50 protein-coding genes and 1 pseudogene (1 of these 51 running past the window's edge) are annotated in these 57,671 nt (G+C 39.7%); 27 read left to right on the forward strand and 24 right to left on the reverse strand.

All coding sequences use genetic code 11. The features are described 5' to 3' along the window. Positions 1 to 61: 61 nt before the first annotated feature. A complete protein-coding gene (locus OD757_RS12300) occupies positions 62 to 583 on the reverse strand; it encodes a disulfide bond formation protein B (RefSeq protein ID WP_009391350.1) in 522 nt (173 codons plus the stop codon). 16 nt (positions 584 to 599) lie between these two features. After that, positions 600 to 2,177, reverse strand: coding sequence for a glutamate--cysteine ligase (gshA, locus tag OD757_RS12305; protein WP_263032054.1), 1,578 nt, complete (start codon positions 2,175 to 2,177; stop codon positions 600 to 602). A 168-nt stretch (positions 2,178 to 2,345) separates the two neighbouring features. Between gshA and OD757_RS12310 the strand changes: the two genes are divergently transcribed. The 5 genes from OD757_RS12310 (at position 2,346) to OD757_RS12330 (ending at position 7,488) form a co-directional block, all read left to right on the forward strand. After that, the gene (locus OD757_RS12310; protein WP_263032055.1) at positions 2,346 to 2,885 is read left to right on the forward strand and encodes a DUF924 family protein; all 540 of its coding nucleotides are present in this window, start codon (positions 2,346 to 2,348) and stop codon (positions 2,883 to 2,885) included. Positions 2,886 to 2,944: 59 nt separating this feature from the next. Further along, positions 2,945 to 3,508 (forward strand): CC0125/CC1285 family lipoprotein, encoded by a 564-nt coding sequence (locus OD757_RS12315; protein WP_262144500.1) that lies wholly within the window; start codon positions 2,945 to 2,947, stop codon positions 3,506 to 3,508. Positions 3,509 to 3,521: 13 nt separating this feature from the next. Continuing rightward, on the forward strand, positions 3,522 to 4,832 hold the full coding sequence (locus OD757_RS12320; protein WP_263032056.1) for a DUF445 domain-containing protein: 1,311 nt from the start codon (positions 3,522 to 3,524) through the stop codon (positions 4,830 to 4,832). A gap of 27 nt (positions 4,833 to 4,859) precedes the next feature. Beyond that, positions 4,860 to 6,014, forward strand: coding sequence for a pyridoxal phosphate-dependent aminotransferase (locus OD757_RS12325; protein ID WP_263032057.1), 1,155 nt, complete (start codon positions 4,860 to 4,862; stop codon positions 6,012 to 6,014). A gap of 106 nt (positions 6,015 to 6,120) precedes the next feature. Further along, positions 6,121 to 7,488 (forward strand): MATE family efflux transporter, encoded by a 1,368-nt coding sequence (locus OD757_RS12330; RefSeq protein WP_263032058.1) that lies wholly within the window; start codon positions 6,121 to 6,123, stop codon positions 7,486 to 7,488. Positions 7,489 to 7,544: 56 nt separating this feature from the next. On the opposite strand, the gene OD757_RS12335 is transcribed toward OD757_RS12330, so the two are convergent. Beyond that, positions 7,545 to 8,378 (reverse strand): SDR family NAD(P)-dependent oxidoreductase, encoded by an 834-nt coding sequence (locus OD757_RS12335; protein WP_009391374.1) that lies wholly within the window; start codon positions 8,376 to 8,378, stop codon positions 7,545 to 7,547. Between the two features lie 212 nt (positions 8,379 to 8,590). Here OD757_RS12335 and OD757_RS12340 point away from each other — a divergent pair, with 212 nt between their 5' ends. The 3 genes from OD757_RS12340 (at position 8,591) to phoR (ending at position 11,594) form a co-directional block, all read left to right on the forward strand. Beyond that, positions 8,591 to 9,262 (forward strand): TetR/AcrR family transcriptional regulator, encoded by a 672-nt coding sequence (locus OD757_RS12340; RefSeq protein ID WP_009391386.1) that lies wholly within the window; start codon positions 8,591 to 8,593, stop codon positions 9,260 to 9,262. A gap of 253 nt (positions 9,263 to 9,515) precedes the next feature. Next, positions 9,516 to 10,226, forward strand: a complete 711-nt coding sequence (gene phoB / locus OD757_RS12345) for a phosphate regulon transcriptional regulator PhoB (RefSeq protein ID WP_000650776.1) — start codon at positions 9,516 to 9,518, stop codon at positions 10,224 to 10,226. A 9-nt stretch (positions 10,227 to 10,235) separates the two neighbouring features. Beyond that, on the forward strand, positions 10,236 to 11,594 hold the full coding sequence (gene phoR, locus OD757_RS12350; protein WP_009391354.1) for a phosphate regulon sensor histidine kinase PhoR: 1,359 nt from the start codon (positions 10,236 to 10,238) through the stop codon (positions 11,592 to 11,594). 65 nt (positions 11,595 to 11,659) lie between these two features. Here phoR and OD757_RS12355 read toward each other — a convergent pair whose 3' ends face one another. After that, positions 11,660 to 12,856 (reverse strand): lysophospholipase, encoded by a 1,197-nt coding sequence (locus OD757_RS12355; RefSeq protein WP_263032059.1) that lies wholly within the window; start codon positions 12,854 to 12,856, stop codon positions 11,660 to 11,662. Between the two features lie 241 nt (positions 12,857 to 13,097). Here OD757_RS12355 and OD757_RS12360 point away from each other — a divergent pair, with 241 nt between their 5' ends. Then, positions 13,098 to 13,859, forward strand: a complete 762-nt coding sequence (locus OD757_RS12360) for an AcfC family putative adhesin (RefSeq protein WP_263032060.1) — start codon at positions 13,098 to 13,100, stop codon at positions 13,857 to 13,859. Between the two features lie 30 nt (positions 13,860 to 13,889). On the opposite strand, the gene OD757_RS12365 is transcribed toward OD757_RS12360, so the two are convergent. From OD757_RS12365 to pncB, 4 genes are all read right to left on the reverse strand, one after another. Further along, on the reverse strand, positions 13,890 to 15,110 hold the full coding sequence (locus tag OD757_RS12365) for an acetamidase/formamidase family protein (RefSeq protein ID WP_263032061.1): 1,221 nt from the start codon (positions 15,108 to 15,110) through the stop codon (positions 13,890 to 13,892). A gap of 426 nt (positions 15,111 to 15,536) precedes the next feature. Further along, a complete protein-coding gene (asd, locus tag OD757_RS12370) occupies positions 15,537 to 16,388 on the reverse strand; it encodes an archaetidylserine decarboxylase (RefSeq protein WP_009391371.1) in 852 nt (283 codons plus the stop codon). Next, entirely contained in the window at positions 16,385 to 17,233 is an 849-nt protein-coding gene (locus OD757_RS12375) for a sulfurtransferase (RefSeq protein WP_263032113.1), read from the reverse strand. Before OD757_RS12375 ends, asd begins: the two co-directional genes overlap by 4 nt. A 139-nt stretch (positions 17,234 to 17,372) precedes the next feature. Next, a complete protein-coding gene (gene pncB, locus OD757_RS12380) occupies positions 17,373 to 18,587 on the reverse strand; it encodes a nicotinate phosphoribosyltransferase (protein ID WP_034678459.1) in 1,215 nt (404 codons plus the stop codon). Between the two features lie 168 nt (positions 18,588 to 18,755). Here pncB and dtd point away from each other — a divergent pair, with 168 nt between their 5' ends. Continuing rightward, positions 18,756 to 19,199: a D-aminoacyl-tRNA deacylase gene (gene dtd / locus OD757_RS12385; protein ID WP_263032062.1), complete on the forward strand. Its 444-nt coding sequence runs from the start codon at positions 18,756 to 18,758 to the stop codon at positions 19,197 to 19,199. 43 nt (positions 19,200 to 19,242) lie between these two features. Here dtd and OD757_RS12390 read toward each other — a convergent pair whose 3' ends face one another. From OD757_RS12390 to serB, 3 genes are all read right to left on the reverse strand, one after another. Further along, positions 19,243 to 19,722 (reverse strand): hypothetical protein, encoded by a 480-nt coding sequence (locus OD757_RS12390; RefSeq protein WP_009391355.1) that lies wholly within the window; start codon positions 19,720 to 19,722, stop codon positions 19,243 to 19,245. Between the two features lie 251 nt (positions 19,723 to 19,973). Further along, positions 19,974 to 20,309 (reverse strand): ciprofloxacin tolerance protein AciT, encoded by a 336-nt coding sequence (aciT, locus tag OD757_RS12395; RefSeq protein WP_002119105.1) that lies wholly within the window; start codon positions 20,307 to 20,309, stop codon positions 19,974 to 19,976. 409 nt (positions 20,310 to 20,718) lie between these two features. Then, entirely contained in the window at positions 20,719 to 21,942 is a 1,224-nt protein-coding gene (serB, locus tag OD757_RS12400) for a phosphoserine phosphatase SerB (RefSeq protein WP_263032063.1), read from the reverse strand. Between the two features lie 59 nt (positions 21,943 to 22,001). Here serB and OD757_RS12405 point away from each other — a divergent pair, with 59 nt between their 5' ends. From OD757_RS12405 to OD757_RS12460, 12 genes are all read left to right on the forward strand, one after another. Further along, entirely contained in the window at positions 22,002 to 23,309 is a 1,308-nt protein-coding gene (locus OD757_RS12405; protein WP_263032064.1) for a hypothetical protein, read from the forward strand. A 240-nt stretch (positions 23,310 to 23,549) separates the two neighbouring features. Then, positions 23,550 to 24,671, forward strand: coding sequence for a bifunctional 3,4-dihydroxy-2-butanone-4-phosphate synthase/GTP cyclohydrolase II (gene ribBA / locus OD757_RS12410; protein ID WP_003654193.1), 1,122 nt, complete (start codon positions 23,550 to 23,552; stop codon positions 24,669 to 24,671). An 11-nt stretch (positions 24,672 to 24,682) separates the two neighbouring features. Continuing rightward, a complete protein-coding gene (ribE, locus tag OD757_RS12415) occupies positions 24,683 to 25,153 on the forward strand; it encodes a 6,7-dimethyl-8-ribityllumazine synthase (protein WP_002119264.1) in 471 nt (156 codons plus the stop codon). Between the two features lie 3 nt (positions 25,154 to 25,156). After that, positions 25,157 to 25,606: a transcription antitermination factor NusB gene (gene nusB / locus OD757_RS12420; RefSeq protein ID WP_009391323.1), complete on the forward strand. Its 450-nt coding sequence runs from the start codon at positions 25,157 to 25,159 to the stop codon at positions 25,604 to 25,606. A gap of 16 nt (positions 25,607 to 25,622) precedes the next feature. Continuing rightward, positions 25,623 to 26,540, forward strand: coding sequence for a thiamine-phosphate kinase (thiL, locus tag OD757_RS12425; RefSeq protein ID WP_263032065.1), 918 nt, complete (start codon positions 25,623 to 25,625; stop codon positions 26,538 to 26,540). Beyond that, positions 26,518 to 27,033, forward strand: coding sequence for a phosphatidylglycerophosphatase A (locus OD757_RS12430; RefSeq protein ID WP_263032066.1), 516 nt, complete (start codon positions 26,518 to 26,520; stop codon positions 27,031 to 27,033). Before thiL ends, OD757_RS12430 begins: the two co-directional genes overlap by 23 nt. A gap of 16 nt (positions 27,034 to 27,049) precedes the next feature. Next, the gene (glmU, locus tag OD757_RS12435) at positions 27,050 to 28,414 is read left to right on the forward strand and encodes a bifunctional UDP-N-acetylglucosamine diphosphorylase/glucosamine-1-phosphate N-acetyltransferase GlmU (protein WP_263032067.1); all 1,365 of its coding nucleotides are present in this window, start codon (positions 27,050 to 27,052) and stop codon (positions 28,412 to 28,414) included. Between the two features lie 12 nt (positions 28,415 to 28,426). Continuing rightward, positions 28,427 to 30,265 carry a glutamine--fructose-6-phosphate transaminase (isomerizing) gene (gene glmS, locus OD757_RS12440; protein WP_263032068.1) on the forward strand — a complete coding sequence of 613 codons (1,839 nt, stop codon included), beginning with the start codon at positions 28,427 to 28,429 and terminating at the stop codon, positions 30,263 to 30,265. 246 nt (positions 30,266 to 30,511) lie between these two features. Next, positions 30,512 to 32,047, forward strand: coding sequence for a type I restriction-modification system subunit M (locus OD757_RS12445; RefSeq protein ID WP_263032069.1), 1,536 nt, complete (start codon positions 30,512 to 30,514; stop codon positions 32,045 to 32,047). Then, the gene (locus OD757_RS12450) at positions 32,047 to 33,690 is read left to right on the forward strand and encodes a restriction endonuclease subunit S (RefSeq protein WP_263032070.1); all 1,644 of its coding nucleotides are present in this window, start codon (positions 32,047 to 32,049) and stop codon (positions 33,688 to 33,690) included. The genes OD757_RS12445 and OD757_RS12450 overlap by 1 nt, the downstream gene beginning before the upstream one ends. 29 nt (positions 33,691 to 33,719) lie before the next feature. After that, a complete protein-coding gene (locus OD757_RS12455) occupies positions 33,720 to 35,372 on the forward strand; it encodes an AAA family ATPase (RefSeq protein ID WP_263032071.1) in 1,653 nt (550 codons plus the stop codon). Beyond that, positions 35,369 to 36,217 (forward strand): hypothetical protein, encoded by an 849-nt coding sequence (locus OD757_RS12460; protein WP_263032072.1) that lies wholly within the window; start codon positions 35,369 to 35,371, stop codon positions 36,215 to 36,217. The genes OD757_RS12455 and OD757_RS12460 overlap by 4 nt, the downstream gene beginning before the upstream one ends. 372 nt (positions 36,218 to 36,589) lie before the next feature. On the opposite strand, the pseudogene OD757_RS12465 reads toward OD757_RS12460, so the two are convergent. From OD757_RS12465 to hutC, 9 genes and pseudogenes are all read right to left on the reverse strand, one after another. Continuing rightward, positions 36,590 to 36,884: pseudogene (locus OD757_RS12465) on the reverse strand (hypothetical protein). 769 nt (positions 36,885 to 37,653) lie between these two features. Further along, positions 37,654 to 39,480, reverse strand: a complete 1,827-nt coding sequence (locus OD757_RS12470) for a DUF885 domain-containing protein (protein WP_263032073.1) — start codon at positions 39,478 to 39,480, stop codon at positions 37,654 to 37,656. A 253-nt stretch (positions 39,481 to 39,733) separates the two neighbouring features. After that, the gene (gene hutG / locus OD757_RS12475; protein ID WP_263032074.1) at positions 39,734 to 40,654 is read right to left on the reverse strand and encodes a formimidoylglutamase; all 921 of its coding nucleotides are present in this window, start codon (positions 40,652 to 40,654) and stop codon (positions 39,734 to 39,736) included. A 10-nt stretch (positions 40,655 to 40,664) separates the two neighbouring features. Then, a complete protein-coding gene (gene hutI, locus OD757_RS12480; RefSeq protein ID WP_263032075.1) occupies positions 40,665 to 41,870 on the reverse strand; it encodes an imidazolonepropionase in 1,206 nt (401 codons plus the stop codon). 51 nt (positions 41,871 to 41,921) lie between these two features. Then, a complete protein-coding gene (locus OD757_RS12485; RefSeq protein WP_263032076.1) occupies positions 41,922 to 43,334 on the reverse strand; it encodes an amino acid permease in 1,413 nt (470 codons plus the stop codon). 64 nt (positions 43,335 to 43,398) lie between these two features. After that, a complete protein-coding gene (hutH, locus tag OD757_RS12490) occupies positions 43,399 to 44,937 on the reverse strand; it encodes a histidine ammonia-lyase (protein WP_263032077.1) in 1,539 nt (512 codons plus the stop codon). An 87-nt stretch (positions 44,938 to 45,024) separates the two neighbouring features. After that, positions 45,025 to 46,692 carry a urocanate hydratase gene (gene hutU, locus OD757_RS12495; RefSeq protein WP_081400125.1) on the reverse strand — a complete coding sequence of 556 codons (1,668 nt, stop codon included), beginning with the start codon at positions 46,690 to 46,692 and terminating at the stop codon, positions 45,025 to 45,027. Between the two features lie 259 nt (positions 46,693 to 46,951). Then, a complete protein-coding gene (locus OD757_RS12500; RefSeq protein ID WP_263032078.1) occupies positions 46,952 to 47,527 on the reverse strand; it encodes a HutD family protein in 576 nt (191 codons plus the stop codon). After that, positions 47,524 to 48,276 carry a histidine utilization repressor gene (gene hutC, locus OD757_RS12505; protein ID WP_263032079.1) on the reverse strand — a complete coding sequence of 251 codons (753 nt, stop codon included), beginning with the start codon at positions 48,274 to 48,276 and terminating at the stop codon, positions 47,524 to 47,526. Before hutC ends, OD757_RS12500 begins: the two co-directional genes overlap by 4 nt. A 353-nt stretch (positions 48,277 to 48,629) precedes the next feature. Between hutC and OD757_RS12510 the strand changes: the two genes are divergently transcribed. Further along, positions 48,630 to 49,742 carry an acyltransferase family protein gene (locus OD757_RS12510; protein ID WP_263032080.1) on the forward strand — a complete coding sequence of 371 codons (1,113 nt, stop codon included), beginning with the start codon at positions 48,630 to 48,632 and terminating at the stop codon, positions 49,740 to 49,742. A 33-nt stretch (positions 49,743 to 49,775) separates the two neighbouring features. Here the strand turns inward: OD757_RS12510 and zigA are convergent, their stop codons facing one another. From zigA to OD757_RS12525, 3 genes are all read right to left on the reverse strand, one after another. Continuing rightward, positions 49,776 to 51,041 carry a zinc metallochaperone GTPase ZigA gene (zigA, locus tag OD757_RS12515; protein ID WP_263032081.1) on the reverse strand — a complete coding sequence of 422 codons (1,266 nt, stop codon included), beginning with the start codon at positions 51,039 to 51,041 and terminating at the stop codon, positions 49,776 to 49,778. Between the two features lie 148 nt (positions 51,042 to 51,189). Next, on the reverse strand, positions 51,190 to 51,867 hold the full coding sequence (locus tag OD757_RS12520; RefSeq protein ID WP_263032082.1) for a YcbK family protein: 678 nt from the start codon (positions 51,865 to 51,867) through the stop codon (positions 51,190 to 51,192). Between the two features lie 165 nt (positions 51,868 to 52,032). Continuing rightward, complete coding sequence (locus OD757_RS12525) at positions 52,033 to 53,421, reverse strand: amino acid permease (RefSeq protein WP_009392403.1); 1,389 nt, start codon at positions 53,419 to 53,421, stop codon at positions 52,033 to 52,035. A gap of 357 nt (positions 53,422 to 53,778) precedes the next feature. Between OD757_RS12525 and fahA the strand changes: the two genes are divergently transcribed. The 4 genes from fahA (at position 53,779) to OD757_RS12545 (ending at position 57,343) form a co-directional block, all read left to right on the forward strand. Next, positions 53,779 to 55,086, forward strand: a complete 1,308-nt coding sequence (fahA, locus tag OD757_RS12530) for a fumarylacetoacetase (protein WP_263032083.1) — start codon at positions 53,779 to 53,781, stop codon at positions 55,084 to 55,086. Beyond that, positions 55,073 to 55,705, forward strand: a complete 633-nt coding sequence (gene maiA, locus OD757_RS12535; protein ID WP_009392442.1) for a maleylacetoacetate isomerase — start codon at positions 55,073 to 55,075, stop codon at positions 55,703 to 55,705. The genes fahA and maiA overlap by 14 nt, the downstream gene beginning before the upstream one ends. Positions 55,706 to 55,722: 17 nt before the next feature. Then, positions 55,723 to 56,271, forward strand: coding sequence for a VOC family protein (locus OD757_RS12540; RefSeq protein WP_263032084.1), 549 nt, complete (start codon positions 55,723 to 55,725; stop codon positions 56,269 to 56,271). A gap of 292 nt (positions 56,272 to 56,563) precedes the next feature. Next, positions 56,564 to 57,343: an IclR family transcriptional regulator gene (locus OD757_RS12545; RefSeq protein WP_005300427.1), complete on the forward strand. Its 780-nt coding sequence runs from the start codon at positions 56,564 to 56,566 to the stop codon at positions 57,341 to 57,343. A gap of 66 nt (positions 57,344 to 57,409) precedes the next feature. Here the strand turns inward: OD757_RS12545 and hppD are convergent, their stop codons facing one another. Further along, positions 57,410 to 57,671, reverse strand: partial view of a 4-hydroxyphenylpyruvate dioxygenase gene (gene hppD, locus OD757_RS12550; protein ID WP_263032085.1) — the final stretch only. It continues 794 nt past the right edge of the window; the window shows 262 of its 1,056 coding nt (coding positions 795-1,056); its start codon lies off the right edge, out of view; its stop codon occupies positions 57,410 to 57,412.

Below are 57,671 nucleotides of genomic sequence, written 5' to 3' on the forward strand. Positions count from 1 at the left end.
TTTCACTCATTCGAAAGTAATAAAAAAAGCCCAACATCAAGTTGGGCTTTTTTTATTCTGTTTAAACTCTTTTTTTAGCAGTTTTAAACACTGGATAAAAACGGAATAACTGCCATAAACAGACCAGTAATAGCAAAATGAAATAGACCAATGACCAAACTGGTAAAGATTGACCTAAAAAGGTCCAGTCAATTGCAGCGCACTCACCTGAGCCAGAAAGCACTTCTTGCAAAACTGCTTTCATAGGTAAAGCCTCAACTAAATAGTTTAAACCCGGTCCACAACTCGGTACTTGATCTGCTGGTAAATGCTGAATCCAAACATGACGACCTGCTACTCCGACTGACCATAAAATTGCGATGCCAGCCAAAAAAGCATAAAAGCGTTTAATCGCGTTGGAAACCGGGTTATGCAAAAATGCAATCAGTGCCACAAGGCCCATCGCCATTAAGCCAACACGTTGAAAAATACAGAGCGGACATGGCTCTAAACCTTTTACATGTTCCAGATACAACGCAAAAGACATGCCGACAATACTTGCCAAAACAAGTAGTCCACTCACCAAACGGTAACTTAATCGCATGTAAAACCTCGTTTTATTATCGATATTGTTCAAGATATTGGTCAAAACTGACCTGAGTATCTTGCTCAAGTTGTTCTTGCTGCTGTAAAGATTGTGCAGCCAATTGTTCAAAATGTTTCAAAGTTTCCACACTAAGCTCATGCTGCTCATAACTTTCAGCATGTAGCTGTGCCATGTGGCTACCAAAACTCCAAGTTCCACCATGCTTTAACGTATCGTCAATAACATGTGCAGACAAAGTCTCATCAACTTCATCAATTCGTGCTTGCATGATGGCTAATGCTGAACCATACAGCTCCGTTGCATAGGTCTGATCGAGTAGCTGTGCACAATCTTGCATTTTTGCAATATATAAACGTGCCCAATCTTCGATGTGATATGACCCTGTTAAATCAGTAATGGTTGCATTCGGCGCTCGACCTCGGTTTACCACCTCGGTCTGATTTTTCTCAACCAAGTCTTGTTCAGGACCTAACAACTCTGGACTGTCACTTAGCAAACAATAAAGTGCTAACACTTCAAGAAAGCCTGCCGTCGTTTCATCAACACCAATTGCCGAGTAGGGATTTACATCAACAGCACGTAGCTCAACATATCCCACTCCCCGATTTTTCAAGGCTTGAGACGGCGTTTCACCTGCTTGAGGCACCTGTTTTGGGCGTACAAGACTGTAATATTCATTCTCAATCTGCAAAACATGATCATTAATTTGCAACGGCTCACCAGCGGCATCATTTAACCCTAAACGGCTAAATGGTGGGTAAGGAGAATGAACGGCTTTTTGTAAACCATCCAGATAGCCAGTCAAATTGTTGTAATGAATACCTAAGCTTTTTTGAGCTGAGTTTTGATAACCCAATCGTCCCATGCGGAGTGCAGTAGCATACGGTAAATAGTATGAACCTTTGATTAAAGGCAACAACTGATGTTTATGTCCAGTTAAGAAACAACGACATACCGTGGGGCTTGCACCCACTAAAAACATAACCAGTGGTGTTAAACGAATAAAATTACGAATAAGACCAAAATAACGATGGCTACGATAATCCTGCAAACTTAATGATTTTAATTGTTCGTTAGTTTCATGAGCTTGTAGCTCGGCAAAAAGTGTATCTGGGAAAGATAAATTATAATGCACACCTGAAATCGTCTGCATACGACGACCATAACGAATTCCCAACCCACGGCGGTATAGTGTTTTAAAGCGACCAATATTAGAAGTGCCGTATTGTGCTAGGCGAATCCGTTCTTCATTGTCGTCTAACATACATGGCATCGAAAGCGGCCAGAGTTTTTCACCATTTTCTAAATGACGGTGCACAACCACATGAATATCGGTGAGCTCATGCAAAGCTTCCTCAATCGTTGGCTTAGGTGAGGTAATAAACTCCATCAACGCTTCTGAATAATCAGTCGTAATTTGCGGATGTGTTAAAGCTGAACCTAATGCTTTTGGATGTAACTCTTGCGATAAGAACCCATTACTTTGCATACGTAGGCTTTCACGCTCTATTCCACGTAACATGCCTTGTAGTAGCGACGAATCCACCCAAGCAGGAATAACTGATTGAGAGGGTGTAGTGGGTTGACTCATGCATTTGCTCGCTTATTAAAGATCACTATATACAAAATCGTGAGATGATACGGCTATTTATATAAACACATCATTCCAGTTTGGCAATTTTTATCACAATCTTGTTATTTAAGACACGAAAGAATTGTGATTTTATTGAAGAATAATTGCTAAAGAGTTGTCAATATCATGAACGATCAAGACATTTTAAACTTCTGGTTTTCACCTGAACACCGTTCACTTTGGTTTGCAAAAAGTGATGATTTTGACAAAAAAATTCGTGAAAATTTTTCTGACGTTCATCGACAGGCAACTCAAGCAGAACTCTGGTCTTGGCGAAAAACGGCTGAAGGCCGTCTGGCAGAGATTATTGTACTAGACCAGTTTTCTCGCAACATTTATCGTGATAAACCCGAATCTTTTGCCTATGACAGCTTGGCATTAGCTTTGGCACAAGAAACCATTAGCTTGCAACTTGATGCACAGCTTAATCCAGAGCAACGCTCTTTTTTATATATGCCATTTATGCATAGTGAATCAAAATTGATCCATGAATTTGCCTTAAAATTATTTCAACGCCTCGGCAATGAAATTAATTTAAGCTTTGAGAAAAAACATAAAGTGATTATTGATCGATTCGGGCGCTATCCGCATCGCAATGCCATTCTCGGACGTGTTTCCACGCCAGAGGAAACCGAATTTTTATTAGAACCGAACAGTAGTTTTTAAAACTTCTTCATTTTTAATGCTGAGTCATCTATTTTTCAATGCTCAGCTGGGAGTTCATCATGAAATATCTCTCTCTTTGTTTAGCCTTAGGCACTGCCTTAACTTTAACTGCGTGTGCAACGACTCCAAGTAAACCAAGAACCTTTGATCAGCTTGGCCAGTTTTCCGCATATCCTTTAAATGCCCAAACGTTCCGTATTAGTTTTCAAGCCGACCCTAATATGAGTTATGGCAGAGCTGAAGAAATTACCTTGGTGAAATCAGCACAAACGACCATACAAAAAGGTTTCCGCTTTTTTAAAGTACAAAATGACCCAAGTAATCAGAGCCAGAAACCACCACGTCAAGCCGTGGTTTATCCATCTGCGCCAAGTTTTTACCCCTATGGTTACGGTCGTCGTTACCCTGGTTTCTGGCATGATCCGTTCTATGATTACCCACAAGTGGTCAATATCGACCCTGTTCAAGTATCGTATACTATTGAATGTTATCGGGATCAAAAGCAGGCTCCTCAGGACGCTTTTGATGCAACCTTGATCTTGAAATCAATCGGACAAAAATATGGATTGAGTCCGACAGGAGAGCTGTTGCCACCGCCCGAGCCCTCAGTAAAACAAAAATGAATAGGATAAATTTATGAACATGGCAGAAGAAGTCCACCACGTGCCCAGTCTTAAACGTAGCAAATATTTTGCTACTCTAGCGCTTATTATTGTCGTTGTGCTGTGGATTGCACTGATGGTGGCTGATCGTTTTCTGCCAGAGTACACAGGTTTTATTCATATTTTAATGTTAGGGGCAGAAGCTGGTGTAGTCGGTGGTTTAGCCGACTGGTACGCGATTACCGTTCTGTTTCGGAACCCATTTGGTAAATTACCCATTCCTAAGTTTTTACGCGATCATACCGAGATTATTCCGCGCAACAAAGCTCGCATTGCAGAATCAATGGGCCGTTTTGTACAAGAAAATTTTCTTTCGCCTCAAGTGGTTGAACGAAGCTTAGAAAAAACTGACTTAAGCCTTGCAATTGGTCAATGGTTGGCAAGCCCACAAAACAATACGCAAGTGGTACAGCTCATTCAGCAAACCGTACCGAAAATTTTTGAATTTGTGAGCCAAGATCAGATTGCCAACTTTGTGCAAAACAATAGTGTGCAATGGGTGCGTAATACTGAAGTCAATAAACTCGCAAGTGAAATACTGCGTGCGGTACTGGAAAATGATTTCCACCAAGACGTTTTACAACGTGGACTTGATATCGCCCACGAGTGGGTGGTACAAAACCCAGATAAAACCCGTGAATTAACCCGAAAAATGTTTAAAGCACTTGGTGTCTGGTCACTTGCAAAAGGCGCAAGCTGGATTGGTATTGATGTTCAACAACGCACCATCGACTCATTGGTTGAAAAAGTAGAATCGATGCTGGCAGACCCTGAACACCCATGGCGACAAGAAATTGAAACCATTGCCCACTCTCTCATGCTTGAGCTGGCAAAACCAGACAGCGTTGCTAGCCAACGTCTCAACAGCGGTAAAGATGCTCTTCTAGATAGTCCGCAAGTCTTAAATTTCATCAGTGGTGCTGTCACCATTTTGTGTGATGCCATTAAAGAAGATTTAATGAAAAAAGACTCTGGTATTGCGATGAACCTTCGAGCTGCTATTCAGCAATTGGGTGAAAACCTTGTTCAAAATGCCAAAGTACGCGAAGTATTGAACAAAGAAATGACAGGTCTTGCGCTGACTTTTACAGATCAATATAGCCATAAAATCATTAGATATGTCAGCGAGCGCATTCATGAATGGGATTCGCGCGAAATGATCGGGAAAATTGAAAACGAAGTCGGTGGCGACCTACATATGATCCGTGTGAACGGCGTTGTGGTCGGGGCATTTATTGGTTTAACACTCGGTGTCATTCGGGCTGTGATTGAATCAATTTTATAACTTTAATATTTTTAATAAGAGAACAATATGCTACAGCTACAGTCAAAATTGGCCACTCAAGGCGTGACTATTTTCAGTACCATGACGGCAATGGCACATCGATTAGGTGCTCTCAACCTGTCACAAGGCTTTCCAGATTTTCCGGCACCACAAGCCTTACTGGAAGCTTTATCACAGGCGACTTTAGCTGGACATAATCAGTACCCACCCGGCGATGGTATTCTCGGTTTACGTGAACAACTCGCTTTACAATTTCAGCAGCGTGACCAACTTCAACTTGACCCTGTAACGCAAATCACGATTACTCCCGGTGCAACCATAGCAATTTTCTGTGCCATACAAGCCTGCATCAATGCAGGTGATGAAGTCATTATTTTTGACCCAAGTTACGACAGCTATGGCCCTTCTGTCGAGTTAGCAGGCGGCAAGGCAGTTCATATTGCCCTGCAAGCACCTGACTTTAAGGTGCACTGGCAACAAGTTAAAGATTTAATTAATGACAAAACCCGTATGATTGTGGTGAATACGCCTCACAATCCAACTGGCACCATCTGGGAAAAACAAGATTGGTTAGAACTGATTGCACTGATTCAAGATAAAAACATTGTGGTTTTATCCGATGAAGTCTATGAACACCTAGTCTTTGATGGTCAACAACACTTTAGTGCTTTGCATTTTCCAGAGCTCAGAGAGCGTAGTTTTGTAATTGGGTCTTTTGGAAAAACCTTCCATGTCACTGGTTGGAAAACAGGCTACTGTGTCGCTTCACCTGAGTTAATGTGTTTATTCCGCCAGATTTACCAATATGCGAATTTCTGTGGCACGACACCTTGCCAGATTGCTTTAGCGCAATATATGGAGCAGCATTCAGAACATATTCAAGAGCTTTCGCAGTTTTACCAGACTAAGCGAGATCGTTTTAATCAGGCAATTCACAATAGCCGTTTTTTACTAAAACCATCTCAAGGTACTTATTTCCAAAATCTTGATTACAGTCAAATTAGACCCGACCTAAATGATGTAGAAATGTGCCAGTTTCTTGCCGAGCAACATAAAATTGTGGCTATTCCTGTTTCGGTGTTTTACCAGCAAGCGCCGGAGTCTTTACGCCTGATTCGTTTCTGCTTTGCTAAAAATGATGTAACTCTGCAAAAAGCAGGAGAAATTCTGAATCAATGTTAATAAATTTAGCTACTTAGCACAGTAAAAACACTACAAGTCATTTGCTCCAACTATGCTAAGTTAGATATCTGCCCCGCTCATCAAAGAGATGGGCGATGGAGAACACATGCCACCAAGACAGTCTTTAATTCATCAGCAAAATCTATGGAAAACATTTTTTGTTTTCTTGCTGCCTCTGATTGCAACCAATATTTTGCAGAACTTGTCGGGGACGATTAACACCATCTTCGTTGGTCAAATGATGGGGGTAGACGCGATTGCCGCCGTCTCGGTTTTTTTCCCTATTTTATTTTTGCTCCTCGCTTTTATTATCGGGATTTCAACGGGTACGACTGTTTTAGTAGGGCAAGCATGGGGCGCGCAAAATATAGAGAAAGTCCAAAGTGTGGTCGGTTCTACCCTGTTTATGACATTGATTGGGGGAGTAATTACCGCGATTATTGGTGTGTTTTTTGCCCATGATATTTTAGAGTTATTGGGTACTGACCCCAAGGTGATGCATCTCTCTTTGCCTTATGTGCAATGGATGCTGGCGGGTAGCCCGCTTCTGTTTGTCTATATTATTTACACTTCAATTTTACGTGGTGTGGGTGACAGTACAACCCCATTAATTGCCCTTGCTTTAACCAGTGTGATTGGCTTGGTGATTACCCCAATATTACTTAAAGGTTATTTTGGTTTACCTGCTCTGGGAATTATTGCTCCTGCCATTGCCACCATTACAGGATATGTGGCTATCTTAATTTTTCTTGCGATTTATCTGAACAAGAAAAATCATCCGCTTCGACCAAATCGGCAGCTTTTGCAACATATCCGTCACAATCCAGAACTGAGCAAAATCATTTTGCGCTTAGGCGTTCCAACTGGCATTCAAATGATTACGACCTCAATGGCTGGCTTGGTTATTGTTGGATTAGTTAACCATTACGGTTCGCATGCGACAGCAGCCTATGGTGCGGTGAATCAGGTGCTCAATTACATCCAGTTCCCTGCTTTATCAATCTCAATTGCAGCTTCAATTTTTGCCGCACAAGCGATTGGCGCAGGTAAATCAGAACTATTAGCTCGAGTAACCCGTACAGCCTTGGGAATGAACTTTTTATTTACAGGTGCCTTAATTGCACTTGGCTATCTATTTTCAAAATATTTAATGGCTTTGTTTATTACTGACCCAACTGTGGTGGTATTAGGTCAACAGCTTTTATTTATTGTACTGTGGGCAATTCTATTCTTTGGGGCAGGTGCCATTTTTGCATCGATCATGCGTGCCAGCGGAACCGTGACTGTCCCAATGCTACTTAATATTTCTGCTATTTTATTTATTGAAATTCCATGTGCTTACTGGTTTAGCTCAATATGGGGGCTTAAAGGAATCTGGGTTGCCTATGCCTTGGCATTTGTCAGTTTATGTATTATTCAAGGCTTGTATTACCAATTTATCTGGAAGAAAAAGAAGATCATAGTTCTTATTTAGAACGATTCAAACCTCATAAAAAAAGCCATCATTTGATGGCTTTTTTACTTTAAAAATTATTTCATTAACTTGGTCACAATCGTAGAAGCACGTTGATATCCTGTTGGGAATAAACGCTGGAAAGCATCAAGAATTTTTGCGTCACTGCCAATCAATAAACGGCGTTTATTTTTCAATACTGCTTGTAAAATTTGACGAGCTGCCTCTTCAGGTGGAGTACGTAGTAACTTGTCAAAGTTTTGGATCGATTTTGTTGGGTCCATACCCAAACTATTCAGGCTATCGCTCATTTTTGCAGATTTAGCAATATTGGTGCGAATGCCGCCCGGATGAACACACAAAGAGCTTACGCCACTTTTTTCAATATCTAACTCTTGACGCAATGACTCAGTGAAACCACGTACAGCAAATTTAGTCGCGTTATAACCAGATTGAGTAGGTTGAGCAGTCAGACCAAATAAGCTCGAGATGTTAATAATATGGCCATCTTGAGTTTGCTTAATGAACGGTAAAAACTCTTTAGTACCGTACACCACACCCCAGAAATTAATCCCAACAATCCACTCTAAATCTTCGTAGGTCGCACCTTCAACAGTTGAACCTAACGCAACGCCAGCATTGTTAAAAATCAGGTTAACCGAGCCATGATCTTGAACTGTTTCTTGTGCCCACTGCTTTACTGCTTCACGGTCAGAAACATCAAGTTTTTTAGTGGTAACAGTAATATCGCTATACGGTTTTAAAAGCTCAACAGTTTGCGCTAATCCCTTTTCATTAATATCGCTTAATGAAAGATGGCAGCCCTGTTTTGCCAAAAGAATTGCTAACTGTTGTCCAATGCCCGAACCCGCGCCCGTAATTGCAGCGACTTTGTTTTTAAAATTTTTCATTGTCCATCCTTTGTTTTTCGATATTTGCACAGTCGGTTCATTGCATGTGCAATTCAGACCTCTTCAATATAATTTTGACAATATCCATTGTCAATATAGTACACTGTAATTTCAGATAGAATGGCACAATTCTGCTGAGAGCTTTATCATAGTAAGCATATTTGGCCAAAACCTATAAATTAGGAAAGCATTCATTAGGACACGACTTATTTATGGCGACAAACGACTCAACCAGTAAAAAGAAAACAAAAACTGTGAGTAAAGAACGTCAGTTCAAAGGGTTATCTCTATCTGAACGTAAAGAGGCACGCCGTGAAAAACTGATTGAAGCAGGTATTGCGACCTACGGAACGCTCGGTTTTTTTTCAGTGACCGTCAAGGATGTCTGCCAAGAAGCAAAACTCACAGAACGCTATTTTTATGAATCATTTAAAAAGAGTGAAGATTTATTCCAAACCATCTTTTTAAAAATGATTGAAGAATTACAGCAAAACTTAATGCAAGCTGTCATTAAAGCGACACCCGATCCAGAAAAAATGGTGGATGCTGGCTTAAGAGCATTGTTGACGACATTAAAAAACGACCCAAGATTAGCTCGCATTGTCTATGTTGACGCAGTTTTGGTCCAAGAATTACATAATCAGGCCACCATTCAAGAGACACTTGCGCAATTTGATCGCATGATTCAGGCCTTTGTTATGTTGACCATGCCGCAAATTCAACATCATGAAAATGAGCTCTCTTTAATCGCCACTGGCTTAAATGGATATGTCACTCAAATTGCAATTCGATGGGTCATGGGAGGGTTTGAGCAGTCTCTTGAGCAGGTTTTAACCGCATGCCGTATCGTTTTCTTATCTTTATTAGCTCAAGTTTCAAAATAATATTAAAGTTTTTTGACAGCCATAAATATGAGAATATTAAAAGCTTTTAAGAAGGTAACATATTGAATGGCTTTAAGAATATTTAGTCTTTCATGTCACAATTTGGTCATACCTTTGCCTTACTTTTGTCACAAATTATTGCTAAATTTAATTTTATAGACTTTTCTGCAATGAAATTGTCATAATTAATCTTTGTAATAAGCCTGTCATAACTACAAAACGGTTCACCGTTAAATCTATAGGATATTGCGCTGTGAAAGATGACTATATTTTAATTGTCGATGATGAGCTTCCTATTCGCGAAATGATCCATACTTCTTTGGACATGGCAGGCTTTCAGTGTTTACAGGCAGAAGATGCCAAACAAGCTCATCAAATTATCGTCGACCAACGTCCGGCGCTTATCTTGCTTGATTGGATGTTACCTGGAGGCGTAAGTGGTGTTGATTTATGTCGCCGCTTAAAACGAGATGAAAACCTAGCAGAAATTCCAGTCATCATGTTGACTGCCCGCGGAGAAGAAGACCATAAAGTACAAGGTCTTGACGCAGGTGCAGATGACTACATGACTAAGCCGTTCTCAACACGTGAACTGGTTTCACGTATTAAGGCAGTTCTTCGTCGTGCTAATGCATTAAGTGGCGAAAAAACCATTGATGCCAATGGATTAATTCTTGATCCTGTAAGTCAGCGTGTCAGCTTTGGCAACAGCATTTTAGATATGGGTCCAACTGAATACCGCTTACTTGCATTTTTTATGACCCATCCAGAGCGTGCATATACACGTGCCCAGTTGCTCGATCAGGTGTGGGGCGGTAATGTATATATTGAAGATCGAACTATCGATGTACATATCCGTCGTTTACGTAAAGTTTTAGAGCCTTTCGGTGTTGACCGATTTGTTCAGACTGTGCGTGGAACAGGCTACCGCTTCTCAACACGTGCAGATTTAGCCGCAGGTTAACCAAGATTTATGTATGAACCCTACCCCGTCCCCGAACAGGTACGTGAACAAAAGCTTTCCCGCTACAGTAGTTTATGGACGTTTGCCAAACAAGATTTACGGCTCTTATTATTTTTTCTAATTATTGCCGGTTTAGTCGGTTTAGGCCTTGGGTATTTCTGGAGCTGTATTTTTATCGCCTTTGTGGTGTTTTTTACACTCCAGTTGCGTTCTTTATATCTGGTCAATGACTGGATTGCGAATAAGCCTTATGACGTTCCTCCAAATCTTAACGGGATTTGGGGGGCATTATTATTTAATGTTTACCGTGCTCAGCGTCAGGAGCGAATTGTTCAGGCCGAAATGGTCGGTTTAATTGACCGAGCTCAGTCATCTTTGGTTGCACTTGCTGAAGCCGTTGTTTTGATTGATGACCAACATCAAATCGAGTGGTGGAACCCTGCTGCTGAACGTTTGTTAGGCATCAGCCCTCTCGACCGTGGTCGTAACTTATTAACGATTTTACGCCAGCCGACTTTTATTGAATATTTTAACAATATTGATCAGGCACCCGATGGTATCAAGCTCCACTCTAATTTCGATGATGACCGTTATGTACAGGTTAAACTCACACGATTTGGTGGAGAAAGTCGTTTATTAGTGGCTTACGATGTTACGCGTATGCACAACCTTGAACAAATGCGTAAAGACTTCGTCGATAATATTTCTCATGAACTTCGTACGCCTTTAACGGTACTGAGTGGTTATATCGAGACATTTACCGATCAGGAAGATATTAGTCCACGCTGGAAACGTGCATTTGATCAGATGCAGTCACAAACCAAGCGCATGAATGCTTTGGTGAATGATTTACTATTGTTATCAAATTTAGAAAACAACAAGAAAGTTGCAAAAAATCAGATTATTGAAATGCCGAGCTTAATGAATCAACTCTTTGATGATGCTCAGGCCTACAATGCCGATTATGGACACACGCTCAATTTACATATTGATAGTCACTGTGACCTGATTGGTTCTGACATGGAAATTGCCAGCGCGTTTAGTAACTTAATTACCAATGCTATTAAGTACACACCAAAAGGTGGAACCATTACCATTGGTTGGCACGATGACGGTGAACACGCTTACTTTAGTGTACAAGACACAGGCATCGGGATTAACCCAAAACATTTACCACGTTTAACTGAACGCTTCTACCGAGTTGACAGCGACCGTAGTCGTCAAACTGGTGGTACAGGTTTAGGTTTGGCCATTGTGAAACACGTATTGATGCAACATGGCGCGTATTTAGATGTGCAATCTAAAGAAAATGAAGGTTCAACGTTTACTGTAGTTTTTCCAAAAGAAAGACTATATAACATGACCTAAATCCCTCTTCAAATATAAAAAGCCGGCTCATGAGAAGTCGGCTTTTTTGTAGCATTTAAACCCATTTACTTAGAAGTTGAGCAATAGGACTTGGTCTCATTTTTCTCGATTACGTTTAAAAAGTGAGTGGCAAAAGTATTGCTCTGACGCAGTGCATCACGATGATCTCCGCCATCAATCGTTTGATAGATGGTCGGTTTTTTTAATTTACATAGCTGCTGATAATAAGCAGATGTCCCTCTAGGGTCGACTAAATGATCTTTAGAACCCTGAACAATCATTAATGGTACGGTCGGCACCATATTTTCAATGGACTGTTGTTTTAGATAAGCCAAAAGAGGTTTTAAGTCTGCATTAGGGCGAAATATGCTAGAAGGAGATTTCTTCAAATCAGATTGAAGTTCAGATAAACAACGACTGCGCGCTTGAGTTAGCACCGCATTCATTTCTGCACTGACTAAATTTTCAGGAACAATACTTGGTTCTGCGGCTTGTGCTCCCAATAATACAATCGGAAAAAAAGCAGCCACACTAGGTTCTGGGTTCGGATTAGTTTTCACGTATTCTGCAATACCCTCATATTGATAGCCGCCTGGCGCAAGAGCGATCGCTCCTTTTAAATCTAATTCGGGTGCATCTTTTTGACCATAGGCAGATACGGCAATTGCCGCAGCCCCGCCTTGACTATGTCCCATCACCAACCACTGTTTATTAAAATCTTTAGGCTTGAGCATATGTAATGCCCGCACCGCATCGACCACCGTATGTAGCTGGCTCTTTGCATTCATATAAGGATGCGCACCTAATGTACCTAAGCCCTGGTAATCAGGTGCGACAACTGCATAGCCACGTGCAAGCCATGCATCTAAAGCTTTGGAAGCAACTTCTTGGTATGAATGAACTGGTCCGCCCCCATAATCACCCGAAGGTGCACATGTGTCGGCAACTCCCGTCGTACCATGCGCCCAAGCAAGTACAGGCCAGCCATTTTTTGGAGGTGTGCCTTTGGGTAATAAAACAAAAGCCGATGCAACAATAGCTTCGCCCTGAATACCTCGACTACGATAATTTACCAATAAGCGCTGATCTGCATGAGGAAATAAACTCGTCACCTCTTGCTGTTCTAAAGACAATATTGAACCCGGTTTTTCGCTCACAATTTGCTTATTCAAATCTGTAATTGGTGCAGCCATAGCAGAGCCAGACACTAAACACGCACAGCTAAGTAAAGTTTTTAAAAAAGAATTACTTTTTCTAATCAAGGGATTACTCCTCTATTATTTACACTATATATTTTTAAATAATCAATTTATAAAATATAAATTACCATAAAATTATCTATATTTATATTCAAAGCAAAATAAATTACCTTTATATAACCACTTAAAATTTAATTAAAATATATTTTAAAGAAACGCATTATAAATATCGTTGCAAAAATTAATCACATTTAAATAATAAAAAATATATGCTGATATTTTCTTAATTACTATAGCAATCAAAATGTCAAAACAATATAAATTTATACACTACCTGCTTTATCTTATTCTCGGTTCTCTATCAATGCATAGCTTTGCAGATGTACAAGTATATGGTCCTGGTGGGCCAGCACCCGCCATGAAAGAAGCAGCCAAACAATTCACCAATAAAACTGGTATAGCAGTTCAGGTGACGTCTGGTCCTACTTCTCAATGGTCTGAAAAAGCGAAACTAGACGCCGATGTTATCTATAGTGGTTCCGAAGCGATGATGTCTGATTTCGAAAATGCTTTTTCTGAACACATTATAAAAGACTCGGTAGAACCTCTATATTTACGTCCAGCGGCCATTTTAGTAAGGAAAGGGAACCCTAAAAATATTAAAGGATTTAAAGATCTAGCTAAACCCGGTATTAAAGTTTTAGTGACCCATGGTGCAGGTCAAGTTGGCATGTGGGAAGATATTGCTGGCAGAACCGGAAATATTCAATTAACAAAAGCTTTTCGCAAAAATATTATCACTTATGCAGCCAACACAGGAATTGCCAAGAAAAACTGGGAAGAAAATAATAGTTACGATGCTTGGTTAGTCTTTAATATTTGGGGAATTAGTAACCCAGACGTTGGACAAATTATTCCTATCGAACCAGAGCTGGTTGTCTATCGTGATACAGGTGTTGCCTTAACCAAACATAGTTTAAAAAATGCTGAAGCTAAACGTTTTGTAGAGTTTTTATCTTCTCAGCAAGGTAATGCTATTTTCAAAAAATATGGTTGGACTAAATAGTTAAAAAAGGGAGCTCAGCTCCCTTTTTCATTACTTACTTTCAAACTCTTTAAAATCAGCTTTTCTGATTTTTGCATGAATACCTTTAGTTTTATCTACAACTTGTGAAACTTCAAAATCAGTTGCGGCACTTAAATACGCATATGCTGTCGCCTCATCAATCCCGTATTCTTGGTTTAAGAAACGAATGGCTTCACGTGTAGACTTTTTCATGGCTTCGTCCAGATCCTCATCAAGTCCCGGCGTAATCCAGAACTCAGCATTTTCAGCTAAAGGCTGTTTTAAATCTTTGCCTGGTATTTTGTCTTTACCTGCCTTGAGCAAGGTAAATTTCAGCGTCGCACGTGCGGAAGCTTCTAGAGCAGTTAATGCTACTTCACCATCCCCTTGCGCAAAATGGCTATCACCCGTATAGAATAACGCGCCCTTGACCTGAACAGGATAATAAGCGGTTGAACCTGCACCTAACTCATTAATATCAATATTTCCACCATACATTGCAGGGGGTACAGAGTGAACAGGTTCAGACGTATTTGCTGCTACCCCCATAATTCCCATAAAAGGATAAAGCGGGAAACGTATTGATTTACCCGATTCTGTTTTTAATATCCCTTCGTATTCACCTTGAGCATTTTTTTCAATTGGAGTGAAAATTGAGACATTTCCATAGCGTTCAGGATGCTCAGCCGAGGCGTTTTCTTGTTTTGCTTTTTTAGGAAATTCTCCCGCTAAAGCACCTTTACCATGTCTGTTGGAAATAACACCGTAAGGTACACGCGGCTCCACTTTAAGTACTTCAACTTTCAAAATATCGCCGGGCTGTGCACCTTCAATTGCAACAGGACCTGTCACAATATGTGGTCCATCTTTATGAAAATCATGCTTTAATTTCGACTGCGTAATCGTTTTTGCATCTTCCAATATTTCATTAGCTTTTACGCCTTTCGATTGAAAGAACTTTTCAGCATTACGTCCTTGGTCTTCAAGCAAACCTTCATGAGAAACCGTATCAAATGTCACGATACTTCCCGACGGAACAGTAAGAACGGGTTTAGCATCCCGATTTGGTAAATAACCCCATGTGATCGTATTTAAGGTAGAGGGAACATAATAATTACCTTTATATTCGCCACTTTGAAGTTGGGTAGGTTGTTTTGAAATTTGATTTAAAACTTTAAAATCATTGGCATGGCTGAGTGAAATGCAAAGCACAGATAAAACCGAAGCTGTCAGGCGTTTAACTTTTAACATGATTTCAGAACCTAAAAAAATATGAAAATTACAGTAAGGTGCTGAATAATTAGCAATCATTGTGCCAAAGCTTTATTTATGTATGACCTAAAATATTATTCTCAGTTCTAGGAATTGAATAAATTTTTTATATTTAATAACTTATCTTCAAATAAAATTAAAATTACGACTTAAGTCTAACTTAAATATTTCTTTCTATTTTTGTTTATAAAATTTCAATCATATTAATATTTTGCTCTCTTCAGACACATATTTATCATCTAGCTCATATAATGTACTCATTTAGATCACTTAATAACAATTATATTTCCATATTATATAAATCCAAACATAGTTATATATTTTACTTTTATATAATTTAAATAAAAATAAACCCTGAATAATTAAACTCAGGGTTCATTTGTTTTCTAAGGGTTATATCGTTTACTAAACTGTATGTCCCATGCGCTCACCCATTACAACAACAGACTCAGCTTTAAAACGTTGTTCCCACTCGATCTTATCTTTTTCAAATAAAATAACGGCAGTAGAACCTAAATAAAAACGTCCAAGCTCGGCACCTTTTTCTAGCTTCAACTGATGATGCTGTAATTCGATACGACCTGAAGGTTTTACCTTGCCTGTTGCCACAGTTTCGATACCTGCAACAATCATTGCACCCACTAACACAACAGCCATACGGCCAAGTTCAGTATCAAATAAACACACCATACGTTCATTACGGGCAAATAGTCCCGGTACATTTTCAGCTGTCACCTGATTTACCGAAAATAACTCACCCGGTACATACAAAGTTTCAGTTAATGTGCCTGCAAACGGCATATGAACACGGTGATAATCGCGCGGTGACAAATAAACCGTTGCAAACTCGCCTTCTTGAAACGGCTGAGCAAGTTGTGGGTCGCCAATTAATTTTTCTACAGAAAAACTTTGGCCTTTTGCCTGAAATACTTCACCCGCAGTAATTTTACCAATCTGAGAAATGGCGCCATCAGCAGGTGACACGATGCTATCTGCCTTTTCGTCAACCAGACGTACACCATCTTTTAAAGCACGGGTAAAAAATTCATTAAAAGACTTATATTTTAGTGCATTGCCTTGCTCAGCAATTGATAAATCAATCCCATATTTGGTTTTAAATGCATGAATAACAGCAGTTTTCACAACTGGATTTTCACTCGCTGCAACTTTACCTACCACTCGGCTCAATTGGTGCTGCGGAACGAGATTTTGCACTTTAATAAATAATTCTTTTTTTAATCGAGATGTGAAACTCACGACGGTGATTCTCCAGTAATAATAGGACTATCGAGGCGATTGCCCCATTCACTCCACGCACCATCATAGGCTTTTGCTTCCCAGCCCAAGAGTCTAGCCAAGATATAGGCCAAACCGGAACGGTGATGTGACTGGCAGTATACGACCACAGGTTGTTTTAAATCGAACCCAAGTTGTTCAAGACGCTGCCGCGTGCGTTCAAGCGGATGCAATTTTAGATGATTTTCACGATTAAGTGCAGTACTCCATTCAAAATGGAGTGCATTTGGAATGTGACCGCCGCGTCGCGCTGCTAAACGGACCCCACTATATTCATCACTTGTCCGGCAATCCCATAATTGAATATTTTCTTGTTCGACTTGTTTTCGTAGTTCTTCATAGTTCACTCGGAACTGAGCAGCATGCGATAAATCAATTTGAATTAAATTATCAACCCGAGGAATTTCTTCAATTTCGGCAGTCGTTGGCAAGCCCGCTCCTAGCCATGCATGAATACCACCATTAATTAAACTGGTGCGGGTAAATCCTAAGCAATGTAAATTCCAGATTAAACGCCCCGCCCACGCTCCGCCTTCATCGTCATAAACTACGACATGATGATTAGGTGAAATATTCAATATTTCAATAAGTGCTTGTAAACCCGCTTCATCTGGTAAAACGCCCGTAGCTTCTTCGTGTTGGGCCACTAACCATTTAGGTTGTAAGTGAATGGCGTGTGGAATATGGAGTTGTTCATAAACAGACGCACGGCTTAAATCTATAATGCGAATATATTCATTGCCTAAATAAGGCACTAACTCTTCTGCTTCTATTAATAAATCGAGTTTAAAATCAGGGAGGGTCATCGTCATGGTTTCTTTTTATACCAGCTTAATTTCATATTAGCATAAGCATATATCTAACAAACTCTGATTTTCTGCAACTCTTTAGCAGAAAATCAGATATCAGCATTCTCACCTTTAAAAATAGCGGGACTACTTTTACTTAAACCACTTCTTCAAGTTCTTCGATTTCAAAAACCTGACGTAAATAGGCTAAGAACGTATCATTATCAGTCATGGTTTTACCCGGACTATCAGAGATTTTGGCAACTGACTGACCATTACACTCCACCAATTTCAACACAATATTGAGCGGCTTTTGTCCCATGTCATTGGTCAAATTCGTACCAATACCAAAACTCACCTGAAAACGATCTTTGAAGTATTGATGCAATTCCCATGCCTTTGGCAAATTAAGCCCATCGCTAAAGGTCAACATTTTGGTTTTAGTGTCAATTTTTAATTTTCGGTAGTGCGCGTAGGCCTTATCGCCCCATTCATAGGGGTCACCACTGTCATGACGCAAACCATCAAATAATTTCGCGAAATACAGATCAAAATCTCTTAGAAAAGCATCCATACCAACAACGTCAGTTAGAGCAATTCCTAAATCGCCACGGTACTCTTGTACCCACGTTTCTAAAGCAGCTTTCTGGAAATCACGCAGTCTTACATCAAGTGCCTGAAACGCCTGTAAAAACTCATGGGCCATGGTTCCAATTGGTGTGATGTTTAACTCTTTGGCAAGCAATACATTACTTGTACCACGAAACACATTTGGAACAGTTTTATGAAAGGCAGCAACTACATGTTTTTGCCATTCAAAGCTATAACGGCGACGTGTACCAAAGTCAGAGACTAAAAATGGCGGATCATTCGGTTTTTGAGTTTTTTCATATTGCTGAATCAATTCAAGCTTGGCTTGTAAACGGCGCTCACCCTCAGCCCATACTTCATCAGTTTTAATACGGCTAAAATAAAGTTCATTTACAATCGCCAATACAAAAATTTCAAACATCATGGCTTGAACCATGGGACCTTCAATATGAATATCCAAACGACCTTCGGCATCAATGCTCGCACGAATAAAGCGTCGTTTTAGTTGAAAGAGTTCCAAATAATCAACAAAGTCACTTTTTATAAAGCGTAATTTACGCAAATATTGTAGTTCGTCTTCTTTATATTTGAGATTACATAAATGGTCGAGTTGCTCATTTAAGTCATCCAAAATATCTACTAGTGGATAGACAGTATCTTCTAAATTTCTACAGCGGAAATGATAGACACTATGGGTTTGCGGGAATTTATGCAAAACCACTTGTAACATCGTAAATTTGTACAAGTCTGTATCTAGTAAAGAATGGATAATTGGAGACATAGTCAATGATTATTCGCTTGCTTCTTAGCATTAAAGCATATTTTTAGAAACGAATTGCGAGCTTTTAGACCATTGTTGCAATTCCATGAAATTTCCTTTTAAAAATCATTTAATTTAAATTCTGCTAAACTAAACCAATTCAATTAATTGCAGAAATTTGCTTTAACTATGCGCGCTTTAATACAACGAGTTCTTGAAGCCAAAGTGGTGGTTGACGGTGAGACGACTGGTGAAATTCAACACGGACTACTGGTTTTTTTAGGCATCGGTCGAGATGACACTTTAGCAATTGGCCAGAAGCTTATTGATAAGATTTTGAAATATCGTATTTTTGATGACGAACAAGGTAAAATGGGCTGGAATGTCTCTCAAGCAAATGGAGGAATCCTGCTTGTTTCGCAATTTACCCTGATGGCTCAAACACAAAAAGGTTTACGTCCAGATTTTGGTCCAGCCATGCCGCCAGCAGATGCCAAAGCGCTATATGAACAGTTAGTTGAATATACATATTCACAATTTGAAAAAGTTCAAACTGGTATTTTTGCAGCCGATATGAAGGTTCATCTCATTAATGATGGTCCAGTTACATTTAACTTGGAAGTCGAAGCATAGATATAAAAAAACTCCCGTTCGGGAGTTTTTTTATATCTGGCGATTAACGACCAGTTTTTTCTTTAATAAAAGCACGTGCCTGACGTACTTTATCTTTAACTGGTTTTGGCAACTTAGGTGGAATAAGTCTAGCTACTTGGTTAAACCAAACGAGTAGGCTGAAGTCACCTTCCATTTTAATACTGCCGTTTTGCATACCCGTCATAAATGCTGTTGGGTCACCTTTAATTAAAGTTTTTACACCCTGTTCGCTATCTGCAAACTGCAAGATAAAATCAGCTTTTTCAGGTGCGCCTGCAACCGTGTCAATATGGCCATTATTAATAATGATCTGACGTGCAACACCTAAATCCGTACCGATCTGAATACGGAATGCGCGGTCATGAATCAGTTCAATAAACTTAGGGCTCGTACGCGCCAACTGCTTCATACGCAGCACTAAACCTGCTACCAATAAATCTAACGGGTCTGTACTGACATCAACGAGAGGTAATTTGATTACAGGTATAGAAGAAAGTTTCATGAACATTCACGCCTATTGTATTTTTATGAAAACTTTAGAGCAAAACTCAGCAAGAACATACCATTGCGTGAGTTTTGTGCATCAACTGATAATTTTTAGCTGGCAACGCAATCTAGATGAAACGTCAACCGACTTATGTATCGTAGCATAACTGGCTATTTTTTAATAAATGCTTTGTATAATAAAAATCACGTTTCGTAAATAAAAAAGGCATGCTGTGCATACCTTTTTACTGTTGGATAACAATTTAATTATCGGCTAGAACATTGCTGCTGATCATCTTCATATACTGGCGTGTGTTCTATATATTGGCGATTTGCCAAAGCCTTTTGTGCCTGTTTATCCTCACGTAACAAAATAAATGTAACCATTACCATCGCTAGACTTAGTGCAGTTAAATAACTATATGTGACTGGCATTTCAAAAGTGACTTGAACTCCAAAACGGACCACTTCCAATAGCCCCCAAAAGAACATCCCTGCAAGCATAAAACCAAGCCAACGACGGTAAGGAGAAAAGAAAACAGCAACAAGCGCGACAGCAATCAAGCTGAATCCGGCGATAGCGGCAAAATTCGCTGTTACCATAGAAACCTCCGTCTTAATGAAAACGTCTAAAAACATTCGGTCTTAAAAACCCGACCTCATTCCAAAAACAACTTTAATTCATAATTTGTGTTGAAGCTTAGGATGCATTATGGATGTTTTTTTTTAGAAAAAAAGACCCGTTTTTTCTTAATGCGACATACTTTGTCGCAACATTCTTTTGTCATTACATTTTTGTAAAATTCAAAAAGTTCGATTCCCTATATGGCATCAATTCTGGCGTGTCATTACAAAAAAATATGCTGTTTTTAAGGACCTAAATAAGTTTTTTTCAGTTTTTTTTATTGCCTTTTTTCTGTGCACGATTTGAGCATAACATGCTTGATTTTATAACTATTCTGCATAAAAAAAGCGCTACTCTGAAGTAGCGCTTAAAGCTTAACCTTATAGGTTAAGCACGGTTTAAATCTTTGTCATGCATGCCGAGTAAATACAGCACTCCATCCAAGCCAACACTTGAAATAGCCTGATTTGCATTTTGACGAACTAAAGGTTTAGCACGATAAGCAACCCCAAGCCCTGCAATCGCAAGCATTGGTAAATCATTCGCCCCATCGCCTACTGCCATGGCTTGTTCTAAAGAAATATCCATTTTATTCGCAAGCTCGCGTAATAGCTCGGCTTTACGGGCGCCATCAACTATTGCGCCTTTCACTTCACCTGTTACGAAACCGTCTTGCACATCTAAAATATTGGCATGAACTTCATCAATACCAAGTTTGCCTTGTAGATATTCAGCAAAATACTGGAATCCGCCAGATAAAATTGCCGTTTTATAACCTAGTGCTTTCAAGGTCGAGATAAGACGCTCTGCACCTTCAGTAATAGTTAAACGTTCAGCAATTTTAGGCAAAACAGCTGCATCAAGCCCTTTTAATAATGCAACACGGGCACGGAAGCTTTGTTGGAAGTCCAATTCACCTTGCATCGCTCTTTCAGTAATTTCAGCAACTTGCTCGCCTACCCCTGCTTCAATCGCCAACTCATCAATTACTTCTTGCTCAATTAAGGTTGAGTCCATATCAAAACAAACTAAACGGCGATTACGTCGATACGCATTGTCTTCTTGAACAGCAACATCAATGTTTAATTCACTTGAAAGAAGTAAACAGGCAGCACGCATAGCTTGTGCATCTAAAGTCGGTCCACTGCTTAAACCAAACTGTACACATGCACGACGTGGGAATGCGCTATCCTTTTCAAAGTCGACACGGCCTGATAACCGGGTAACAGTTTCAATGTTAAAGCCTTGGGTAGACACAATTTGTGTAACTGCTTGTAAATGTGCAGCAGTGAGTTCAGGTGCTAAAGCCGTGACGATATAACGAGTACGGCCGCCTTCACTTACCCATTGATCGTATTCTGCGCCTGTGATTGGTTTAAAGCGCACTGTTAAGCCAATATCATGTGCTAAAATCAGAATTTCTTTCATTGCCAATGCGGTTGCAGTTTCATTTTCAGAAGCGACCACAATGCCCAATGTTAGTTGATTATGAATAACAGCCTGACCTACATCCAGTATTTGCAATGAATGTACGGATAGCACTTGCATTAATCGGGTAAACTGGTTTGGTTGGTCTGGTCCTAAAAAGGATATAAGAATGATTTCTCGCATGAATTGACTCTAGTCTGAGTGACAACTATTGTAAGAATCATAATCGAATTTCAATATAATTGCCTTGGAAGTTTAACTTGATTGCGCCTAGACAAGGGCTATTTGCTAGCCTACTGATCGTTAGTTTTGCATTGCATACCTTTTTATTGGTGATTGCAACGACACACCAGCTCAATGAAAACCGTGCGAGTCAAGGTCAGCTCATGACCAGTCAGCTCGTTGCAGACAGCTTATCCGAGCTAGAACCGGCAAATACGGTATCTTTAGCTCTGATTGCCAATCGCTATGCGACCAATCCAAGCGTTGCGTCTATTCGCATTCTTGATGCCAATAAACAAGTGTTGGCAACGAGTGGAATTTCAAAAACTCGCCAAGGTGAGATTTTTGCTCGCGATGCGCTGCAAAATGAAAAGAAAGTGGGCTCTATCGAGATTACGCTGATTCAGCCAAGTATTGGGGAAATTCTTCGCACTCAATGGCTGGCAATCTTAGCTTCTTTGTTTTTGCATGTTTTATTATGGCTTGCTTATCGCGCGATTGCTCGTCCAACCCGTAGCGAATACTTGGCACGCATTAACGAAGAAAACCGCTTAAAACATGAAATTCAGCAGTTAACTCAAGCATTGGCTCTAGAAAAACAAAATACAGTAACGTTGGTTGCTCAAGCTCAGCAGCAAGCCAAAGGTAAACCAGTGGCTCGTCCACAGCCAGAGAAAACCGCAGATTCAGCTGACCAACATACTTTGGCGCTCAATATCCAGTTTTATGACCCTAAACAGTTATTAAGCAGTGTTAACCAATCAGTATCTGTTCCGTACTTTAAACTCTGTCAGCTCTTTTTAAACAAGAGCATTGAGTTATGCGTTAAGCATTACCAATTGAAGCTAACAGATATTGAAGTGGTAAATGAGTTTAATGCCGATGGTGCGACACTTGCGATTTCAACTTCGCATAGTCACGCTGTAGAGTGTCTGCTTATGATTGGAACTGTATTCCAATTGCTCTCTGACGTTTTATATAAACGTTATCGCGAAGATAAACGCTTTGCTTTGCAAACGCGTAGCGCAACTTGTAATGCTGTAGAAGCCATGCAAATTGATGCGAAAGAAGCTGCTCAACGTTTAGCACAGCATCTTCATGCGAAAGAATCTGCTTTATATCTTGAGAATGACCAACTCAAGGCAATTCAAGACAGCTATCAACTTGTTGCAATGCCAAACCCAAGTAATGTCATGACTCGTCATGCCTTTATGATTAATGGTATGAATGCAGAGTGTGCTGAACTTGCTCAAAATATCCGAACTGAAATTTTGATGGGGAAAAAATCAATCCCACAAAATGATAGTCCGAGCAGTGCAGCTTCGTAAAAAGTAAGTGCGCACAACAGAACCTAGCCTTTTGGCTAGGTTTTTTTTATTTAAATTCATGGCTTTTATTTTAAATTACTCCATGTTCTTATGATTTATTTGTATAAATAAAGCTGGATCTATTCTTAAGTGTCACAAATTTGGATAAATCAGAATCATAGGCAAAATTCTCTAAACAGCGTAAACTATGCAAAATTTATTAAATAGAAATTGTCTAACGACAAAAAAAGGTGAAAGCGAATGCCGCTGAGTCGTGTTGAAGATCTTGTCGCCGATATTCGTGCAGGCAAAATGGTTATCTTGATGGATGACGAAGATCGCGAAAATGAAGGTGATCTTGTCATTGCAGCAACGCATGTTCGTCCTGAAGACATTAACTTCATGATTACCCATGCACGTGGTCTGGTTTGCCTAACGTTAAGCCGTGAGCGCTGTAAACAGTTAAACCTTCCGTTGATGGTTGACCAAAACGGTGCTCAGCACAGTACAAACTTTACCTTATCAATCGAAGCCGCTGAAGGTATTACGACTGGTATTTCAGCAGCAGAGCGTGCACATACAATTCAAGCTGCTGTCGCAGCGCATGCAAAGCCAAGTGATATTGTACAACCGGGCCATATTTTCCCGTTAATGGCTCAACCAGGCGGTGTTCTACATCGTGCGGGTCACACTGAAGCGGGCTGTGATTTAACACGCTTAGCAGGTCTTGAACCCGCTTCTGTCATTTGTGAAATCATCAATGAAGATGGCACAATGGCGCGCCGTGCAGATTTAGAAATTTTTGCCGAGAAGCATGGCTTAAAAATTGGTACAATTGCGGACTTGATTCACTACCGCATGACGAATGAGCAAACGGTTGAACGTCTGGATCAAAAAACCATTCAAACAGAATATGGTTCATTTGAACTTTATCGTTATCGTGAGATTGGTAACCCGGACATCCATTTGGCTTTAGTTAAAGGCGAGCCAAAAGAAGGTGTTACAACAGTACGTGTACATGGTTTCAGTCCAATTCGCGATTTGCTTAAGCTAAATAAAGCTGATGGTGAACCTGCGTGGAATCTAGACCGTGCACTACAGACAATTGCAGCGAGTGATCGCGGTGTTTTAGTCTGGATCGGGCAAGATCATTTGCAAGACTTGGGACCAGCGTTGGATGATTTAAATAAGCCAAAACCGGTGAAATCCAATGCAGCACTTTCACATCAATATCAAACCATTGGTGTCGGTGCTCAAATTTTGCGTGACTTAGGTGTTGAAAAAATGAAGCTTCTTAGCTCACCATTACGTTTCAATGCTTTATCTGGCTTTAATTTAGAAGTAGTGGAATATGTCACTGCTGATCAAATCACAACGAAATAATCGAGGTTGCTATGGCAATTCGCCGTATTGAAGGTTTATTACATCTCGCAAGCGAAGGTCGTTATGCGATTTTAGTGGGTCGTTTCAACAGTTTTGTTGTTGAACACTTATTGGATGGTGCAATCGACACACTAAAACGTCATGGTGTAAATGAAGATAACATTACTGTTATTCATGCTCCTGGCGCATGGGAACTCCCGATTGTTGCTAAAAAATTAGCTACATCAAACCAGTTTGATGCAATCATCGCACTTGGCGCAGTTATTCGTGGTAGCACACCACACTTTGACTTCGTTGCTGGTGAATGTGCAAAAGGTTTAGGTGTAGTCGCGTTAGAAAGCAGCTTGCCTGTCATCAATGGTGTATTAACTACTGATAGCATCGAGCAAGCCATCGAACGTTCAGGTACAAAAGCAGGAAACAAAGGTAGCGAAGCTGCTTTAACTGCAATTGAAATGGTTAATTTATTAAAGGCAATTTAAAGCATGTCTCAAACACTGCAAGCCGCTTATGCAGCAAAACGCAAAGCACGTCGTTTTGCTGTACAAGGTATTTATGAGTGGCAAATGAGTCACAATCCTGTACATGAAATTGAAGCACGTACTCGTGCTGAAAATGCGATGCACAAGGTAGACTTAAATTACTATCACGAACTATTAACGCAAGTGATTGCACAGCGCGAAGATCTTGATGCATTACTCATTCCGGTACTTGACCGTGAAATTGATGCACTTGATGGTGTAGAGCTCGCAACCTTACGTTTAGGTGCTTACGAGTTACGTGATCATTTAGAAGTACCTTATCGTGTAGTTCTTGATGAAGCCATTGAACTCGCCAAACACTTTGGTGGAGCAGATAGCCATAAATACATTAATGGCGTTTTAGATCGTTTAAGTTCAACACTACGTAGTGCTGAAAAACAACAAGCAAACTAATAGGTTTGAAGTTGATATGGCTGAGTTTTCTATTATTGACCAGTACTTTAACAGACAATCTTATACAGATGTCACCTTAGGTATTGGAGATGACTCAGCCTTAATTACCCCTCCCCAAAATCAACAATTGGTGATCTGTGCAGATACGCTAGTTGCTGGTCGTCACTTTCCTCTTAATACCTCTGCGCATGCAATTGGTTGGAAAAGTGTGGCAGTCAATCTTTCAGATATTGCGGCCATGGGTGCTAAACCTCATAGTATTTTACTTGCGTTAAGCTTACCTACCATTGACCACGAATGGCTCGAAGGATTCAGTCAGGGCATCTATGACTGCTGTAATCAATTTGGTGTTGCTCTCATTGGTGGAGATACAACCCAAGGTCCACATCTGACCATTACCGTGACGGCTATGGGCTGGATTGAAGCTGGACAAGCTGTGTTACGTTCAGGCGCAAAAGTCGGTGACTATGTGTGTGTGAGCGGTCAAGTTGGAGATGCTGCCTATGGTTTACAACACCTAGGTCATCCATTACAGAAAAGACTAGACTACCCGACACCACGTTGTCAGCTTGGACAACAGTTGAAGGGTCTTGCTTCTAGCATGATTGATATTTCTGATGGATTAGCCCAAGATTTAGGTCATATTTTAAAAGCATCCAAGGTTGGTGCTCGATTATTTTTAGAAAAGTTACCGCTTGATTCAACGCTAGAGAAACTACCAGAACAGCAGCGTTGGCAATATGCGCTAGCTGGTGGTGATGACTACGAATTATGTTTTACAATAACACCGCAAAATTATGAAAAACTTTTGCAAAAACAACTAGACATTAAGATTACAATGATCGGACAGATCGTTGAGCAAACACAACTAACTTTTGAGCATTTGGGTTCAGATTACCCATTGCAAATTCATGGATACCAACACTTTGCATAAGCCGCCGATTCATTTTAAGAACATGTCTTGGTTCAACCGCTGCATCGTTTTCTGTGGGGTTGGTTTCGGATCTGGTCTCGCACCTAAAGCACCTGGTACTTTTGGCTCTGCCTTTGCCCTACTCTTCGTTCCAATCTGGTTATCACTTGGATTTAACTTAAGTTTAATCGCAATCATTATCATGTCTTTGGTCGGGATTTATATCTGTGGGCAAACTGCAAAAGTTATAGATGTACACGATGATGGTCGCATTGTGTGGGACGAGTTTGCAGGGCAATCTATTACCTTTCTTCCACTTCTTTATTTACAACAAATGAATTGGATGTGGGTGATTGCAGGCTTTATATTATTTCGAATTTTCGATGTTTGGAAACCTTGGCCTATACGTGTTATTGATCGTCAAGTGCATGGTGGTTTTGGTATTATGCTTGACGATATTATTGCCGGTGTATGGGCTGCTCTTTGTACACTAATTATTATCCATTTGAGTTAAATCATTAGAGTTATACATGTCAACTACCGTCATTATTCTTGCTGCTGGCAAAGGAACGCGTATGCGTTCTCAGCTTCCTAAAGTACTACAACCTTTAGCGGGTCGCCCACTATTAGGACATGTCATTCAAACAGCAAAACAATTACAAGCTAACAATATTATTACGATTTATGGTCATGGTGGTGACCGCGTACAACAAACATTTGCCCAAGAAAATGTTCAATGGGTTGAGCAAGCTGAACAACTTGGTACAGGCCATGCAGTACAAATGACCTTACCGGTACTCCCTAAAGAGGGTGTTTCACTGATTTTATCAGGCGATGTGCCATGTATTAATGCAAATACGCTACAAAAATTATTAGATGCATCGACCCAGACAGGAATTGGCTTAGTTACGCTCACTGTAGACGATGCAACAGGTTATGGCCGTATTGTTCGCCAAAATGGCAAAATCCAAGCCATTGTTGAACATAAAGATGCAAACGAAGAACAACGCAAAATTAAAGAATTTAATACAGGCATTTACTGTGTTAGCAATGCAAAACTTCATGAGTGGTTGCCTAAACTTTCAAATGAAAATGCGCAGGGTGAATATTACCTAACTGACATCGTTGCAATGGCAATTGCAGATGGCTTAGAAGTTGCCTCTGTTGAACCAGAGCTTGCTTTTGAAGTTGAAGGTGTAAATGACCGCTTACAACTTGCCGCTTTAGAACGCCAGTTCCAACAAGAGCAAGTTAAAAAGCTTATGCAGCAAGGTGTAATGTTCTTTGATCCTGCACGTTTTGATTTACGTGGCTCTGTAAAAGTTGGACAAGATGTTCGCATTGACATCAATGTTATTATTGAAGGTGAATGTGAGCTTGGTGATTTTGTAGAAATCGGCGCAGGCTGTATTTTAAAGAACACCAAAATTGCAGCAGGCACTAAAGTTCAAGCCTATAGCGTTTTTGATGGCGCAGTTGTAGGTGAAAATGCTCAGATTGGACCATTTGCACGCTTACGCCCAGGGGCTAAATTGGCAAATGAAGTGCATATTGGCAACTTTGTTGAAGTTAAAAACACATCGATTGGATTAGGTAGTAAAGCTAATCATTTCACCTATTTAGGTGATGCCGAAATCGGTGCTGAATCAAATATTGGGGCAGGTACAATTACTTGTAATTATGACGGTGCAAATAAACACAAAACCACTATTGGCGATGCAGTTTTTATCGGTTCTAATAGCTCGCTGGTTGCTCCGGTGACCATTGGGAATGGTGCAACAGTCGGTGCGGGTTCTGTGATTACGAAAGATGTAGCTGAACAAAGTCTCTCCTTTGAACGAGCGCAACAAATTTCTAAAGCAAATTATCAACGTCCCCAAAAGCTTAAAAAATAAGAGGATTGAAGTATGTGTGGTATCGTCGGAGGCGTTGCAGAGCGTTGTGTAACCGAGATTTTAATTGAAGGTTTAAAACGTCTTGAATACCGTGGTTATGATTCTGCGGGTGTTGCTTTACTAAATAATCAACAAATTTTACGTGAGCGCCGTGTAGGTAAAGTCATCAATCTTGCAGATGCAGTTGCTGAACACCAACTTACAGGGGCAATCGGGATTGCGCATACACGTTGGGCGACCCATGGTAAGCCAACTGAAAACAATGCTCACCCGCATATGTCTGGTAAAGTTGCTGTTGTACATAACGGCATCATTGAGAACTATCAAGAGTTAAAAGATGACCTTCAAGCGTTAGGTTATGTTTTTACTTCTCAAACAGATACTGAAGTTGTTGCACACTTAGTTGCTGAAGCCCTAAAAAGCACAGATAGCCTTTTAGAAGCTGTTGAAACTGTTGTACCACAGCTTAAGGGTGCTTACGCTTTAGGTATTATCCATAGCGATTATCCAGATGAGCTGATTACTGTACGTGAAGGTTCACCTTTAGTTATTGGTGTAGGTATTGGTGAAAACTTTATTAGTTCAGACCAACTTGCTCTTTTACCTGTGACTAACCGCTTTATGTACCTAGAAGAAGGCGATATTGCCCGTCTTACACGTACTTCAATTGAAGTATTTGCAAATGGCGAACGCGTTGAACGTCCAGTGCGAGAGCTTGATGCAACTGTAAGTAGCGCATCAAAAGGTGAATACAAGCACTACATGCTCAAAGAAATTTATGAGCAACCAGAAGCAATCAAGCAAACTATTTCTCAAGCACTTGATGGTAATAGTTTACGTGATGATTTCTTGAAAAATTCTGAAGCAGATTTCAATAAAATTCAAAGCGTACAAATCATTGCTTGTGGTACAAGTTACCACTCAGGAATGATTGCGAAATATTGGTTTGAGCAACTGATTGGTGTGCCTTGCCAAGTTGAAATCGCAAGTGAGTTCCGCTATCGCACCCCTGTGATTGTTGAAAATACACTTTATATTTGTATTTCACAGTCAGGTGAGACTGCTGATACTTTAGCTGCACTACGTGAAACTCAAAAGCGTGCGAAAGCAAACAATATCGATATTCAGACTTTGACTATCTGTAACGTTGCTACGTCTTCAATGGTTCGTGAAACTGATCACCACTTATTGACTCTTGCTGGTCCTGAGATTGGTGTTGCTTCAACTAAAGCGTTCACGACTCAGCTCGCTGCGCTTATGTTGTTAATCTTGAAAATTGGACAAGTTAAACAACGTATTAGCCCTGCTCTGCTTGAAGAAATTACACGTGAGCTATGGCACAGCCCGAAAGTGATTCTTGATACGCTTAAACATGATCCAGAAATTTTGCGTTTGTCTGAATTATTCGTTGAAAAAAATCACTGCTTATTCTTAGGCCGTGGCACGAATTATCCAATCGCATTGGAAGGTGCATTAAAGCTTAAAGAAATTTCATATATTCATGCAGAAGGCTATGCAGCTGGTGAGTTAAAACACGGCCCGTTAGCACTTGTTGATAATGAAATGCCAATCGTGATTCTTGCTCCACATGATGAAATGCTTGATAAGCTCAAATCAAATATGGAAGAAGTTCAGGCACGTGGTGGTGAGCTATTCGTTTTCGCTGATGAAAATAGCGGAATCAATGGAAAAGACCGTCAGCACGTTGTGCATATTCCAGCGGTAAACGAATGGCTAGCTCCAATTGTTTATAGCATACCAGTTCAGTTGTTGTCTTATCACGTTGCTGTATTACGTGGTACAGACGTTGACCAACCACGTAACTTGGCGAAGTCAGTAACTGTAGAATAATAATCAGACATGCTTTCTATGCCATAAAGGGTGTAGATCGCTTCTGTTGATTAGAAAGCCCGATATGCATTAATTGCCTATCGGGCTTTTTTATTGCTTGATTAAAAGGAATGATATACAAAAAATTTAAAAATAAAAAAAGGAAAAAGAAGATCCTGAATAAGGCGCTATTATCGATATGACTACTAGTCTAAAGAATCTTTATAACATAAGATTACTAGCATCTGTTAAGCCCCCACTGAGCCAATGAAACAAGATACTGTCATTCAAAAAATATGGAGTTTATGTAACATACTAAGAGGTGATGGTATTACCTACTATCAGTATGTGTCTGAACTTAGCTACTTATTGTTTCTTAAGATTGCACAGGAAAATGGTTCAGAAGTACTTATCCCTGAAGGTTATCGATGGGTTGATCTAGAATCTCATGAAGAGGAAGGATTATTGGGCTTCTATCAAGAGATGCTTACTCATTTAGGCGCAAATGTTGAAAATGACGTTATAAGAGATATTTATGCATTCCCTACTACAGTTTTTTCCCATTCTGAAAATCTAAAAGCTGTTATAGATGGCATTTCCAAAATTGAATGGCATCAAGTAGGAAAAGATGGATTTGGTGATCTCTACAGTGGTTTGATTGATAAGAGTGCTCAGGATACCCGCTCGGGGGCTGGACAGTACTTCACTCCACGCCCTCTAGTTAACAGTATAATAAGATTAGTACAGCCAAATCTTGGTAACTTAATCCAAGACCCTGCGACAGGAAGTGGTGGTTTCTTAGTTTCTGCTGATAGCTATATTAGAACCAAATATTCACAAGAAGAATATCAAACTACCCCGCCTAAATATCAAGGTATAGAAATCGAGAAAAATACTCGTCGAATTTGCTTAATGAATACCTTTTTACACAATTTAGATGCAAACATTATTTATGGTGATGCGCTAACTGATGACGTAGCAGAGTTGGATGTACCTGATATAATTTTGGCCAATCCTCCCTTTGGCACTAAGGCTGGTGGACAACGTCCTTTACGTAAGGATATTCCATTCCCTAATACAAATAAACAATTCGCTTTTTTACAGCATATTTATTTGGGACTTAAACCTGGTGGTCGTGCGGCTGTAGTATTACCCGATAATGTATTATTTGAATCAGGTGTCGGTACCGATATACGCCGCGACTTAATGAATAGGTGTAATCTGCATACTATCTTGCGGCTGCCTACGGGTATTTTTTACGCACAAGGCGTTAAAACTAATGTCTTATTCTTTACTAAGGGCTCTGCTAAAGACAAATATCAGCAAGAGAACTGCACTGAAAATGTGTGGATATATGACCTGCGTACTAATATGCCTAATTTCGGTAAACGTACTCCTTTTGGTAATTCAGAAATTGGATTTACATCAGAAGAGTTGGGTACGGATCCACATCTCGGTCCATTCGAGAAAATGTTTGGTGATAATCCTAATGGAACTAGTAAGCGTACTGAAGGTGAATACAGCTTTGACGCACTAGAGACCGAAGTAGATAAAGATGCTGTAAAAGAATATCAGGATATTGATGAACAGCTCTCCCATTCTCGCTGGCGTAGTTTTAGCCGTGAGTGGATTGCCAATATTAAAGGCGAATCATTGGATATATCATGGCTGAAAGACAAAAATAGTGTGGATATTGCCAATTTGCCAGAGCTAGAGACACTGGTGCTCGAAGCAAAGGAAGAGTTGGAGGAGGCGATGAATGAGCTGAATGAATTATTGGCTGCATTGGAAGGAGCAAATTAATGATTTCAACCAATTCATGCAATTGGGTAGAATTAAGAATCGGGGATATTGCAGAAATTGTTGCAGGAGGAACACCAAAGGCTAACAATCCAGAGAATTTTAAAGAGGCTGGTACAGGGATTGCTTGGTTAACACCAGCTGACCTTAGTGATTACTCTGAAAAATATATTAGTTTTGGTGCCAGAGATTTAAGTCAACAAGGGTATGAGTCGAGTTCTGCAAAAATATTGCCCAAAGGAAGCTTGCTATTTAGCAGTCGTGCCCCAATTGGATATGTTGCTATTGCAAAAAATGAAATTTCAACGAATCAAGGTTTTAAGAGCTTCGTCTTCCGCTACGGTGTAGATTCAGATTATGCTTATTATTATCTTCGGAGTATTAAGAACGTAGCTGAAAGCATGGGATCGGGCACAACCTTTAAGGAAATTTCAGGCGCTACGGCAAAAATGTTACCTTTTCTGCTTCCTTCTTTAGCCGAACAAAAAATTATTGCTGATAAACTCGATATCCTTCTCAAACAAGTTGAAAATATTAAATCCCGCCTCGAACACATCCCAGAGATTATCAAGCGTTTCCGTCAATCCGTGCTCAGTGTTGCAGTGAGTGGTAATTTGACAAAGGGGTGGAGGAAAGATAAAGAAATTGTATGGCAATCATTGGTATTAGATGATATTGGTGAGGTAAAAGGTGGAAAAAGATTACCAAAAGGTGACGAACTGGTTGAGGTGAATACAGGTTTTCCATATATTAGGGCTGGTCAGTTGAAGCAAGGTACAGTTATTAATACGGATGACGCCCGTTCTAAACAACTATTTCTTACTCCAGAAACTCAAAGAAAAATAAGTCGTTACACTGTTAACAGTGGAGACTTATATATTACTATAGTTGGAGCCTCAATTGGTGATGCTGGAGTTATTCCTGAGCATTATTCTGGAGCCAATTTAACCGAAAATGCAGCAAAAATAACAGAGTTCAAGAAACCCCTTAAAAGTGAGTTTTTATCGTATTGGCTTCGCTCACCTCAGCTACAAGATATGATAAGGCTAGAAATAAAGTCTGGAGCACAAGGTAAATTGGCTCTTCAACGAATAAAAAAGCTTCCCGTTCCGTATACAGATATTAGTGAACAAGCTGAGATCATTCGTCGAGTTGAAGAGCTATTCGCCTTTGCTGACCGTATCGAACAAAAAGCTAATGCTGCGTTAGTACGAGTCAGTAATCTGACTCAATCCATCTTAATTAAGGCTTTCACTGGAGAACTCACAGCCGATTGGCGGGCTGTTAACCCTGAGTTAATCAGTGGCGATAACAGCGCTGAAGTCTTGCTGAAAAAAATTAAGGCAAATCGTGAAGCCCTCGAAAGACAACCTAAGCCAAAACGCTCCGCTATAAAAGAGAAGACAGATAACCGTATGAGCAAACAGATCATCAAAGTGGCTGAGACCCTAAAACAAGCTGGAAAGCCTCTAAGCGGTCAGCAACTGTTAGCAGCAGCAGGTTATCCTAGTGACAGCAATACTGAACAACTAGAACAATTCTTTTTGGACATCCGTAATGCTCTTGCTATCGAAAAGTCTATTGTAAAACTTGAGCGAGATAACGATAGTCAAGATTGGTTCGCCTTAGCCAAAGACAGCCAATAATAAGCAAAATAAAGAATTAAGGACTACCCATGAAAGTCGATAAATTACATATTCGCTCACGCTTTAAAAACCTTGAAAACGTGAAAATAGACTTTGATGAAAATCATCTAATGACTGTTGTTGTGGGACGTAATGGATCAGGTAAATCCAACGTTCTTGAAGCGTTGGTAGCTATATTTCGCAATCTTGATTTAGGAGAAGCCCCACCATTCTCATATAAGTTGACTTATAGATTAGGTGAGCCCCTTAAGCTGAATCAGCCTATTGATCGCTGGATGGAAATAACTATTGATGCTGATCCAGATCGCGGGACACTAGCAAAACAATATGAAGTACATATTCGTGATCTTTTAAATGATGAAAAACAAAAGGATATGTTTGATGAAACACCTTCAGATGTAATCATTCCTTTTTCAAAAGTTAAACGTGATAAAGACGGTAAAGCACCATATCTACCTAACTATGTTTTTGCTTATTATTCAGGTCCTAGTGATCGGCTCGAAAAATATTTTAAAAAACACCGTACGGATTTTTACCGTAAGCTACTCAAAGATGAAGTAAATCTAAAAGGTGACATCCGACCATTATTCTACGCTAAGCCTAATCACAGCCAATTCGTACTACTTGCTTTTTTCTTATCAGAGCAAGATAGTGAAGAAAGAGCATTTTTACGAGAACATTTAGGCATTGAAGGATTAGACAGTATTCATTTTGTGATGCGTCAACCAGGATGGGCTAAGAAAAAAGAAGAACTATTTTGGGGAGCTTCCGGTGTTGTTCGTCACTTTTTGGATGAACTCATACAACATACTTTATCTCCAATAAAGGTGACTCGCCAAGAAGATACATCTTTAACTGGCAATAATATTCGTAATGAGTTCTTTCACCTATTTTTACCAGATGTGGATGCCTTGCGTGAATTCGCCAAAAATCTTACAGCAGACGAATTGTTTAAAATGCTTGAAAGCACTTTGCTCTCAGAAATTATCTCTGAAGTAAACATTCGAGTAAAAGTATCGAGCAGCGAAGCACCCCTTACTTTCCGTGAACTCAGTGAAGGCGAACAGCAATTATTGACAGTATTGGGTCTGCTCAAGTTCACTGGCGGTAAAGATTCTCTATTCTTACTTGACGAACCTGACACTCACCTTAACCCTTCATGGGCTATTAAGTACCTTAAATTCCTGCGTGAATTTGTACCTAATCATGAAACTAGTCACTTACTGATGGTTACTCATCACCCTCTGGCTATTGCAGAATTAGAGAAAGAGCAAGTCCAAGTAATGTGGAAAGATGAAAAGTATAAAGTTCATGCTGCCGAACCTTATGTTGCTCCACGTGGTATTGGTTTTATGTCAACATTGACAGAAATTTTTGGTTTGAACACCACGTTAGATCTAGAAACACAGAAATTATTAGATGAGCGTAATGAGCTTTCAAGCATTTTAAATCGTAATACAGCTCAAGAAGATCAACTCGCTATTTTAAATGACCAATTAGATAGATTAGGTTTTTCATTTGAGAATCGTGACCCTTTATACAATGAATTTCTTCTTGCTTGGCAAGATGTTAAATATGCAGATAGACTCCCTCTTTCACCACGTGAAGCTGCTGATCGTCGTGAAGCGATGAATAATTTAATACAAAAATTATTAGAAAATACTAAGGGGAATATTCAGTGATTTATATTAAGCGAGATATGAGTCTAATACCTGAGAAAGTAATGAAAGTTGCTCAAAGAGCGCAAAATCAATTAGAAAGCTTACCTATAGAAGAAAGAGCTAATTTTATTAAGAAGAAAGCACATATCTGGAGAAGTTTTTCAAAATATTTGTCAAAAATGTCCTATGGGAAATGCTGGTACTCAGAATGTAAGGATGCTGGTGCTAATTTTGATGTAGATCACTTCAGGCCGAAAGCAGAAGCAAAAAGATGTTCAATTGTAACGGACATTGACGGTTATGCTTGGTTAGCTTTTGATTGGGAAAATTTTAGATTAGCGGCTCAAAATACGAATCGTCTAAACAAAGAGGAAACAACAGGCATAACCTTCGGAAAAGGGAGTTGGTTCCCACTTTTAGAGGGGAGCCCTAAAGCTTGTTGGGATGATAGGTGTATAGTACAAGAAAAACCATTATTAATTGATCCAGTCAATAAAAATGACTTGGAGTATATTGATTTTGATGAGTCTGGGCGATTTATACCTAATATAGTTTGTGTAGGCGAGGCTGCACACCGTATTACTGAATCTGCGCGCTTATACGGTTTGAATTTTGAAAAAATGCGTGAAGCTCGATTTGAAGTTATGAAAGAAGTTAAAGACCTATGTGAAACTATTATTCAGAATGCTCAGATCATAAAGCAGATTGGAGAGAGTGCCCCGATGGATACTATTGAAAAACAGATAGAACTATTGAAAGCAAAAACACGTGCTGATGCAATTTTTAGCTTAGCTGCACGCATACAACTCCAGAAATTAGGGCTTAATTCTGAGATATTTATTGATCGATCTTTAGATGCTGCTTAATTAAAAGATATAGAATTTGAAATAAGTACTTCATGCTATGGAAAATTTATATTCATTGCTGAGATATGTAACCAAAACTCAACCAAAGTTAAGTTTATAACTTCAATTTAAAATTTGAATATTGTGCTTTAAAAAATTGATTTTAAATATTATTTTTAAAACACAAAAACCACCATTGCTTTAATAACTGATTGATTAAGCCCGATCTGTATTTACTACAATCGGGCTTTTTTATTGCATTCATAAAGCTAACCAGACGCTTTGCCATGAAAGAAAATCGAGTTTGTTCGTAGAGCCCCTGTGTCACGACGGACTTTTACTTTTACGCTGATTTAAAGTTTGAGAGATCATTGCAACACAGAGATAAAGGAGCTAAGCGAACTTAGCCCATTTCATCTTTGTCGCAGCGTTGAATGCTGCTGAACAAGTTAGGGGCAAAGTCCTGTGGGAGATCAGGACTTTGCAAACTGCTGCGTTTTAAACGTTGCATGGTTTGAGGTGAATAAACCTGTTCAAGCTGTTGGCAAATACAATTGCAACTGGCTTGCATCTGTTCACCTGACAAACAAATTCTTTTAAATTCCTGCTGAGCATTGGCGTCATCATTTGTAATACTGTAACCACCGACCACAAGGTTTAAAACTAATATAAATTTATGAAGTTCCATATTATTCTCATGAATATTTATATCTTCAGATAAAATAAAAATATGATTCGCCTAAATATTAAAATAATTTTTTTAAATAATAATCAACCCTCCCAAAAAATAGGAAAATAAAATAATTAATATTATAAAGTAAAAATAATTTATAAATCTAAAAAATCAGGTCATAGAAAACCCCAACTTTAAATAAATAAAATAGTTAAATAAGAGAGAAAATGAGTTTGAATACTGGCCTGGCCAACTCCTTAAAAATGGAGTCCTACCACCAAATCACCGCGAATTAATTTATGGTGGTAGAACGAAAGAGGGTTGACAGACTGAGTCTAGCGATCAGCACGCGCGTACGCGTCCCCCTTCCGCCCTACCATAGAGAAAAAGGGGGCACAAAGGTTCCACACGGGGAATACTTAGAAAAATATAACCCGCTACGCTAGACACGGTCTGTCAAAACCGGCTGGCAATGTAGGCCAGCAACGAAATCATAATCGGTATAATAAAGAACGTCAATTTATTTTAATGAAAAAAGTTTAAATATAATAATTTTATTAATATTTAAATAATATTATCCTCTTTATTATATTTATAACTTTTAATTAATTTTAAAATATAAACTTGGGTTATATATATTTGATTAATAAAATAGATTTATCGTTAATTCTAATTTAACAGTTTATATAAATATATAAGATGATAAGCATATACCTTTTATCATCTTTTCTATAGCTTTTAAATCAGGCCCCACGAGGACCTGACCTAAATTTCGAATTTTGTTTTAAGCTGCCGCTTTTTGTTCCTTAATCCAATTTTTAATACGGACATCCAATATATTTAAAGGCAATGTTCCTGCATTTAAGATCATGTCATGGAATGCTTTGATATCAAAACGGTCTCCAAGCTCCTGTTTGGCTAGCTCTCGTAGCTCTAAAATTTTTAGTTGGCCCATCTTGTAAGCTAATGCTTGTGCAGGAATAGCAATATAGCGGTCTGCCTCTGCCTGAATATCAGGTTCATCTAAAGCAGAGTGTTCACGCATAAAATCAATCATTTGCTGACGGGTCCATTTTTTATAATGCACGCCAGTGTCAACCACTAAACGACAAGCACGGAACAACTCACTCGATAATCTTCCATAGTCTGAAAGCGGGTCTTTATAAAAACCAACATCTTTACCCAATTGCTCTGCGTAAAGTGCCCATCCTTCAATATAGGCGGTATGGTTGGGTTGCTTTCGGAACATCGGCAAATTAGGCAGGTTTTGGGCAATATCAATCTGCATATGGTGGCCGGGAATTGCCTCATGGTAAGCGGTCGCTTCCATTGATATTTTGGAACGTTCAGAGAAGTCCCCAGTATTCACATATACCTGTCCGGGGCGTGAACCATCAGGCGTGCCTTGATGATACTCAGCACCTGCCGCTTCTTTTTCTCGATATTGCTCTACAGGCAAAACTTCGACTTTATTTTTGGGTAATAAACCGAAGAGCTTCGGTAACTCTGGTTGCATTTGGGCAATATATCCGCGGTAAATCTCTAAAATTTCTTCACGAGATTTTGGGAAAACAGCGGGATTTGTTTTTAAAGATTGTTGGAAACTTTTTAAATCGTTAAAACCTTGTGCTTTGGCAATTTTCAGCATTTCCGCTTCAATACGAGCAACTTCTTTTAATCCCAATTGATGAATATTTTCAGGGCTTTCAGGCGTGGTCGTATTATCTTCTACATAATAGCGATAGAGCTCGTCACCTTTTGGCAAGCTCCATATACCCTCGTGTTGTCGCCCATAAGGTAAGTAATCTTTCTGAATAAACGTACCAAGTTTTTGATAAGCAGGCCGAACATGCTGATCTATGGCCTGTAGTATTTCACGGCTTAAACGCTCTTGTTCTGCTTTCGAGATGTTTTTTGGAAATTGTTTTAATGGAGAAGCAAACACACTGTCCTTCCCTGAAGGAGTCGCAATGCTATTAATCTGCTTTGCCACCTTTTCAATTAAATATTTTGGTGGCATTAAGCCATCTTTTTGTCCTTGTTTTGCTAACTCAATCCCTTGATCAAGAATAAGAGGAATTTGTTTTAAACGAGCAATATAGTCTTGATATTGTTTAGCATTATTAAATGGAATCGAACTAATGAATCCCGGAAATTGTAAATGTAGTCCCCACATTTGATTGAAAGGCATCTCATAGAGTTTCAAATCATAATATTTAAGTGACTCTTTCAACTGATAAATCATTAAATCTTTATTTAATTGATCAGTTGCTGAAAATCCTGTGCTATCAATTGCTTCAAAACGTTTTAAAAAATTTTGAGTAGTTTTTTTATCTTTCTCAATCTGATTTTTTGAAAACTCGGTCCATCGATCGTTGTAGCGTAAATCGCCTAAAGTCGTTGCAATTTCAGGATTATTTTTTAAAGTGTATTCCCACTGTTCTTGTAAAAGCTGGTTTAAAGCTTTCAGCCGAACAGAGACATCACTGTTTTGTTTAGATTGTGATTTTTCGATGGTATTTGTATTTATTTCGGGGGTTGCAGCACCAGAAGAATGAGATATCCAAAATAAAACACTGATACAAGCCAAATGTAAGGTTCTGTTTTTCATTTAATTATCCAGAAATATTTAACGAAGTTTAAAATAAAGATAAAACAAATTACGTGCCAAGCAGCATATAAAATGGTGTAAAAATCGAGTATTTTTTAACTCAATGATTTTATAAATTAATTTTCTTTTTAATTAAATTATTTATAGTTGCTATCTTTATTCCGAATCGGACTTTAATTTACCAGAAAGTCAAAAAAAGCGCACATGAGCGATCTCAGTGCACTTTTTTTATTTCTAAATTAAAAAATCTTTCTCAAGAAAACAAATACTGATAAACAATATACGCAGCCAGTTTTGCTGTTCTATTGTCTAAATCAAATTTTGGATTGCACTCAGCAATATCTAAAAGTTTGATTTTGCCGCTCTCTTGAATATGCTTAAAAATTGCCTCAAAAGTGGCTAAATCAATTCCTTTTACAGCCGGTGCACTCACCCCCGGCGCAACCGCAGCCGCGAAAACATCAAGATCGATCGTAATATACAAACAGTCGACTTTTTCAATAAAAGCATCAACCGCCGCAAGCACGTTTGGTAGGTTAAAAATATTAACCTCATGATCACGTAAATATGAACAATTCAGCGCATCGGCTGTATCAAACAAAATTTTAGTATTGGCATGGTTAGCAACCCCAATACATAAATAATTAAATTGTTTTTGATGCTGTTCTGAAAGGCGCGCTGCTTGTAAAAAAGGTGTTCCAGAGGTGGCATGCTCTGCTTCACGCAAATCAAAGTGGGCATCGAAATTAATAATGCCTATTTTTTTATCTGGCGCGTGAGCTTGTACATATTGGAACAGACCGCTAAAGCTGCCAAATGCAACTTCATGTCCACCACCCAGTACAATCGGTTTTAAACCATTTTGTAGGCTAGTTGCGACTTGCTCGGCTAACTCAGTTTGAGCTTGCTCTAAATTGCCGTATTCACAAGTGACCGTACCTAAATCGACAATACTGACTGGACGATGAATAGGTAAATTGGCAAGCTGATTACGGATTGCGTCTGGCGCATCGGCAGCACCGACTCGACCTTTATTACGTTTCACGCCTTCATCAGAGCTAAAACCAATCAGCGCAAATTCGGCATGTTGGGTTTTATTCATAATATGGTGAATACGTTGGTGTGCATCACCTTCGCCATCATGGCGGCCTTGCCATTTAAATGTGTGATTCATGTGACACCGTTTAAAAAATAACTTCTTGTCCGTGCTGAACGACTCGCTTAGGCAAATCTCCGCCAAGCCAGTAAACAATTTCAGATGGATGCTCAATATCCCAAGCCACAAAATCAGCGACTTTACCCTGCTCTAAACTGCCGTGCGTTTGCTCTAAACCCAACGCTTGTGCAGCATGAATGGTGACACCCGCTAATGCTTGTTCTGGCGTTAGGCGGAATAATGTGCTTCCCATATTGAGCATTAAACGTACAGAAAGTGCTGGAGATGTACCCGGGTTTAAATCGCTCGATAGCGCAATACGTACGCCATGTTTAATGAGGCTTTCAATCGGCGGATATTGTGTTTCACGCAATAAATAAAAAGCGCCCGGCAATAACACAGCAACCGTACCCGACTCTGCCATAGCTTTGACATCGTCTTCGGTCATGTACTCTAAATGGTCGGCTGACAAAGCATGATAACGTGCTGCCAAACTTGAGCCACCTAGCGATGAAAGCTGTTCCGCATGAAGCTTAACGGGTAGACCCAATGATTGTGCCGTTTTAAAAACACGCTCAACCTGAGCTGGTGAAAAGGCCAAATGCTCGCAGAACGCATCAACTGCATCGACCAAACCTTCAGCATGCAGTTTAGGCAGCATTTCTGTACAGATATGCTCAATATAAGCATCGCTTTGATCTTTGTACTCTGGCGGTAAAGCATGTGCGGCTAAACAGGTACTTTTGACCGTCATTGGTAAAGTTTCACCAATTTGACGAATCACACGCAGCATCTTGCGCTCATTTTCGTAATTGAGTCCGTAGCCAGACTTAATCTCAATGGTGGTTACACCATCTTGTTGCATACAGCGAATGCGTTTAAGTGCCGAATTTAATAATTGTTCTTCGCTTGCTTCACGCGTTGCACGTACTGTACTGGCAATGCCGCCACCGCTTGCTGCAATTTCAGCATAACTTACGCCTTGTAAGCGCTTTTCAAACTCAACACTACGGTTGCCACCAAATACACTATGCGTATGGCAGTCAATAAACCCTGGGGTTACCCAAGCGCCATTTAAATCAACTGTTTCGGAATATGTATCGATAGGAAGTTGTTGTTGTTTTCCAATCCACTGAATGAGATGCCCTTCTGTGACAATTGCAGCATCTTCAATGTAGGAGTATTGCCCATTTTGCATGGTCGCAATGTGGCAATTTTGCCAAAGTTTTTTCATTAGCCTTTCCTCAAAACTGCCCAATCGTTAAACCATTGGGCAGTTCATTTGTTAGCTTTCTATCTCAACATTTTGCTGGATAGGATTACTTTCCTTTCCCAAGCTTTGCTGTGGTTTTACCCAAATGCGATAAGCAATAGTTAAAAGAATAAGCCATGTTATTCCGACATAAATTGCAGGACGTGAATCAGGGAAATAACCCATCATGACTAAAATAAACACCATGAAACCAATCGCGAACGCAGGTGCATATGGCCAACCCCATACAGGGAAATCAAGTGCCTTAATTTCAGCAATAGATAATTTACGGCGCATCGCAACTTGCGAAAGCAAAATCATGAGCCAAACCCAAACAGTTGCAAAAGTTGCAATTGAGGCAATGATCATGAATACATTTTCAGGAATCAGGTAGTTCAGCACTACACCAATTAACAGCACGCCAGCCATAACAACAACAGTCATCCATGGCACACCATTACGCGATAACTTTTGGAATATACGAGGTGCTTGACCGCGGTTTGCCATACCATAAAGCATACGGCCAGCGCCAAACACATCACTGTTAATTGCCGAAATCGCAGCAGTTACCACCACAACATTTAGAATATTCGCAGCAGACTTAATGCCTAAATTTTCAAAAATTTGTACAAATGGGCTACCTTGGCTACCAATCTGGTTCCATGGGAAAATCGACATCAAAACAAAAATGGTCAGTACATAGAAAAGTAAAATACGTACTGGAACAGCATTAATTGCTTTTGGCAAAGTGGTTTTCGGGTCTTGTGATTCGCCAGCAGTTAAACCGATAATTTCGATACCGCCGAAAGCAAATACAACCACAGATAAACATGCAACTAAGCCAGCAATACCATGCGGCATAAAGCCATCATAAATCCATAAGTTTTGAATACCCGGTACTACACTGCTATGGTCAGCGTGGAAGCCATAGAACATTAAGCCTATTCCGCCTAAAATCATGGCAACAATGGCACTCACCTTGATGATGGAAAGCCAAAATTCAAGTTCACCAAAGACTTTAACGTGAATCAGGTTAATGGCACCCAAGAACATAATGAGAGATAAAATCCAGATCCACCGTGGTACATCGGGATACCAGAACCCCATATAAATACCAAAAGCGGTAACATCGGCAATCGCGACAATTACCATTTCAAAAACATAAGTCCAACCTGTGGTAAAACCGGCCAGAGGACTAATGTATTGTGATGCATAGTGGCTAAATGAACCGGATACTGGGTTATGGACAGCCATTTCACCCAGTGCGCGCATAACGATATAAATTGCAATCCCTGCAACGATATACGCCAATAATACTGAAGGCCCCGCCATTTTAATGGCAGTTGCCGAACCATAGAAAAGCCCAGTTCCGATTGCTGAGCCCAATGCCAAGAAACGAATATGGCGGGTGTTCAAACCCCGCTGTAGTGTGGAGTTTTGTGACATTATAATCTCCAATCCTTGAGGAAATTTAGTTAGATTCGGCCACTCCATGTGACCGTTTTATCAATCACACTTCAGATAAACTTGGGAGTAGGTTTGGAATAATTAACTCGTTTAAACAACCACTCGAGAGTAATTCACTTGCCTGTTCAATATCAGGAGCAAAGAAACGGTCTTCACTGTAGTAAGGAACTTGATCGCGCAAGATTTTACGAGCTTGTTCAAGTTTAGGCGAGCTTTTTAAGCCTTCACGGAAGTCTAGACCCTGACAAGCGCCTAACCATTCGACAGCTAAAATGCCACGAACGTTATCCGCCATTGGCCAAAGTCGTTTACCTGCATTCGGAGCCATTGATACATGGTCTTCCTGATTCGCTGAAGTTGGTAAACTATCAACACTTGCTGGATGTGCAAGTGCTTTGTTATCACTCGCAAGCGCTGCTGCGGTCACTTGAGCAATCATAAAGCCTGAGTTCACACCACCATTTGCAACCAAGAACGGTGGAAGCTGTGACATGTGGCGGTCCATCATCATCGAAATACGACGTTCTGAAAGTGAACCAATTTCTGCGATTGCCAATGCTAGATTATCTGCCGCCATTGCTACAGGTTCTGCATGGAAGTTACCACCAGAAATCACATCACCTTGTTCTGCAAAAACAAGCGGGTTATCGGATACAGCATTTGCTTCAATTTCTAAAACTTCAGCAGCCTGACGGATTTGAGTTAGACATGCACCCATCACCTGTGGTTGGCAACGTAAAGAATACGGATCTTGAACTTTGCTACAGTCTTCGTGTGAATGTGCAATTTCACTTGATTCTGTTAAGAGATCACGATACGCCGCAGCCACATCAATTTGACCACGTTGACCACGTACTTCATGAATACGAGCATCAAACGGTGAGCGTGAACCCAACATTGCTTCAACACTTAAGCCACCACAAACTGTCGCAGCCGCAAATAAATCTTCAGCTTCAAACAAGCCACGTAAAGCGTAAGCAGTTGAAACCTGCGTACCATTTAGAAGTGCCAAGCCTTCTTTAGCCGCTAAAGAAATTGGTTCTAAACCTGCAATTTTTAAAGCTTCAACTGCGGGTAACCATTCACCTTTATAACGCGCTTTACTTTCACCTAGTAAAATCAATGACATATGTGCAAGTGGAGCTAAGTCACCTGAAGCGCCTACTGAACCTTTAAGAGGAATATGCGGATAAACTTCAGCATTAATTAAAGCCAACAAAGCATCAATGACTTTACGGCGAATACCTGAGAAACCACGTGCCAAGCTATTTGCTTTCAATAGAATAATTAAACGAACCATTGCATCATCAAGTGCTTCACCTACACCTGCAGCATGCGAAAGAACTAAAGAACGCTGTAATTTTTCTAAATCTTCAGGAGCAATCTTGGTTGAAGCAAGTAAACCAAAACCTGTGTTAATGCCGTAAGCTGTACGTCCTTCATTTACAATCTGTTCTACACAAGCCACGCTTGCGTTGATTGCAGCTGAAGCACTGTCATCTAATTTAACTTTAATCGGGTTGAGGTAAGCTCGACGTAAATCAGCTAAGGTTAATTTTCCCGGTTGGATCAGTAATTCCATGTTGGCTTCCTAATTTTTTGCACTATATTCTGCTGAGACGGTGCTTTTCACAATTGCAAAAAGCACCGCCAGTTCTTCCATGTGTTTTTATTGAGTGATCATTGGCAAGTTTAAGCCTTGCTCTTTCGCACAGTTAATCGCAATTTCATAACCGGCATCGGCATGACGCATAACACCTGTTGCAGGGTCATTAGTCAGTACACGAGCAATACGTGCAGCAGCGTCATCTGTACCATCACACACAATTACAACGCCTGAGTGTTGAGAGAAGCCCATACCTACACCGCCACCATGGTGTAGAGAAACCCAAGTTGCGCCGCCCGCTGTATTTAACAATGCATTTAATAAAGGCCAATCTGATACTGCATCTGATCCATCTTGCATTGCTTCAGTTTCACGGTTTGGACTCGCAACCGAACCTGAGTCTAAGTGGTCGCGACCAATCACAACTGGAGCTGATAATTCACCGCTACGAACCATTTCATTAAATGCCAAACCAAGTTTTGCACGTAAGCCTAGACCAACCCAACAAATACGCGCTGGTAAGCCTTGGAAGCTAATGCGTTCACGAGCCATGTCTAACCAGTGATGTAAATGTTCATCATCAGGAATTAACTCTTTAACTTTGGCATCTGTTTTATAAATGTCTTCTGGGTCACCAGAAAGCGCTGCCCAACGGAATGGACCAATACCACGGCAGAACAATGGACGGATATATGCAGGCACGAAACCAGGGAAATCAAAAGCGTTTGCTACGCCTTCTTCTTTCGCCATTTGACGGATGTTATTACCATAGTCAAATGTTGGAACACCCATTTTTTGGAAATCGAGCATCGCTTGTACGTGTTTCGCCATCGACTGTTTTGCAGCTTTTACAACAGCTTCTGGTTCAGTTTTCGCACGTTCACGGTATTCATCCCAAGTCCAGCCTACTGGTAGGTAGCCATTGAGTGGATCGTGTGCACTTGTTTGGTCGGTTACCATGTCTGGACGCACACCACGGCGAACAAGCTCAGGTAAAATTTCTGCAGCATTGCCATGAAGCGCAATTGAAATGACCTTACCTTCTTTCGTGTAACGATCAATACGCGCTAAAGCATCATCTAAATCAGTTGCTTGTTCATCTACATAACGAGTACGTAAACGGAAATCGATACTTGCTTGCTGGCATTCAATGTTTAAAGAACAAGCACCTGCAAGTGTTGCAGCTAAAGGCTGAGCGCCACCCATACCGCCTAAACCAGCAGTAAGAACCCAACGGCCTTTTAAATCACCATTGTAGTGTTGGCGACCTGCCTCAACGAAAGTTTCGTAAGTACCTTGTACAATGCCTTGGCTACCAATGTAGATCCAAGAACCCGCTGTCATTTGACCGTACATTGCCAAAGCTTTAGCGTCTAATTCGTTAAAGTGTTCCCAGTTTGCCCAGTGCGGTACAAGGTTTGAGTTTGCAATTAAAACGCGTGGTGCATCTTTATGAGTTTTAAATACACCTACTGGTTTGCCTGATTGAACTAATAAAGTTTCGTCAGTTTCAAGATTTTTCAAAGTATCTACAATTTTGTCGAAACATTCCCAGTTTCGTGCTGCACGGCCAATACCACCGTATACAACCAACTCTTTCGGGTTTTCTGCAACGTCCGGATCAAGGTTATTCATCAACATACGTAATGGAGCTTCAGTTAACCAACTTTTAGCCGTCAATTCAGTGCCGCGTGGCGCACGAATTTCTACATCACGAAATTTTGTTGTCATTGTTGTCACAGGCGGACTCCTTCCTTTGAGCTTACATCAGCAGAACATCACTTGTTTCTGCATTTGTATAGTAATGTATTAACTTGTATATACATCCATATACTACACAAATATTTTACGACGTGAAGAGGCTTGCTCATATTTTTTTAAAAGAATTAAATAAGCTAATGAATTAAAATAATTTATTTTTATGTATTGCATAAAAAAAGCACATATCTTTTCACTAGACATGTGCTTTTAAAAAACAATTTATTGAGTTTTAACGTTGAATTAACTCAATAACATAACAATTTTTTGCCCAATTTTGAGGAAAATGAACTGAGGTAATCGTAGCACTTTTCTCAATTTTTAAAGTCTCATGAGCAGCCAGAAAAAAGGCTTTGTCCTCAATTGCTACTTCCGCGTCAGAACCACTATTAAAAATAAAAATCAGGTCTGCCGAGCTTAAAAAGGTCTGTGCTTCTGTACCTTCTACCCTCTGAAAGCGGGCATGAAACTTTGCAGGATCATAAATTAAATTTAAATCTCGAATTGCACCGTCAACCAGCTCACTTTGAACCTGACTTTCACCATGGAAAGCAAAAATATCGCCTTGGTTCAGCGTTTTGGCAGCAAGGTCATCGACATGCAATACCATGCCCTGTCCATCAAGCACGCTAATAATCCGCTGCTTATTAGGAAATAGCGAAAATGGCCCAGAAGTTGTCACATCAGCCATCGAAATGCGCCACTCAAAGTCGCCTTCACCTTGGCTTCGCGCAATTTCTAAAGTAAAACCCGCACCGTTTTTCCAAAGCATTTTTGTATATTGATCGGCCCTGATCAATTCAATCATGGGTTAAATTTCCCTTCGAGATAATAGCGACTGCCCGGATAAATCAAACGCGCACTTGAAATGAGTTGTTTGTTTGACCATGTACGGCGACGTATGAGTAAACAGGGTTCAGCTTTGGTGATCTTCAACCATTTACACTCTTGAGGAGATGCTAAAACTGCCTCGACAATGTGCTCACCCTCTGACACAGGTGCTTTCGCCATTAAATAAGCATTTGGGGTAATGGTTTTAAAATCTTGTTCTAAATAATCTGGAATCAGTGCTGCATCAACCAAACGATCTTCGACCTGAACAGGTATATCATTTTCATAATGCACAATAATCGAGTGAAATAATCTTTGCCCTTCACGCGTCTGCATTAACACGCTTTGCTCTGCATTTGCATAAATTTGTTCTAAGACTAAAACTTCAGCATGATGCTTATGGTTTCGTGCAATAATCTCATCAGCAATATTATTAATCTGAAAAAGTGCAGTTCGGCCTTGCCCTTCTGCAACAAAAGAACCAACGCCCTGAATTCGAACGAGTAAACCCTCAGTTGTTAACTCACGTAGCGCACGGTTTACCGTCATACGGCTACAACCAAGTTGATTAACCAGTTCACTTTCCGAAGGAATTTTTTTATTTACAGCCCACGAGCCTTCATAAATTTTTTGTGAAATCAGCTGTTTTACGCGTTGATATAAAGGAACCGGACTATCAGCTTCAATCGAAAGCTCAGCATGTTCTTGTTTTGATGTTCTGGGCATAACAAATACTCAAAAAGGCGGCAGGCAAAAAGGTATTTTAGTTGACATGCTATGTATATACAACTACATACAACATGTTAATTTATGAATTAAATAGATTTTAAAAAGTTTAAAAAATAAACATGGCTCAATAAGAGCTAATTTAAAGTTTTATGTAGAGAAATTCAAATATATAAATGCTTTATCAATATTTATTTAATAGTTATTTCTGCTATGCCTGTGCTCAATTCAAGGATGTAAAAAGTATCGTCTTTTCTGATTTACGAAATGCTGCTTAAAATTTTTATTTAAAATAACTGATCGATAGTATTCTTCTGCCACACAGTATATTAATAAAACTGGAAGCACATCGAATGCGTAATTATAAAATAGATATTCTTCGAGGAATGTCTATCCTTTTGGTTCTTTTACATCATTTTAATATTCCCTATAAACTTAAAGATACATGGTTAGGTTTCGATTTCTTAGGTGAAGCCTTTAGCACAGTCATCGCAAGAAACGGAAATTATGGCGTGACCATGTTTTTTGTGATTTCGGGTTTTTTAATTACCCATCACACTTTAAAAAGAGATAAACAATTTTCCGCAATTAACCTCAAGCATTTTTATATCCGACGGGCAGCGCGTATTTTACCGTGTCTGATATTACTCATTTTAGGGGTAAGCATACTTGGGTCATTTGACTTAAAACCCTTTATGAACCAAGCACCGAATGGCATTGAGGTTTCCTATCCTTTAACCATATTTGCAGCTTTAACCTTCTGGATGAATATCCTGATTATTAAATTCGGTTGGGTAAACTACGCTTTGGGCGTGTTATGGTCGCTCTCTGTAGAAGAAGTTTTTTACTTTGTTTTTCCATTATTATGCCTGCTCACGCGTAGTAATAAGGTCTTTATTGCTATCCTTGTTGGAGTCATTTTATACGGGCCATATTTTAGATCTCTTCATTTTGGAGAAGAAAGCGGCGCTTATTTATATCATTATTTTTCAAGTTTTGACGGCATAGCAATTGGCTGTTTAACTGCCATTTTTTCTCATAAATATCAGCCAAATTGGGCTTATAAAAAACCTCTTTCGTGGTTGATTATTTTGAGCATGGCCGCTCTATATTTATATGCGCCAATTAAAGAAGTGAGTACTTGGGGTATTAGCTTATTTGCTTTTGCTACAGGCTTACTGATTTTGTGTTTTCAGCATCCTTCCGAAACGCAAGCGCATAGCCTATTTACCAAAGTCATGGTCTGGTTGGGGCAAAGAAGTTATGAAACTTATTTGTTTCATCTGGTTGTGCTGGGTCTTATGAAAGTTGCTTTTGTTCCAGCTCAAACCGACTCTAGCATCAAAATTATGCTTTTAATTGGCTATCTGATTCTAACTTTTATTATCAGCGCAGCGATTGAAAAATATTATTCGACACCGCTTAACAGCTATATTCGAAAGGTTTTCATTAAAGATAAATCATAAAAAAAAGCCCCTTTAAAATAGGGGCTTTTTTAATTAAGCAATCAACATGGTTTCATCATCTTGTTTAAAAGGATTAGGCCAGTTCTGCCAAGCTTGTGGTCCTAAAGCCATTTCTTCATCACTTAATAAACAACGGTCTAAGCGTTCTATTAAAGCTTGCTCATCCATTTGCATACCAATTAACACCAGCTCCTGACGTGCATCACCTGTTTGAGCATCCCAAACCTTTTTAATTTGTTCGATGCTGTCTAAGTCACTTGGCCAGTCTTCTTCTGCAACGGCCGCCCACCAATAACCTGCTAAGCCATGTCGTGCCATAGCACCCGCTTGTGACCATGAATAAGCCAATGTCGGTTCAGCAGCCAGCCAGAAAAAGCCTTTAGAACGCACGACACCCGGCCATTCACCCTGCACCAAATCATAAAAACGCTCTGGATGGAAAGGTCGGCGAGCACGGTAAACAAAGCTACTGATTCCATACTCTTCGGTCTCTGGCGTATGTTCGCCGCGCAATTCTTTTAACCAACCCGGTGCTTGTGCGGCTTCATCAAAATCGAATAGCTGTGTATTTAAAATTTTATCTAAATCGATCTTTCCAAATTGAGCAATTTCAATTCGAGCACGCGGGTTTAAAGTTTTTAAAATCGCGATGAGTTGGTCTTGCTGAGCCTGATCAATCAGGTCAATTTTATTCAGCACGATTACATCACAAAACTCAATTTGGTCGATGAGAAGGTCGACCACAGTTCTCTCATCTTGCTCGCCTAAAGACTCGCCCCGTTGTTGCAGTGAGTCGACTGAACCGTAATCTTTAAGAAAGTTAAAAGCATCGACCACCGTGACCATGGTGTCGAGTCGAGCAAACTCATTGAGTGAGTTTCCATCTTCATCTTCAAAGGTAAAGGTTTCTGCCACAGGCAATGGCTCTGAAATGCCTGTTGACTCAATCACCAATTGATCAAAGCGCCCTTCATCAGCTAAACGTTTAACCTCAACCAGTAAATCTTCTCGTAGCGTGCAACAGATACAGCCATTACTCATTTCAACCAGCTTTTCATCTGTTCTTGAAAGCTCCGCCCCACCTTCACGTACTAATGCCGCATCAATATTCACCTCAGACATATCATTAACAATCACGGCAATACGGCGGCCTTCACGATTATTTAAAATATGGTTGAGTAATGTGGTCTTTCCTGCCCCCAAAAAGCCAGATAAAACAGTGACGGGAAGCTTGGCAAATGAGTTGGCGATTGCAGTGCGCATGGCTTGATCTCTTTGAATAATATTTAAACTGATCATGGCTGGCCATTTAAATAGGGCCAGATCACAGGCGTAATCTATTTCTAAACCATAATAATGTTATGTTATAACATAACTAATGATCAAGTTTTTATTCCAGTTTTATTTAAGCCAATTCACTTAGTCTTTGAAAAAATTGCTTTTATAGTTACTGACAAATTGAAGTTCTATAGTGATGGTCAGGTCCCCATGAACGGAATCCTTGGCTATCAATATGGATTTGTCCCGAAGCATAAACACCCAGACCCATGTTAAGTGCTTGACCCTTGGTTTCCCAGAACTGACAAAGTTTGGTTTTGGTTTGTTGGATATTGAACTGGTCTAAATCGGTAGGCTGTTCTGGCCCAATTCGAAAATCGAGCGCTGCATTAAAGACATGTCGAGAAGCATCAGCCCCACCAGCACAGCGGTTTAAATATAAAGCTCGATAGGCCGATGTCACTTCAAAATCATTAATCACACCATCGTCAACTAACGCTTTTAAAATGCTAAGTGTCGGAACAATATTGGACCAAATCTCGCGTGGGGGCACTGCATAAGGCTCCACTCCACATTTTTGCCAATCGCGAGCTGAACGCAATAATTCATGGTCTGGAACTAAATTGGCAAGCCCTTTTTGCTTAAGAAATTGCTTATAAGCTTGTACAGACTGTCCGTGATCTGCGGTTGCAATCCAAGCCACATAATCTTCGGGTTGTTGTTTTATCCTGACCACTGTTTTTTTAGGCTGCGGCAAAGTGTGGGTGTGTAGAGGAGTTGTTGGCTTGGGCGTTTGAGTACTACACGCTGTAAGAGATAATAAAATTAAACCTAAATAACGTTTCATAAATATGCTCTATCTTCGCCAAAAATGGGAAGACTGCTCATCATTAAATTGAACAAATGTTATATTATAACAATAATAAAGTCCTTTAATTTCTGTTGTTAAATTTTAAAAATAAAAAAGGACGTATGAGATACGTCCTTTTTATAACTAAAACCTATGCTGTTATTAAATATCGGCTTCTACAGCAGTTAAAGACTGCTCAGCTTTTAGTTTTCGGCGTTTAAATTGATAAGCCACCATCAAACACAAAATCCAGCCAGGAATCATCATCACCGCAACACGCATATCTGGTGTTAAAGACATCACAATTAAAATGCCCAACATAAACACGATGCATAAATAGTTGCTAAATGGATACATAAAGCTTGGGAACTTAGTGGTTTGACCTTGGTTTTTCATATATTTGCGGAATTTTAAATGTGTCCATGAAATCACCACCCAGTTAATCACAATCGCTGCAACTACCAGCATCATGAGCAACCCAAAAGCTTTTTCAGGGAAAATGTAATTTAACAATACACATAAAATAGTCACCGCAGCAGACAAGATCACTGCATTGGTTGGAATACCGCGTTTATTAATGTGTGCAAATACTTTTGGTGCATTACCTTGTTGCGCAAGGCCCAATAGCATACGGCTACTGCAATAACTTGTACCGTTATAAACTGAAACCGCAGCGGTTAAAATCACAAAGTTCAATAACGTTGCAATTCCTTGGCTGTCTAAAGAAGCAAATACCATCACAAATGGACTGCCGCCTTCTGCCATCTGGTTCCACGGGAATAACGAGAATAAAACAAACAATGTCGCAATATAGAAAATCAAAATACGGTAAATAATTTGATTCACAGCTTTAGGTAAAGTTTTATCAGGGTCACGTGCTTCAGCCGCAGTAATACCGAAAAGCTCAATACCACCAAAAGCAAAAATAATGACTGCCATTGCCATCACTAGGCCTTCAACACCAAATGGGAAAAAGCCACCGAGTGCCCAAAGGTTTGAAATGCTTGCTTGTGGTCCCGCTGTACCTGTTGCAAGTAAATATGAACCAAAACCAATCATTGCCAGAATCGCCAAAATTTTGACAATAGAAAACCAAAATTCCATTTCGCCAAAAAACTTAACGTGGAGCAAATTAATGCCATTAATTAAGACAAAGAAGGTTAAAGCAGATGCCCACGTTGGGATTTGCGGCCACCAATATTGAATATAAAGACCAATTGCGCTTAGTTCTGCCATACAGACGAGAACATTGAGTACCCAATAGTTCCAACCAGACATGAACCCTGCAAATGGTCCCCAATATTTGTAGGCAAAATGACTAAAAGAACCACTGACTGGCTCTTCAACCACCATTTCACCAAGCTGACGCATCATTAAAAAAGCAATAAATCCTGCAATTGCATAGCCAAGGATGACCGATGGACCTGCTAATTTAATCGATTGTGATATACCAAGAAAAAGCCCTGTGCCAATCGCCCCACCCAATGCAATAAGTTGGATGTGCCGATTACTCAAACCATGTTTCAGGTTTCCTTGCTCTTGTGCTGACATATGATTATTCTCATCCGTGTCACGTAATTTTTTTCCAATAAATTACGTATATCATAAATTGATCAAACTTTCATAGAGATTGATGAAAAAATAATTGCGTGACTTTTCTCATGACCGCGAATGAAAACAGAAAATACAAGAAATGACAATTATTATGAAATGTGTAATTAAATTATGTATTGCGTAATTTGATGAATTCAGTATTATAGAGACATGAAGCAATTGGTTGTGCTCGGTCTATATCAAACTCATAAGACAAAAGATGATCTAAGCAAAGGTTAAAAACTTATTGAGTAGCTCAGTCCTAGGCCGAAATTTTATTTGTATAAGACCCGAGATAAAGACAAGGACGCGAAAATGGAACAAAAACTTAACTCTTTTATTGAAATTTCACCTCAATCAGATTTCACAATTCATAATTTACCTTATGGTATTTTTAGTAGAACTGCCGATGGCGAACGCCAAGTCGGTGTAGCTATTGGCGATTGGGTACTCGATCTCGCAGCTCTTGAAAAATATGGTCTTTTAAAACTTTCAGAACAAGATACATATTTTAATCAGCCGACACTGAATAAATTTATCGAGTCTGGCAAAGCCAACTGGTCAAAAGTTCGTAAGACACTTCAGTCTCTTCTCTCGGTTGATAATTTAACGCTGCAAGAAAATGAAGCATTGCGCCAAGAAGTTTTGGTTAAGCAAGACAGCGTAACTTTGCACTTACCCCTTCAAGTACCTGGCTATACCGATTTCTATTCGTCTAAAGAGCATGCGACCAATGTAGGCTGTATGTTCCGCGATCCTAAAAATGCTTTACTGCCAAACTGGACTGAATTGCCTGTCGGCTATAACGGTCGTGCTAGCTCTGTTGTCGTGAGTGGCACTCAAGTTGTGCGTCCATCTGGACAAATTAAACTTCCAAATGAAGAGCGCCCAGTTTTTTCTGCATCGCGTAAACTCGATTTTGAACTTGAAACAGCATTTGTTATTGGTAAACCAACACAGCTTGGCCAGCCGATCTCGATTGAAAATGCGTGGGACCATATTTTTGGAATGGTATTACTCAATGACTGGTCAGCACGCGATATCCAGCAATGGGAATATGTACCTCTAGGTCCTTTCAATTCAAAATCCTTTGCCAGTGCCATTTCACCGTGGGTGGTAACGCTTGAAGCACTTGAGCCATTTAAAGTGGAAGGCCCAAAACAAGAGCCTAAACCTTTAGCTTATTTACAAGAAAATATCGCCAACAGTTACGACATTAATTTGAGTGTTGAAATTCAAAGCCCGAAATCGGCGCAAAGCGACGTGATCTGCAAAACCAACTTCAAATATATGTATTGGTCTATGGCTCAACAGCTCACTCACCACACTATTGGTGGCTGTAACGTTCAAGTTGGTGATTTAATGGGTTCAGGCACCATTTCAGGTTCTACACCAGATTCTTATGGTAGCTTGCTAGAGCTTACATGGAACACCACCAAGCCTTTAACTCTTGCTAACGGCGAAACTCGTGGTTTCTTGCAAGACGGCGATACACTCATTATGAAAGGCCACTGTGAGAAAAATGGTATTCGCATTGGCTTTGGTGAAGTTCGAAACACAGTTCTTCCTGCATTAAATTTCGATTTTGCAGAAACTTCGGAGCCAGACTATGAAGCTGTATAGTTACTTTCGTAGCTCTGCAGCCTACAGAGTACGGATTGGTCTAAACATTAAAGGTTTAGCTTATGAGACTGTTCCAGTTCATCTAGTAAAGAACGAACAGCAAAGCGAAGACTATTTAAAGTTAAACCGTAGTGCTCTCGTTCCGACATTAATTGACGGCGATTTAACCTTGTCACAATCTTTAAGTATTTTGGAATATCTGGAAGAACAATATCCAGAAACCAAATTACTTCCAAGCGATGTGCAAGAGAGAGCCAAAATCCGTGCCTTTGCTCAGGCAATCGCTTGCGATATTCACCCGTTAAACAATCTGCGTGTTCTGAAATATTTAAAAAATGATTTAAACGTTTCAGATGAACAGAAAAATTATTGGTATCAACACTGGATTATTGAAGGCTTACAAAATCTCGAACAGCTACTTCAAAATTCAAACGGACAATTTTGCTTTGGACACGACGCAACAATTGCCGATTGCTGTCTGATTCCACAGGTTTACAACGCGAAACGCTTCAAGATTGACTTATCTGCGTTTCCAAAAATTGAATCGATTTATCACCATTGTTTGTCTATCCCAGCCTTCTATAACGCGGCGCCAGAACAACAACCAGATTGGGAATAGTAAAAAGGAGTTTTAATATGACATTTGCCATTAAAAAAATACATCACGTTGCATATCGTTGTAAGGATGCGAAAGAAACTGTTGAGTGGTATAAAAAAATGCTCAACATGGATTTCATTTTAGCCTTTGCTGAAGACCATGTGCCTTCAACTAAAGCCTTTGACCCATACATGCATTTATTCTTAGATGCAGGTCAAGGCAACGTTTTGGCTTTCTTTGAATTGCCGACTCAACCAGACATGGGCCGAGACGAAAATACCCCTCAATGGGTACAACATATTGCTTTTGAAGTCGAAGATTTAAATGCTTTGATGGCTGCTAAACAACATTTAGAAGCAAATGGCGTGAAAGTTTTGGGCGTAACCAATCATGGTATTTTCCACTCAATTTACTTCTTCGACCCAAATGGCCATCGTTTAGAACTAACTTATAACGATGCACATGCTGAAGAAAAAATTGCAAAAATTACTGAAGAAATGAAAACTGAAATGCTAGAGGAATGGAGCAAAACCAAACGTGCTCCGCACCACACTCATTTCTTACATGAAGCAGAGTTAGGAACCTAATTTAAAAAGGGTCAACTAAAAAGTCGGCATTGATTAGAATTGTTAAAAACAGCTCTATATCAATGCCGATTTATATTATGTAAAACTGCTAAATTTTTAGAAAATTACGCTATAAATGAGAGCATCGTGATTTTAGAAAAATGTTGATTATTAAACATGTCAATTTCGCTAATAGAAAAAGGTGATTTCTATTTTTCACTAGGCTCAGGCATGATGTAAAACGCAGCAATTTCAATTTATGTTTTGAACATCACTGTTTAACAGCTGAAGTAACTTTATTAAGGGTATTTAAATGATTGAAGAAAAAGTATCTGGGGGGGTTCAATCACTTGAAGTCGGTTTATCTGTACTAAACGCCCTTTTAGAGCACAATCAACCTATTATTCTCAAAGACCTATCTAGTAAACTAGAAATGCATCCTGCCAAAGTGCATCGCTATCTGGTAAGCCTTATTCGCATGGAATATGCAAAACAGCTTGATGATGGGCAATACGCTTTGGGTGATCAGGCATGGCGCTTAGGTCTAAACTGTGTTCAGCATAGCGATACACTACAGCTGGTACAGCATTTAATTTACGACCTACAAAACAAAATTGGTTGCGGTATACAAATTAGTAAATGGTCGCCGAAAGGCCCTGTGGTTGTTCAATCGATTGAATCTAACCACCCGATCTCGATTGTCACTAAAGTCGGCTCGATTATGCCCTTAGTCAATTCTGCTGCGGGTCGTTTATTTGCTTCTTATCTTCCAGAGCATTTTGTTCGCCCCTTAATGGAAACAGAATGGCAAAAACATCAAGAGCTTGGTCTAAACATCGCACCACAAAACTGGGAAGCGTTTACAGAGCTTAAAGAAACCATTCGCCAGCAAGAAATGTCGGCAGCGAAAGGTGATTTACTGACAGGAATTAATGCGGTGGGTTTACCTGTGTTTAACTCAAATCAAAGCATTGAGTTTTGTATTGTCGCATTGGACAGTGAAATGTTTTTGCCAGTCGACCCTCACAGTAAAACGATTGAAATCTTGAAAAATGAAGTGAAGCTCATCAATCAATATATTAAAAGTCGCTAATCAACAGCCATAAAAAAACCAAGAGATCAAACTCTTGGTTTTTTTAGATCAGGAATAAAGCTCGGCTTATTTAGCTTCTAGAACACCACGGCGAATCTGGTCACGTTCAATCGACTCAAATAATGCCTTGAAGTTACCTTCACCAAAACCATCATCATCTTTACGCTGAATAAATTCAAAGAAGACTGGACCAATCATGTTTTCAGAGAAAATTTGTAATAACAGTTTCTTCTGACCATCTTTAGTGTTGCCATCTAGCAAAATACCACGCTGTTTTAACTCTTCAGTCGGTTCACCATGCTCAGGTAAACGCTCTGGTAGCATTTCA

This window comes from Acinetobacter sp. AYS6 (assembly GCF_025630795.1).
Taxonomy (GTDB): Bacteria; Pseudomonadota; Gammaproteobacteria; order Pseudomonadales; family Moraxellaceae; genus Acinetobacter.

Coding starts and splice junctions, on each gene's coding strand:
- hutC (WP_263032079.1), bottom strand. CDS start 48,276: ATGCCCAGAACATCAAAACAAGAACATGCTGAGCTTTCGATTGAAGCT.
- dtd (WP_263032062.1), top strand. CDS start 18,756: ATGCGCGCTTTAATACAACGAGTTCTTGAAGCCAAAGTGGTGGTTGAC.
- OD757_RS12485 (WP_263032076.1), bottom strand. CDS start 43,334: ATGTCACAAAACTCCACACTACAGCGGGGTTTGAACACCCGCCATATT.
- ribE (WP_002119264.1), top strand. CDS start 24,683: ATGGCAATTCGCCGTATTGAAGGTTTATTACATCTCGCAAGCGAAGGT.
- OD757_RS12390 (WP_009391355.1), bottom strand. CDS start 19,722: ATGAAACTTTCTTCTATACCTGTAATCAAATTACCTCTCGTTGATGTC.
- OD757_RS12365 (WP_263032061.1), bottom strand. CDS start 15,110: ATGTTAAAAGTTAAACGCCTGACAGCTTCGGTTTTATCTGTGCTTTGC.
- OD757_RS12450 (WP_263032070.1), top strand. CDS start 32,047: ATGATTTCAACCAATTCATGCAATTGGGTAGAATTAAGAATCGGGGAT.
- nusB (WP_009391323.1), top strand. CDS start 25,157: ATGTCTCAAACACTGCAAGCCGCTTATGCAGCAAAACGCAAAGCACGT.
- OD757_RS12325 (WP_263032057.1), top strand. CDS start 4,860: ATGCTACAGCTACAGTCAAAATTGGCCACTCAAGGCGTGACTATTTTC.
- phoR (WP_009391354.1), top strand. CDS start 10,236: ATGTATGAACCCTACCCCGTCCCCGAACAGGTACGTGAACAAAAGCTT.
- hutU (WP_081400125.1), bottom strand. CDS start 46,692: ATGACAACAAAATTTCGTGATGTAGAAATTCGTGCGCCACGCGGCACT.
- hutI (WP_263032075.1), bottom strand. CDS start 41,870: ATGAAAAAACTTTGGCAAAATTGCCACATTGCGACCATGCAAAATGGG.
- hutG (WP_263032074.1), bottom strand. CDS start 40,654: ATGAATCACACATTTAAATGGCAAGGCCGCCATGATGGCGAAGGTGAT.
- OD757_RS12540 (WP_263032084.1), top strand. CDS start 55,723: ATGACATTTGCCATTAAAAAAATACATCACGTTGCATATCGTTGTAAG.
- pncB (WP_034678459.1), bottom strand. CDS start 18,587: ATGTCTCCAATTATCCATTCTTTACTAGATACAGACTTGTACAAATTT.
- OD757_RS12330 (WP_263032058.1), top strand. CDS start 6,121: ATGCCACCAAGACAGTCTTTAATTCATCAGCAAAATCTATGGAAAACA.
- OD757_RS12300 (WP_009391350.1), bottom strand. CDS start 583: ATGCGATTAAGTTACCGTTTGGTGAGTGGACTACTTGTTTTGGCAAGT.
- ribBA (WP_003654193.1), top strand. CDS start 23,550: ATGCCGCTGAGTCGTGTTGAAGATCTTGTCGCCGATATTCGTGCAGGC.
- OD757_RS12520 (WP_263032082.1), bottom strand. CDS start 51,867: ATGAAACGTTATTTAGGTTTAATTTTATTATCTCTTACAGCGTGTAGT.
- OD757_RS12500 (WP_263032078.1), bottom strand. CDS start 47,527: ATGATTGAATTGATCAGGGCCGATCAATATACAAAAATGCTTTGGAAA.
- thiL (WP_263032065.1), top strand. CDS start 25,623: ATGGCTGAGTTTTCTATTATTGACCAGTACTTTAACAGACAATCTTAT.
- OD757_RS12335 (WP_009391374.1), bottom strand. CDS start 8,378: ATGAAAAATTTTAAAAACAAAGTCGCTGCAATTACGGGCGCGGGTTCG.
- fahA (WP_263032083.1), top strand. CDS start 53,779: ATGGAACAAAAACTTAACTCTTTTATTGAAATTTCACCTCAATCAGAT.
- glmS (WP_263032068.1), top strand. CDS start 28,427: ATGTGTGGTATCGTCGGAGGCGTTGCAGAGCGTTGTGTAACCGAGATT.
- glmU (WP_263032067.1), top strand. CDS start 27,050: ATGTCAACTACCGTCATTATTCTTGCTGCTGGCAAAGGAACGCGTATG.
- hutH (WP_263032077.1), bottom strand. CDS start 44,937: ATGGAATTACTGATCCAACCGGGAAAATTAACCTTAGCTGATTTACGT.
- gshA (WP_263032054.1), bottom strand. CDS start 2,177: ATGAGTCAACCCACTACACCCTCTCAATCAGTTATTCCTGCTTGGGTG.
- aciT (WP_002119105.1), bottom strand. CDS start 20,309: ATGGTAACAGCGAATTTTGCCGCTATCGCCGGATTCAGCTTGATTGCT.
- OD757_RS12445 (WP_263032069.1), top strand. CDS start 30,512: ATGAAACAAGATACTGTCATTCAAAAAATATGGAGTTTATGTAACATA.
- OD757_RS12510 (WP_263032080.1), top strand. CDS start 48,630: ATGCGTAATTATAAAATAGATATTCTTCGAGGAATGTCTATCCTTTTG.
- OD757_RS12455 (WP_263032071.1), top strand. CDS start 33,720: ATGAAAGTCGATAAATTACATATTCGCTCACGCTTTAAAAACCTTGAA.
- maiA (WP_009392442.1), top strand. CDS start 55,073: ATGAAGCTGTATAGTTACTTTCGTAGCTCTGCAGCCTACAGAGTACGG.
- OD757_RS12525 (WP_009392403.1), bottom strand. CDS start 53,421: ATGTCAGCACAAGAGCAAGGAAACCTGAAACATGGTTTGAGTAATCGG.
- OD757_RS12310 (WP_263032055.1), top strand. CDS start 2,346: ATGAACGATCAAGACATTTTAAACTTCTGGTTTTCACCTGAACACCGT.
- OD757_RS12315 (WP_262144500.1), top strand. CDS start 2,945: ATGAAATATCTCTCTCTTTGTTTAGCCTTAGGCACTGCCTTAACTTTA.
- OD757_RS12545 (WP_005300427.1), top strand. CDS start 56,564: ATGATTGAAGAAAAAGTATCTGGGGGGGTTCAATCACTTGAAGTCGGT.
- OD757_RS12430 (WP_263032066.1), top strand. CDS start 26,518: ATGGATACCAACACTTTGCATAAGCCGCCGATTCATTTTAAGAACATG.
- OD757_RS12470 (WP_263032073.1), bottom strand. CDS start 39,480: ATGAAAAACAGAACCTTACATTTGGCTTGTATCAGTGTTTTATTTTGG.
- serB (WP_263032063.1), bottom strand. CDS start 21,942: ATGCGAGAAATCATTCTTATATCCTTTTTAGGACCAGACCAACCAAAC.
- OD757_RS12360 (WP_263032060.1), top strand. CDS start 13,098: ATGTCAAAACAATATAAATTTATACACTACCTGCTTTATCTTATTCTC.
- OD757_RS12375 (WP_263032113.1), bottom strand. CDS start 17,233: ATGACCCTCCCTGATTTTAAACTCGATTTATTAATAGAAGCAGAAGAG.
- OD757_RS12320 (WP_263032056.1), top strand. CDS start 3,522: ATGAACATGGCAGAAGAAGTCCACCACGTGCCCAGTCTTAAACGTAGC.
- OD757_RS12340 (WP_009391386.1), top strand. CDS start 8,591: ATGGCGACAAACGACTCAACCAGTAAAAAGAAAACAAAAACTGTGAGT.
- zigA (WP_263032081.1), bottom strand. CDS start 51,041: ATGATCAGTTTAAATATTATTCAAAGAGATCAAGCCATGCGCACTGCA.